We start from the raw sequence: 57630 nt of genomic DNA on the forward strand, positions 1-57630 counted from the left end.
TGATACCGTCACCGATGTCGCGACATAGAATCTCATCTTGATTGTCGCTGCCGTCTCTCCCTGATTGTCGCGCTATACCGAGGATCAGCCCGGGATGCACCACGCTCTGAGGTGCGCTGCCGGATCGACCGATAATCACCGGTGTGCCCAGATGCGTCACCTCGAACAGCCGCGCAGAGAAATCAAGCGGCAGCCGGATGCATCCATGACTCGCCGGGTATCCGGGCAGATTGCCCGCGTGCAGCGCGATGCCGCCCCAGGTCAGCCGGTTCATGTTCGGCATCGGCGCGTTGTTGTAGGTTGAGGAGTGGTGATCGCGGTCCTTTTGCAGCACAACGAAAACCCCGGTGGGCGTCTCGTGCCCCGGTTTGCCAGTGGAACAAGTCGACACGGCGATGCGGATCCCGCCCCGGTAGACATGCACCCGCTGTTCGTCGATCGACACGACAACGGACACCGGACCGTATGGCGAGCGCTCCGGGTGCCATGTGAACTCACCAGGGTGCAGCGCATTCACTTCCTTGAAGACATGCTGGCCGGCCAGAGGACCCGCCATCAGGGACAGACCGCCAAGGGCGGCGCCCTTGGCGAACATGCGTCGGTTCAGCATCATTGTTCGTCCTTCTTGTCGGATCAGGTGGGGGTCGTCATCAGGGAACCGGCGCCTCCCCCAAGCCTGCCACGTTGCCGGCGCTGTCAGATTGGCAGACCCATTGGGTCTGGCTGCCGCGCAGGCTCATCCACACGCCCAGCCCAGCCTCTGCGCGCAACACGTAATCGACCCGCGTCTCGTCAACCGGCTGGCCCGCCTCTGCCGCCAGGGCTGCGCGGCACGCGGCCTCCGCCACCTGCGTGGCCTCGGAGGATTGATCGTAGGCAGGTCGCTCGGCCGGGGCATCTTGCCAGTTGGAGTCAGGCGTGTCGGGACTGCAACCGAACAACCCCAGCACTGCGAGGCTCAGTAGTGCGTAAACTCTGCAGCGAAAGCTCATCATGCGCTCCATTCTCTCATTGCATCCGGGCGACCCAGAGATCCGAGGCGATCAGCTCCGCCTCCGAGCAGCTGGATCCCGCGTTGATCCGCTGTTTCTCCGGGTTGAACAGCACCGTGCAGCCCGACGACCAGCTTGCCTCGACCTCGCCCGTCGGGCGAACGTAGAGCGAAGGAGCCACGGGGCTGCTGCTGGGGATGCTCACGCCGGGCTGGCCCGACGCCGCCGGCCCGCCGCTCTCGCGCAGGTAGGCTCCCGAAACCCAACCATCCAGCGCCCCGTCAGGCGTCTGGACATGGCACCAGCGGCCATCGCCGCTGCCCCGGCAGCCGAGGTTGCGCAGGACCTGACCGTGGTTCGCGCGCCCGACAACCGCGCCATCAGCGGACGGGCCGGAGCGGATGTTCAGCCCGCTCGCGGTCACTTCCCAGAAGTCGGGGCCGCCGGCATTTCCGTCGGCAAAGTCAGGTTCCGGCGGGGTAATCGCGCCGCCGATATGAATCGACAGGGAATAGTCGGCGGTCTCCTCGCGGCGCGCCGCGTTGCGCATCAGGAAGACGCGGATGGTGTACTCCCCATTCGCTGGCAGAATGCCGTCAAAATGCGTGCCATCCGATGCTCCGACGAACAGCGCACTGTCCGCACCGGGGGCCATGATGTTGAAATAGTTGCTGAGGTTCGACGTGTTTAGGTCGACGACCATGCGCTGACCTGCGCTGGCACCGAGCTTGTAGTCGATCCCCTCGTACCCAGTGATGCTGTCCCGAATGACGGTGCCGGACGTGCCCGCATCGAACTGCACCTGACGGGTCTCCATCGGTTGGCTCAGCGCCGGCGTTGCCAGCGTCGCTGCGAGGCACAGCGCCGCGAGCATAGGTCGAAAAGTCATAATTGAGGTCTCCTCGATCGGACATTGGGAGCGGTCAACCTCCGCTCGGAACCGTGGTGGCTGCGTCCAGTCCAGCGCGACGGATAGGAAGGCAGGCGCTGTCTCATCCCTGATGGTCGTCCTGCGGCGGATCGGATGGATCGGTATCGATCACGTCCTCGGCAGATGAGGTTCCGGGGTCCGGCGTGGGAGTCTCATCAAAGGCTGATCCTGACCCCTCGTCGAGCGCGACCAGCCGGGCGCCATCCACCCCGTCTGGGAGGAAACCATCGCCTGCTGGAATGCCAAGAGCCTCTGCGTAGGGATCCGCGGTCGCATCGGGCAAGGGGTCGGTCGGCGCGGCCTCCGGCGGAGCGCTGCCCACTATCGCGCTGAGGTATGGGTCAGCCGGTTGCGGCGAGACCACAGGAGCCTCCGGCGCATCCGGCTCCCCTGACAAGGAGGAAATATCAACCTGGCCCTCTGCTTCCGGAACCGTCACGTCGCCCCCGTATGACGCCGCGTGCGGCTCCGCATCATCTGCGTCCACAGACGGCGTTTCTTGCTCTGCAAGGTCGGGGATCTCCTCCGACGCTGTCGCAGTATCCGGCGCATCGTCGAAAATTGTTTCGGCACCCGGCGCCGGAGCAGGCGTGGTCGGGCCCGGATCCATCGCGACGGGTTCGTCCAGCGTGGTCACGACGACCGAGCCATCCGGCCCGGTGCTCTCGACCTGCAGCGACACCTGAAAATCGCTGTTGTCCCCCGGCGGCAGCTGCGCCGTCATGGCATCGGTCGCCCATCCCGCGAGGTCGATCTGCTGCGTCGGTCCGTTCACCGTGACGGAGGTCATCCCGTCGCTCACCACCGTCCCGGCAAGAAAGCCCGACACCACGACGCCGGTGACGCGATCATCGGGATCGGTCGGTGCGCCCGGATCGATCTCAAGCTGCAACATCGCGCCCGGTGGCGGAACGGCAAGGCCCGTGTCGACTGCAATGGCACGGGTGCTGAGTCCGCCGAACTCGGACAGGTCGTGAACCCCCGCCGCGTCGATGATCTGCCCGCCGACGCTGCGCACATCTACCAGCAGCCCCTCGCCGACGTCCACCTGGGACGCCAACGGCCCCGCTGCGACCTGCCCGTCGTCCAGCTTGTGATCGGCCATGGCGAGATTGAAGATATCGCCCTCGTAATGTTCGTGCGGGTAGAAGACCGGGTTGTCGCTGTTCACGTGCTGCACCTTGCCGCCGACGACCAGGTAGAGATCATCGGGCATCGTCTCGCCCCGGTGATAGTCGCCCATCGTGGCGTGCAGCACTCCGTTGTCATAAAGGTTCAGATCGCCCGACTGGCTGTCCCATGTCAGCGTAATGCGGTGGCTGTCTCCGTCGCCGAGATTGATGCCGGTGATATGGTCATTCGCCCCGCCAACCCTGAGGTTGCCGGGGTTCCACAGCGTCAGGAAGTTGTTCTGGTTGTTCGGGATCGGATCGCTTGGGGAGCCCATGTTGAACACGACGGGGCCCTGATAGTTCTTGGTGTCGGGGACCGGGTCGGCGACAACCGTGAACTCGATGGTGAACTCGCGCACGGCAGAGCCTTGCACCTGATCGATCTCGATGCGGCCCAACTCGCTCGACGGGCCGGTGTTGATCACCTCCTGCTGCGCGGAAAGCACCAGCCGTGGTGCAGTGCCGTCGGTCACCTGTGTGACGTCGATCAGGGCGGGCACGGCCACCTGCTCTGAGCCGTCGCTGATCGTGACGTTTAACGGCACTGCGTCCTGCGCGAAATCCGGAGCCGGGGTGAAGGTGAAGGTGCCATTGCCATTATCCGTGACGACTCCATGTGCGGCATCGACACTCACGCCCGCGATGGACAATGAATCCCCGTCCGGATCGCTGGCGTTCGTGGCCTGCAACAACTCGGCGGCGGTGAAGGTGCGCGGCACGTCCTCTGCGGTGGCTCCCAGATCTCCAGGCGTGGCCACCGGCCCCATGTTGCTGCCCACGATCGTCACGGTCAGCGCGTGAGGCGTACCGTCGACGCTGGTGATGGTGACGCTGTCGGTCAGGCTCTCGCCCAAGCCGAGCGCCTGGATAGCGTCCTGACCGTTCAGCGCACTGTAGGTCCAGCGGCCATCCGCAGCCAGCGCGAAGCTGCCATACGTTCCTGCAATATCGGTTTGCGGCACGAAGGCGGCCTCGCCGCTGTCCGGATCCGCGATGTCCAGATTGCCATACGTGATCAGTGAGCCCTGGATCACGTCGAGGTCTTCGGTCACGCTACCTCTGTCGATGCCGGTGATGACCGGAACATCCCCCGTTCCCGAAATGGTCACGGCAAGATCATGCGTGGTGCCGTCAGTGCTGGTGACGGTAAGCCGGTCCTCGAGCGTTCGGCCGGGCACCAGCGCCTGCACCTCCGACAAGTGGTTATCCAGCTCGTAGCGCCACTGCCCCGTTTCCTCCATGAAGAACCGACCATAGCCGCCGGAGCCTGTGTCCCCGGACACCGGATTAAACGTCGCCTCCCCGGCATCCGGGTCGAGCACGGTCAACTGACCGGTAGCGGTTGGCACCATGTCCTCGGTCACGGCGCCTTTATCCGCGCCCGCAATGACCGCAGGGTCACCGACAGGTTTCAGGTCCATGACGGCGGTCGCCGAAACCACAGCCCCATGGGTGTCGGCACCCTCGAAGGTGAAGGTCACCGGGCCGGCGTAATCCGCGTCGGGCTGGAAGGTCCAGGAGCCGTCGACATTGGGCGTCACTGTCCCATGATCCGCGGTCGGAGTGCCTACGATATGCAGTCCATCACCTGCGTCTGGGTCCTGCATCAACGCCAGCAGCTGTGTCGCGGTTATGATCCGCAGACTGTCCTCATACCCTTCAGGCAATGTTACCGCCCTTGACACGACGGGCTGATCGTTCTGCCCAACGACCGTGATTTCGAGCGTTGCGGACGCCTGCGCGCCCTGATCGTCGGTCACGCTGACAGGGATCTTCAAGAGCAGATGATCGCCCTCACCAAGCGACTGGTAGGCCGCATCCGACGGATCAAAACGCCAGGCCCCATCCGGCAACAAGGCAAATCCGGCCGGCGCCGCGCCTTCAAGGCGGTAAGCGAGGGTCTTGCCGACGTCGATGTCCGATCCGGTCAAATGTCCGGTTACGACCGGCCCGTCTTCATATGCCTCTAGGGGGTCGGCTGTCAGAACGGGGCCATCGTTGCTGCCCTGAATCGTCACAGTTAAGTCGTGCGTCGTGCCGTCGACGCTGCTGATCGTGACGCTGTCTGTCAGCCTATCGCCCACGCCGAGCGCCTGTATCGCGGCCTGACTGTTCAACGCACTGTAGGTCCAGCGCCCATCCGCAGCCAGCGCGAAGCTGCCGTAGCTGCCGCGGATGTCCGTGTGCGGCACGAAGGTGGCCTCACCAGCGTCTGGATCCGTGATGTCCAACACGCCGAACGTGATCAGAGCGCCCTGGATGACGTCCAGATCTTCGGTCACGCTGCCGCTGTCGGTACCGGTGATGAGGGCAGCATCGTTCTCCGGTCCAACGTCCACATGCAGCAGCAGATCGCTGCGCGCCACCTCCCCCCCGGCCTCGGCGGTTGCCTCGATGAGGATGTCCATTCTGCCATTGAAGTCCGGCGGCGGCGTCACCTCGACCTGCCCGCGCGCTTGCACAGAGACGCTCCAGGTTCCGTCCGCGTTTCGTGTCGCATTGGCCACCTGTGCCCCGGGCGGCAAGCCCGACAGGGTGAGCGCCAGCGTCTCGTTCGAGTCGGTATCGCGGATATGTCCCGAGAGGTTGAGCGAAATGGGCTGATCCTCGATGGCGTCGATGGTTAGCTCCGCGATCCCGGCGGTGACGGTTTCCGCAGCCGTCTGCCCCGCCGCGAGCGTCTGCACGGACAGGGTCGGCGTGTCGATCGCACCTTCGATGGTGATCGTCACCACGCTCCGATGGCCGTCGATTGTCTCGACCTCGATGAGGTCGGTCAGACGGTGATCGGGGCCAAGCGCTTGGATCGCGTCTTGGTTTTCCAGCGCGACGTAGCGCCACTGCCCATTGGCGGCGATCTCGAGCGTGCCGTAGTGACCGACGATCTGATCCGCCCGGAACCCGTTATCGCCGAGATCGGGATCGCTGATCGTGAGTTGCCCCGTGATCTCAATGGTCTCTGCTGCCGCAGGCTGGGGTGTTGACCTGTCCGAGTCCGAGAAAGGCAGGCTCTGGACGGTGATCAGCCCCTGCCCCATGGACGGATGATAGCCCATGTCCATCAGCTTATGCAGGACAATATCGTTGATTGTATCTGACCATCGGGCGACAAATTTTGGGTCAAGGTCCGCCAGATGCATGGCCTGCCCAGGCGGGATGCCGAAGGCCTTCGGGTTCTGCTGGATCTGCCAGAGCACCTCCTGTGCGACCGCCGACTGCACCTGTGGCGGCACCTGTTCCAAATGTTGGCCGAGCTCCGGGTTTCCAGCATCCGTAAGTCCACCGATCAACGCATCGACATTCGGGGGAAGCTCACTGACGGTGCCTGTCCCGCCGGTCACGACTGGCGCATCATCGGTGCCCAGTATGGTGACTGTGATGTCGTGGGGCGTCCCGTCGAGACTGGTCACGGTGACCGTATCAAACAGGATATCTCCGGAGCCAAGCTGCTGGATCTGCGCGAGCGCGTTCTCCGCCTGATATGTCCATGAGCCGTCGCGCAGCAGGGTGAAGCTGCCGTAGCTGCCGGCTTGGCCGAAAATTGGCACGAAGGCCGCCTGCCCGGGGTCGGGGTCTTGGAGCGACAGCTGACCTCCGGTCGTGAGCATGCCCTGAACAACGTCCTTGTCCTCGGTCACCTGACCTGCGTCTTGCCCGCCAATCACGGCAGGATGATCTATCTGTGGCGTGGGCGTCCCTTGATCCACCGGCTGCGGCTCCGGCAGCGGCGTGCCCTGCGGGGTCGGTTGTGGCCCGGGCGTCGGCGTCCCTTGATCCACCGGTTGAGGCTCTGGCAGGGGAGTGCCCTGCGAGGTCGGCTGTGGCCCCGGCGTAGGGGCTCCCTGCTCCACCGGCTGAGGCTGTGGTTCCGGGGCGCCCTGTGAGACTGGCTGCGGCCCCGGCGTCGGCGTCCCTTGATCCAGCGGCTGCGGCTCCGGCAATGGGGTGCCCTGCGGGGTCGGCTGAGGACCTGGCGTGGGTGTCCCTTGATCCAGCGGCTGCGGCTCTGACACCGGCGTGCCCTGCGGGGTCGGCTGAGGGCCCGGCGTGGGTGTGCCTTGAGCCACCGGTTGTGGCTCCGGCAGTGGAGTGCCCTGCGGGGTCGGTTGAGGGCCCGGCGTGGGTGCGCCTTGATCCACCGGCTGCGGCTCCGGCAGCGGAGTGCCCTGTGGTACCGGCTGAGGGCCCGGCGTGGGGGTCCCCTGATCCACCGGCAGCGGCTCTGACAGCGGCGTGCCCTGCGGGGTCAGCTGTGAGCCCGACGTGGGTGTGCCTTGATCCACCGGTTGTGGCTCCGGCAGCGGCGTGCCCTGCGAGGTCGGCTGTGGCCCCGGCGTAGGGGCTCCCTGCTCCACCGGCTGAGGCCGTGGTTCAGGGGCGCCCTGTGAGACTGGCTGCGGCCCGGGCGTCGGCGTCCCTTGATCCACCCGTTGTGGCTCCGGCAGCGGCGTGCCCTGCGGGGTCGGCTGAGGGCCCGGCGTGGGGGTCCCTTGATCCAGCGGCTGCGGCTCTGACAGCGGCGTGCCCTGCGGGGTCGGTTGAGGTCCCGGCGTCGGCGTCCCTTGATCCACCGGTTGCGGCTCCGGCAGCGGCGTGCCCTGTTGGACCGGCTGTGGCCCAGGCGTCGGCGTCCCCCGATCCACCGGCTGCGGCTCCGGCAATGGGGTGCCCTGCGGGGTCGGCTGAGGACCTGGCGTGGGTGTCCCCTGATCCACCAGCTGCGGCTCCGGCAGCGGCGTGCCCTGCGGGGTCGGCTGAGGGCCCGGCGTGGGGGTCCCTTGATCCACCGGTTGAGGCCCCGGCAGCGGCGTGCCCTGCGGGGTCGGTTGAGGTCCCGGCGTCGGCGTCCCTTGCTCCACCGGTTGAGGCTCCGGCAGTGGAGTGCCTTGCGGGGTCGGATGAGGCCCCGGCGTGGGTGTCCCTTGATCCACTGGCTGCAGCACCGGGTCTTGAGTGACATGCGGAGGCAGCCGTGGGTCATTGGGCGGAAGGAAAGGAACGGTCGGACGCGGCTCTGGCTGAGGCGTGACCGGCGGCGGTAGATGGGGATCGCGGGTCGGACCCTCGGGAACGTCGTCGGGCAGGCCCGGCTGCAGGCCGCCTACCCCCTGCGTGCGGTCTTGGTCCGGTGGACCAAGGTCCGGCGGCCCATGGGGCGCCGTCTCGCCCTCGCCGCCCGCAGCATCGGGCACCCTGGTCTCGTCACGCCAGCCAAAAGCCTCTTCGGATTGACCATGACGGGGGTCCCTCGCGTCCTCCGGCGTTCCGGCCAGACGCGACCAAAGCCGGTGCAGAAGACCAGTGGCGGGCTTGTCGTCCTCGGGCGATGATCCGGTCATGTCGTCGTCCCCCTATCGCTCGGTCAGCGCAAGATCGAGGTTGGTGAAGACCGGCTTCCACAGATACGCAAAGACGGTCTTGCTGCCGGTGGTGATATCGGCCTCGCCCGTCATGCCCGGCAGCAGGGCGAAGCGCTGAGGATCGTCCCCGAAGAAGGACCGCGGCAGCTCGATCAGCACCTCATAATGAGACGCCCCGTGGTCATCGGTCACCGTGGTCGGAGAGACCTCGGAGACCCGCCCCTCGAGCGCCCCGAACCGGCTGAAATCGAAAGCGTCGATCTTGAGTCTCACCGGCTGTCCAACCGTCACGAAGCCAACGTCGCGCGGCGTGATCGCGCCCTCGAAGCGCAGCGACACGTCGCGGGGCACGATCTCGGCCACCAGACCGCCCGCCTCGATGAAGCGGCCGACCACGGTCTCCGGCAGGCTTTGGACGATGCCCGCCACCGGGGTTCTGAACTCGGTTTGAGCAAGGCGCCGGATCAGCCGCGCGATGCGCTCCGCCACCTCGAAAAGGTCGCTGTTGACCTCGGCGATCCGGGCGCTGGCGGTGTCGGCTTCGCCTACGTCGACCTCGGCAAGGCGCTGTTCGAGCTCCGCCATGCGGGCTTGCAGGACCGCGGCGCGCCCGGTCAGCTCGGCGAGCTGGAAGTCGTAGTCCGCCTCGATCTGGATCGACTCGACGAGATCGGCCTGTGGCGCCAGTCCCCGCTGCTGAAGGCCCTCGAGCATGCTGACGCGTTCGTTTGCCGCGGCGCGCTGCCGCTCCACCGCCGGGCGTTCCGAGGCAATTGCGTCAAGCTCGGCGCTGGCCGAAATGATCTGCTGCTGCACGAGGGTTCGCGCATTGTCCAGGTAGTCCTTCCGGGCCTCGAAGACTGCCATCTCTCGTGCGATCGCGTCGTCCACATCGTTGGCAGGCAGACCCAATTCACGCGCACTGGGAACCTGAGGAAGCGAGGGGAAATCAGGCTCGACCGCGCGCGTCCGGACCGGACCGAAATCTGGCATTCTGCCCTCGACAAGCGCGGTCAGCCGCTCGCTCTCCAGCGCCAGCCCGAACGCCTGGCTGCGCGCCTCGCGCAATTGCGACAAGAGTTCCGCCGCATCGAACTCGACGATGAGCTGCCCCGCCTCGACTTGCTCTCCGAGCGCCACGTGAACCGCCCCAACAGCGCCGCCAAATTCGCTTTGCAGACGCTGGGTGGAGCTTTCGGGCTCCACCGCGCCGCGCGCCCGCACGACTTCATCCACCGGGGTGATTATCATCCAGCCCAGCAGCAGGATGAGGCAACCGAGCACCGCAAGGCTGGCGATCCGGGCCAGCCGCGCCACCGGCGCGTCGTTCAGTTCAAACCGCTCGAGCGGCGGGATTTCGGCTCGATTTGCCATGCTGTCAGGCAGCCCCCTGTTCGTTGCCCTCGCCGCGACCGGCGGGGCCGAAGTGACGCAGCAGCCCGTCGTCGAGGTAGATTGCGTTGTCTGCGGCGGGAACCAGCGAGAGATCATGGGTGGAAAAGAAGACCGTGGCATGACCACGGACGCCGCGCAGGAATGCCAGGAACGAGTCCCGCTCGGCGCGATCTGCACAGCCGGTCGGATCGTCCAGCAGAACCAGCACCGGATCGCACCGCGTGGGCGCGGGGCGGTCCGGCGGCGCAAGCTCCCCGGCCAGAACCGCATCGATGGTGGCGCGCGGAGACCACGTGCCGGCCTCTGACAATGCCCAAGGCACCCCGGCTCCCGATCCGCGCTCGGCCAGCGCCGGCAGGATCAAGGAGGCCAGCGCAATCTCTGCGGGGTCGTATTGGCGCAGCGTGACACCATCGAGCAGCACCTGCCCCGATTGCGGAGCGAGGCCACCCGAGAGCAGCCGTAGAAGCGTGGTCTTTCCGGCGCCGTTGGCACCGATGATCACGTTGACGCTTCCCGGCGAGACGCTGAACGACACGTTGTTCAGCGCCGGCTCAGTCTCGGCATCATAGCGAAAATAAGCGCCCTTCACGTCGATCTGTGGCGCGCGGCGCGGCACCGGCTGAAGGGCCACCGGTGCGGCGCTCTCAAGCTCGCTCGCGACCGGCGTCTCCAGCGAGCGCAGGGCCAGACGAATGGCTCGCAGACGCGGCAGCGCGATGAAGAGCGCCTGCGCCGGGCCGGTGATCCGCCAGGTCAGCAACATGGTCGCCACGAGGGCGCCCGAGGTAATCGTGCCGCCGATGGCAAGCCAGACACCAACAGCCAGTGTCGCCAGCGCGGCACCGGTGCCGAGGATCGCTCCCAGCGCCATAATGCCAGCCGAGCGCAGCCCGCGCGTGTAGCTCCCACGGGCCGCATGCGCGGCCTGTTCCGCCAGCCGACCCAGCCAGACGGCGCCAAGCCGGTTTTCCATGATCTCCGGAGCCTTTACCCCGACCTCGTGCAGCATGGCAGCGCGCTCCCTGCCAGCCTGCGCCAGCATCGGATCAGCGCCGGAACGGTCGCGCGAGACCAGCAGGGCCACCCCCATCATGAGCAGCAGATAGAGCGCCGGGACCAACACGAGGATGCCGCCGAGCAGCCCGATCATGACAATCGACAACAGCACGAAGGGCGCGTCAAATACGGCTGCCGTATTAGACGATGCAAAGACATCCGCGCCTCGCCGCGCCGCCGTGATGCGTGTCTCAATGCTCTCTCTGGACTGCGCAAGCACCGCCCGCAACGGCAAGCTCAGCAGCCGGGCCTCGGCGGCGGCACCGGCGAGCGTGGCGAGTCTGGCGTGCTGGGCGGCGAGATAGCGCGCGCGCACCAGGCGTAGCAATGCCACACAGGCTACGGCGAGGGCCGCCCCCGAGAGGACCGGCAGCAGCGAACCAGCCGCCCCCACGCCGAGTACCCGATCGAAAACGGCCATAGTGAACAGCGGCACGAGCAGCGCGACCACATGGATGAAGAAGGAAAGCACCAGCCCTGTCCGGAGCCCGTGGCGCAGGCGGCGCAAGAGGACGTCGCGCGTGATGCGATCGCGGTCCGGCTCCGGTGACCGGTAGATAAACAGCACGCGCCCTGCATCGCCGAGCACCTTGCGAATGTCCGATTGAGGGGCCTCAAAACTGGCGAGGGTGATCTCCTGCCCGTTGATCCGCGCCATGGCGACCGCTTCCTCCCCGCAGAGCGCCACCACCGCCCCATCGCCGCCATCCAGCCAGGTGCGCGGCGGCGCGCTGCCAACCTCGCTCGGCAGGCAGAGGCCGTTCAGAAGCATCGAAGCGTCATCGAGCGTGTCCAGCGCACCCTGCGGTGGCAGGGCGCTATCGAACACCGCGGGGTCCCGCTGCCATCCCAAGCGGCCCAGCACCTCCGACAGCAGATGCTCGAGCGCGCTGTGACGTCGGCCGGAGTGCTCAGGCCGAGCCTGCTGCCCTGCCTCCGTCATCAGGGCATCCGCTGCCGCGGTTCCGCTTGCGACGTTCATGCCGCCACCTGCGCGGGTGCTGGAGAGCCGTCGGCATCACCTGGCGAAAGTTCCTGCCCGTCAAGCACGCCCTCGCGCGTTAGAATGAGAACCGTGGTGCGGGCCGAAACCTGCCGCAGAAAGGCAAGGAGCCGGTCGACGCCGTCCCTGTCGAGGGCATAGGTGGGATGGTTCAGGACCACCAGCCCGGGTGCCCCGGCGAAGGCACGAACCAGACCGATCCGCTTGATGGCACCGCTCGACAACGGCGCAGCAAGCCGGGTGCCGACCTCTGTCTGGTACCCTTTGGCAAGTCGCCCCAAAGGCCGCTGCAAGCCGAGCGCTTCGCTCATCTCCATGGCGATGGTGGTCCGCGACGGATCGAAGCCTGTTATGTTGCCCAGAATCGTACCGCGAAACAGGCTCGGCATCGCTCTCACCATGGCGATCCGGGATGCGTGCGCTTGCGGCACCGCCCGATCGATCCCAGCGACATTCAGTGAGAACGGATCGATCCCGTCCTGCTGCGCCTCGCGCAGCGCATCGTAGAAGGCGACGAAGGCCGCATCCGCCTCGTCGAAGCTCGGAAATGTCACGACCGCCACCTCGCCCGCAGCGACTTCGATCCGACGCTCCTCTGGCCCGACCCAGGACAGGCCAAGCGGCGCATCCGAGGCCGCTTCGTCGATTGCAGGCGGGGAGACTGAGACGGTCTCGGCCATCACCTCCTGCAGCACCCGATGCGCCGTGGCGGCCGTCTGGCGGCGCGCCAGCCCGGCAAGCAACCCGACCAGCCCCGCGACGGCGCGCTGGCCAAGGATCAGGCAAGCCGCCAGAGCGCCGACGGTCATGTTCCCCTCAAGCACTTTCACGGCCCCAAGACCAAGCACCAACACCGCCGTTGCCAAGCTGGAAATCTGCGTGAGGTCGGTGAGCCGCCCGGTCTGGCGCTCGGAGCGTTCGGTTGCCGCGGCCTCGGCCCTGGCGGTCTGACGAAGACCGGCCATGAGTCGTCCCGGCAAGCCCTGCGTGCGCAGCAGCTCAATGCGCGCGAACGCCGCCGTCAGCAGTGACGTCCGCAGAGAGTGTGCCGCGAACCGATCAGCCACGGCCTGCCTGTTGCGATATGCGGCGCGAAAGGCCAGCACGCCGATGACGCCGATCACCGCAAGCGGCGCAAACACCACCGCCCCGCCCAGAAACCAAACGAGGGCAAGAAAGGCGAGTGCAAAGGGCGCGTCGAACAGCCCCATGAGGGTCCGCCCCTCGAGAACCTCGCGCGAGCGTGCAACGGTGGCGAAAAGACCATCGATCCGCCCGGCGCCCATGCGACGGAACTCTTCGCGCGGCATCGCAAGGACATGTCTGGCGACGCGAAGCGACAGGCGATGTTCTTCCGCGCTGCCAATGCGCGCAAAGATCGCAGACCGCGCGAAACGCGCGAGACCATCCAGCAAGAGTGCGATCAGGACCGCTGAAAACAGCACCGCCGCGGTGCCGAGCGCCTGGTTCGGAATGATGCGATCGTAGACCTGGATGAGCGACAGCGGCAGCGCGAGGCCAAGAATATTCGACAGAAGCGACAGCGCAACAATCCAGAAGCGTGACATAGGTGACCTCCACAACCCACCCGTTCACACTACCCAGTCGAGACGACAGCGCAAATGAAAGTGACCCCACCGGACATTTTGACAAGTATTTGGGCGCAAGTTGGAACGGAAAAGCTCTATCTAAAGAGGCGTCGCGGTAGGAGATTTTGAGCCCCAACTTGCCCCTGCCCGTCCCTCGGAGACAATCAGGGTGTCCCGGGGCGTGTGTGGATGCCCCCGGGTTTGCCGTATTCGACGTTTATGCCGACATTGGCATGGCGACCAACGCATGCGCTAATCAGCTTACACCGGTCGTCCGCCGTGCTTGGCACGAAGGTCGGCCTCTGGACGTGAGCGTTATCGTGCTCTGCCAGGTGGTCACGCGACCTGCGGCAGCGCCGGATGAACGCTTGGTGCGCATCTTGGAGTTTGCAGCACGGATGACTGCGCAATGGCGCACGACGTTGATCCAAGGTCTAGAGAAAATCGTGACAACGGTCCTGCCGACCGACCCCAGCTTCCGATTGATTGGACGCAAAGAGTTGGAGCGTCACGTCAACCAGGCCCGGCAGAGCCCACTCGCCAACCCGAAGGATGACTTCCTGCTTTCCTTGATGTGCCTTTTGGCACTTCCGGGGAAGGGTCATACGCGTCTGATCCCAAACGACGCCATCGTGGTTCTTCCGCTCAGATCAGCCCCCATCGATTGATATCCCAAGCAACCCCACAGGCACTCACCGATTTAATGAAATATTTATTTTTTCCGAATTGACTCAAAACTTCATGCGACCTCACGTCTTTCGAATAACCGTGAAGGATCTGTATACCCGATTTATAAATATTCATCCCAAATATGATCTGTCACATGCCGGGGTTAAATACCTATGGCATGGCATTGCTGATTGTCGTCACTCCGAGACTTGCGCCCTGCACCAGACCCTGGGCACAGGGCGCTGAAAACCATGCCCCAATGAAAGCTATGTCCGCCATGACGACATCCCTTGTCTTTATCATTCCAGTCCGTCACCCTAGATCCGTCACGGATTGGAGCGCGCTGCAGAGCTATCTTCGTCAGACGCTAGCATCTGTTTCGGCGCAGACGTCGACCAACTGGGAATGTGTCGTGGTTGCCAATGCCGGGGCTCCATTGCCAGACATGCCCCGGAACTGCCGCATCGTCAGAGTGGACCTGCCGCTGCCGGACCTGCCCGACAGGAAAGCGGACCGGCAATTGTATTACGACGCCGTTCGCCACGACAAGGGACTACGGATCTACGCCGGATTGAAGGGTATCGCAGACACGTCCTATGTTATGGTTGTTGATTTCGACGACTTCGTACATTGCGGGCTGGCTGCGTTCGTGGATGCCCACCGCGATGCCCCAGGCTGGAACATCAACGAAGGCTATGTCTGGAGCGGGGGCGGCTGGTGTTTTGCGAAACCCGGATTTCACATGATGTGCGGCACGTCGCATATTATCCGGCGCGACCTGCTGGGTTCGTTTTCCATGGCCAATGGAGATCCAGACATCGCAGCCATCAAACGCCGCTTGGGCAGTCATATTTTCATCCACGAAGATTTGGCAGCGCAGGGCTATCCGCTGCAGGACTTGCCCTTTGCGGGGGCAGTCTACCGCATTGGCAATCCGCAATCGACCAGCGGCAGCGGGCAATTGGCCGCGGTTATGACGCCGCTTAGCGATATGCTGACCCATCCAGTTCGATTTTTCCGCAAAGCTCTGCGTTATCGACGTGTCACCCAAGATTTGCGTCGGAAATTCACCTTGCCGGATAATCCTTGGTCCGCCTGCCCTGAGAGATAGCTGAGATAAGCAGGCTTAAGTGTTCAGTCCCGGTGTCCTTTGGATCGGGTTGATAATGTACTCCTACGGCGTGAGGCTGTTGAGCGTTTTGAGGCGGCGGACAAAGGCGGGCCCTGCTGCACTGTCCCTGCGGCAAAGGCAGATGGCGAACGCCATGCCCCTAAGCGGGCTTAGGTACGCTCGTGGCGCGATCTCACTACAGACAAACGTACCTGGCCCCTTGCACTCCACAAGAGAACATCCATATACCATCCATGCAGATGGAGAAACGATGATGGCCGAGGTAAGACAGCTCAGGGGCAAGCAGCCCGACAACGAGAAGATCACCATCAATCTCGGCTTTGTCGACTTGGGTCGCATCGATCTGCTGGTGCAGGAAGGGTTCTACTCGAACCGCAGCGACTTCATCCGCACGGCGATCCGCAAGCAACTGGATACGCATGGAGAGGCTGTCGACCGCTCCATCGAGCGCCACACCATGGAGCTCGGTCTTCGGGATTTCGGTCGGGCGGAGCTCGAGCAGCTTCGTGCGGCGGGCGAGGTCCTGCATATCAAGGTCGTGGGCCTCGCCCGCATCGGCTCAGACGTCACGCCCGACCTCGCCCGGGCGACCATCGGCTCGATCACCGTTCTCGGTAGCCTCCAGGCGTCCGCGGACATCAAGAAGGCCCTCGCCGACCGCATCCTGTAGCGTCGGCTCTTACAAGGACGGACCAGATGATCAATCTCAACGCCGGCGCATGGCGCCCGGCGAACGGGCAAACGCGCGCTGCGCGGCTTGCCTCCGCCAACGACCTCGTGACCCGAACCCTCGCCCAGCACGGCCTGACGGCCGGACCGGTGGCCGGGCCGCCCGCCGGCGACGGCAATGAAACGCTGACCTCGGCGCTTTCCGGGCTGATGGCGCGCCTACACCCCGACGGCCGGCCCGCCACGCCGCCCGCCGATCTTCCGGACGGCGCACAATTCGCCGAGGACAGTTTCACCTGCGCCGCCGGAACGCGCCGCTACCGCACCTACGTGCCCGCCTCGGCCCGGGAGGGGATCACCGGCCTTGTGGTGATGCTTCACGGCTGCACCCAGACCCCGGAGGATTTTGCCGCCGGGACCGGCATGAACGCCCTCGCCGAGCAGCATCGGTTTGTCGTTGTCTACCCGCATCAATCGCGCGGCGACAACGCCCAGTCCTGCTGGAACTGGTTCAGCCGCGGTGACCAGACGCGGGATCGGGGTGAGCCAGCGATCCTTGCCGGCCTGACGCGCGAGGTCATCGCGCGCCATGCCATACCGGGGGACAAGGTCTTCGTGGCGGGTCTCTCGGCGGGCGCGGCAATGGCGGTCATTCTCGGCGGCGCCTACCCGGAGCTGTTCCGCGCCGTGGGCGCGCATTCGGGTCTGCCCGCGGGGGCCGCGAAAGATGTGCCCTCGGCCTTTTCGGCCATGGCCGGTCGTGAGGCCGGCAGCGCACCGCGCAAGGCCCCCACGCGAACCATCGTCTTTCACGGCGATGCCGATACCACCGTTCACCCGTCCAACGGCGTGGGTATCGTCCGGCAGGCGCTCGATGGGGGCCCGGCGCAGAGCCTTCAGACCGAGGCTGCGGGCGCCGCGGGGGGGCGGTCCTATCAACTTGGCACGACCTACGACGACGCCGGCACGGAAGCGGTCGAACACTGGGTTGTCGAGGGTCTGGGACATGCATGGTCCGGCGGACAGTCCGCAGGCAGCTACACCGATCCGAAAGGCCCGGATGCGAGCGCCGAGATGGTCCGCTTCTTCTTCAACCCGTCCACGCGGCAGACTGGCTGAAGCGTCGGGTCGACACCCGATATCGCGCGCAGCAATTGCCGCCAGCGCAATTGCTGCGACATCGACCCAAGACATCGGCCCAACAAGCAAAAACGCTGTCGGGAGGGGTGGGATCAGAGCACATCTTTAATAAATGAACCAATGAGCCCCGGGAACGTTGGTCCTTTATCCCGAGGAGCTCAGATGCCACTAACCGCGGAGACCCCCCGCCAGTTGCCCGCCGAAACCGCCGAGCGACCTGCCCTTATGCATGCTCTCGTTCTGCTGGCGATCTTCGGTTGCGTAGCGCTCACCGCCTCTATCTTGATCGCTGATTTCGTTGTTCCCGACCACGACTGGATTGCGGACACCATCAGTGATCTCGGCGCAGGGCGCTATGAGTTCATCGTCGATACAGGCCTCTACGCCTTTTCCGCGGCATTGATCGGTCTTGCGGTGCTGGCGGCGCATGTCCACCTCGGCGCCTGGGATTGGAGTGTCGGGATCATTGCACTCATCGTCTTTGGCCTTCTGGTTTTCCTCATTGGGGCCCGCAACGAATACGGCGACAATGACAGCGAGGGCTGGGTGATCCACACCTACCTAGTCTATGCGCTGGGTCTCGCCATGGCCACGGCCTGCTTTGCCTTGGCGCGCGGGGCAGCCCGGGTCGGCCCAAGGTATCGCACGATCCTGATTGGTACCGGCGTCGTCTGGTGTGCCTCGGCACCCATCTTCTTCTTTCTGCCCACGGCGGTCGACGGCATCTACGAGCGCTACCTTGGGGCCGTTTCCTACGTGCTGGTCCTGACCCTTGCACACCTCTTTCACCAACGCGCCAAGCAGCGGAAGGCGACCTGATGTTCACGGATATTGCTGCTCTCGATATTGTCCTTCGCGGCACGCTGCTTGCCCTGGTCGGCCTGGCGTGGGTGGTGATCTGCGTTCGGGTCATCGGTTTGCGCGCATTCTCAAAGATGACATCATTCGATTTCGTCACCACGATCGCCATCGGGTCACTTCTGGCCGGATGCGTCCAAGCGACGACCTGGAGCGGGGTCGCGCAGGCTCTCATCGCCGTTTCTGCTCTTCTCGGAATCCAGTATGGCGTCTCGCGGACGCGCGCACGGCGTGACGATTTCGAGGGATTGATCGGCAACACCCCGACCTTGCTCATGCGTGACGGTGAGTTTCAGGAGGCCTCGCTGTTGCGCACGCGAACCTCCCGCAGCGACGTCATCGCAAAACTCCGCGAAGCCAATGTTTTGGACCTCAGGGAAGTGCGAGCGGTCGTGCTCGAATCCACCGGAGACATCTCGGTTCTACACGGTGAGAGTTTGAACGATATCCTTCTTGAGGGGGTGAGGACAGGCAGATGACGCGCGGCGTCTTCAGAAGAGCACACCACTTCTTGCAGCGCTTGGAGAGCTGACATGCGATCTTGTGCAGGGAATGACCGCTTCGTCCTCGTCCAAGGTTTGTGGCTGCTGGATGCTTGCGATCCAGCGGCGATAAATCTGACAAGGAGCAAAGCGCGGGCAGCTTTCGGTGCTATGGGGAGTGTGGCTCAGGTCCGGGCCTTGGATGCCTTGGGGTCTGTGCCCTGCACCGCTTCTCTGAACCAATCGGCATCGTAGCCACGATTTCCGAGCAGCCATTTCACGTTGGGCATCCCGCTGACCAGGGCATGCGCCCCGATATAGTCGCCGACGGGTCCGGCAGTCAGGAACAGGTCGATGAGCCGGTCCTTGGCTGCACCTTGGTGACGCCTCGCGCGTGCGAGCGGCCTCGGAACCGAGCCTCGACCCGGTCGTTTCTCCAGGCCCGACCCTTTGTTCTCTCCCATCGGGCGTCATCCCCAAATGATCGCGAGCTGGCTGAAGAGCGCGGCGACGACCGGAGTTGCCTCGCGTGATTTCAGCGACAACATGACGAGACAGGCGGGAACGCTTTGGGTCTCGCACAGGCTGAGGCCGAAGGAATGCTGCTGGTCGAGGGCGATGGTTTCGCGGCACAGGCACAGGCCCACGCCCGCGCGCACCATCTCCAGCATCGACGCCTCGTGGTCCACCAGCGCGACGACGTTCTGGGTGCAGCCATGGTCCGCAAAGATCCGACCCAGAAGCCGGTTGTGGACAGAGGCCGCGGTCGTTCCGATCCACGGCAATTTCGCCAAGTCGCTCCAATCGGCTGTGGCGACACGGGAGTCCCAGCCCACCGGGGCGATGATGCGGTAGGTGAATGTGGCGAGATGCTTCACGTGCATGGCGTCTTGCGACGCAAGCGCGTCGACCGCGCCAGGGTCCGTCAGGTAGAACCCGGCGTCGATCTGGCGGCGATGCAGCTTCTCGAGGATTTCGCCGCTGATGCCGTGCACCAGTTCCGTGGTGATGCCGGGATGCGCCGCGCCCAACTGGCTCAGAAGCCGGCCGAGCCGGATGAACTCGGGGTCCACGATCGTCCCGATGCGGAGCGCCCCGGACACCTGCCCGACCCGCCCGACGGCGTGTTGCCGGAAGTCTGCCATGGCGTTCAGGACGGCTTCGGCCTTGGGCAACAACGCCTTGCCGTCCGGCGTCAGGTCGAGCCCATGCGGCGCGCGCTTGAAGTAGGTGACGCCGGTCTCTTCACCCAGACGCCTGATCTGATGGCTGATCGCAGGTTGCGTCAGGTTCAGCACTTCGGCGGCACGCGAAACGCTGCCCTCCCGCGCGACAGTGACGAAGGCCAGAAGGCCATTGAGATTGAAAATCCGTTCCATATTAAGAATCTTAATATCAGTCACAGAAATTAGTCATTGGGAAAACGCATCCGGCCTTTTTAACCTCGATCCACAGAAGCGCAGGGAGGAGCCTTCGACCCAATCGTCCGCTGTCGCGGCGCGATGCAGGGCGGGGTGCATGTCCTGCCAAACGGCGAGGGACATCATGGCTAAACCTGCATCCGAATTCGATTTCATCGTGATTGGCGGCGGCTCCGCAGGCTGCCTCCTGGCCAACCGCCTCTCTGCCGACCCGCAAAACCGCGTCCTGCTGCTGGAAGCGGGCAAGCCCGACACCTACCCCTGGATCCACGTCCCCGTCGGCTACCTCTATTGCATCGGCAACCCGCGCACCGACTGGATGTACAACACCGAAGCCGACAAGGGCCTGAACGGGCGCACCCTGCGCTACCCCCGAGGCAAGACGCTGGGCGGCTGCTCCTCGATCAACGGCATGATCTACATGCGGGGTCAGGCCCGCGACTACGACAACTGGGCTGCCCTGACTGGCGAAGAAGACTGGTCCTGGGATAGTTCGCTGAACGATTTCAAGGCGCATGAGGATCACTACAAGCTGGACGGAGGTGCCGACCCGAAGACGGGCGACAACGAGCGGTTCTCCGACATGCACGGTCATGGCGGCGAGTGGCGCGTCGAAAAGCAGCGCTTGCGGTGGGATGTGCTCGACAGCTTCGCCAACGCCGCCGAAGAGGCCGGCATCGAGAAGACCGACGACTTCAACAGCGGGGACAACACGGGGGTCGGCTATTTCGACGTCAACCAGCGGTCTGGCTGGCGGTGGAACACCTCCAAGGCGTTCCTGCGGCCCGCGCGGCAGCGGCGCAACCTGACGGTCTGGACCGAGGCCCAGGCCGAGAAGCTGACCTTCGAGACAGGACCGGATGGCGTTGCCCGGTGTACCGGCGTTCGGGTCAGCCACAAGGGCCGCACGGTGAGCGTGACCGCGCGGCGCGAGACCGTCCTGTCGGCCGGCGCAATCAACTCGCCGCAGATCCTGCAGCTTTCCGGGATCGGGCCGGCAGGTCTGCTGCGCACCCATGGCATCGAGGTTCTGCGCGACGCCCCGGTCGGAGAGAACCTGCAGGACCACCTGCAAATCCGCGCGGTCTACAAGGTCACCGGCACACGGACGCTGAACGCCCTCGCCAGCACGCTGTTCGGCAAGGCGAACATCGGCATGGAATATGCCTTCCGGCGGTCTGGCCCGATGAGCATGGCACCCAGCCAGCTCGGCGCCTTCACCCGCTCCGACGAGACGCGGGCGCACGCCAACCTCGAATACCATGTCCAGCCGCTCAGTCTTGACGCCTTCGGGGAACCTCTGCACGCCTTCCCCGCCATCACGGTCAGCGTCTGCAATCTCAACCCCAGCAGCCGAGGCACCGTGCGCCTCCGGTCCGGCAATTTCCGCGATGCGCCGATGATCTCGCCGAACTATCTGGACACCGAGGACGACCGCAAGGTCGCGGCGGACAGCCTTCGCCAGGTGCGGCGGATCATGGCGCAGCCTGCGATGGCGGGCTACCGCCCCGAGGAATTCAAACCCGGCATCCAGTACCAGAGCGACGACGACCTCGCAAAGCTGGCCGGGGACATCGCCAACACGATCTTTCACCCGGTCGGCACCGTGAAAATGGGCCGCGATGACGATGACACCGCCGTGCTCGACCCGCACCTGAGGGTGAAGGGCGTGGCCGGCCTGCGGGTGGTCGATGCCAGCATCATGCCGGAAATCACCAGCGGCAACACCAACTCGCCGACGCTGATGATCGCGGAAAAAGCGGCACGCTGGATCCTGGCCGGCCAATGACACCTGCGTTCAACCGCGGAGGAACCATGCGCACTTCTTTCTCGAACCTGCCCCTGACCGGAGTCAAAGTGATCGATTTCGGGCAGTATATCGCGGGCCCCGCCGTGGCGATGCTGCTCGGCGATCTGGGCGCGACGGTCATCCACGTCGATCCGCTGGACGGCCCGATGTGGGACAGCCCGGCCAACGCCACGCTGATGCGCAACAAGCTGATCGTGAACCTCGACCTCAAGTCCGAACAGGGGCTGGTCGAGGCGCGGGCGCTCTGCGCCGAGGCCGACATTATCGTCGAGAATTTCCGCCCCGGAAAACTTGCCGCGCTGGGGCTCGATTTTGCCGAGATGCGCAAGGAGCGCCCCGAGCTGATCACGGTTTCCCTGCCGGGGTTTGCGTCGAACGACGCAGAGCGCCGCGAGCAGCGCGCCTTCGAAAGCGTTGTCGCCGCCAGCTCGGGGGTCTTCACCGACATGGGGCTGAACCGCGTTCTCATGGGTCTGAACCCCTCGTTCTCGCCGCTGCCTCTGGCTTCGGCCTATGCCTCGCAGATCGCCGCCTCGGCGACGGTTCTGGCCCTGCAGTCGCGGCAGCTGACCGGCCTCGGCGACCAGATCGAAGTGCCCTTGGCGGCGGCGGTGATGGAGGGGCTGTGTTACAACTCCATCAAGGTTGGCGACATGCCGGAGCGCTACCTGACCCAGCGCGAGATCGAGATCGAGCGACGCCGCATCGAAGGCCTGCCGATGAACGTCTCCTACCCGGAGCTGCAGGAACTGCTCGATCCCTTCTTCCGCAGCTACATGTGCAAGGACGGGCGCGGCTTCTACGTCGTCTGCCCGAGCCACAAGCACCACGCGCGCCGCTGCCTCGAGGTTCTGGGGCTCTATGAAGAGATGGTCGCGGAGGGTCTTCAGGAAGAGGACGACACCTACAAGCCCCAGTCCGAGTGGGTCTCGGATACATCGCTCGGGGTCTATCCGATGCCGAAATTCTGGGCCGACAAGATCGCGGCGCGGATGAAGGAGGTTTTCATGACCCGAACCTCCCACGAGTGGAAGCGGATGTTCGGCCGGGCCGGCATCCCCGGGGCGCCGCAGCGTTGGCTTCAGGAATGGATCAACGACGAATACGCCGAGACCTCGGGCCTGATGATCGACGTCTGGGATCCGGAATACGGCGAGATGATCCAGCCCGGCCCGGTGGTCTGGATGGAAGAAAGCGGCGAGGAGGCCCTGAGCCCCGCACCGCGCCGCTGGGTGACGGTCGACGAGGCGCTGAAGGTGCTGCGCAAGCTGCGCACCGAGATCCCGGATGCCGAAGACGGCATCGAACAGGAGGGGTGGCTCTCGGGCGTGCGCGTGCTCGACATGTGCAACGTCATCGCCGGTCCGCATTCCGCCAGCTACCTCGCGCGCTTTGGTGCCGAGGTCATCAAGATCGACCCGGCGCAGCCCCTCTATGACAGTTGGAACACGGTGATCTACGGCCTCAGCCAAGGCCGGGGCAAGAAGTCGATCCTTGCCGACGCAAAGTCGGAGCACGGGCGCAAGGTGTTCGAAGACCTCGTGAAATCCGTCGACGTGATCTTCTGGAACGCCCCGGACAGCCAGATCAGGCGCATGGGGCTGGACGCGGAAAGCCTGCGCAAGCTGAACCCCGAGGCGATCTTCTGCAAGCTCGACTGCTTCGGCGGCGTGCGGCGCGGCACGCGCACCGATTACATCGGCTATGATGACCTCGTGCAGGCCACCACCGGCATCATGCTGCGCTTCGGCGGCTCGATGGACCGCCCCGAGGAACACGCCCACGTCGGCACGATCGACGTGATGTGTGGCTTCGGCGGGGCGCTGGCCGTGGCCGCCGCGCTCTACCAGAAGAACCGCTTTGGCCGGATCGGGCGCGGCCGGACGTCGCTGTCAGCGAACAGCGGCCTGCTGCAGGTGCCCTTCGCCTATGACTTCCGCGGCAGGGGCCTCTTCGACGAGCCCTCCGGTCCGGAGGTCAACGGCTACGATTCACTGTCCCGTTTCTACAGCACGGCGTCGGGCATCTACATCCTGCTCTGCGCCTACGAAAGCGACCTCCCCCGTTTCCGCAATGTCGAGGATCTGTCGGATCTGCCGGACCTGCCCGCGGACGACCGGGCGGCCTACCTGGCCGGGGCGTTCCAGATGCATCCGGCGTCAGAATGGATCACCCGGTTGCGCGCGGCGGACATCGGCTGCGCGATCTGCAACAACATCGACGCATTGCGCTCCGAGAACACGCGCGAACCGGACGGCACGCCCGGCACCGATCGCGGCAGCTATTCCTTCTCGCACTACAGCGACCATCCCAGCGGCCACGAGGTGACCCAGCTTGATCCCTACGCCGTGCGCCCGACACGCGGAAAGGTCTACGCCCTGTCGCCCACGGAGAAGTTCGGCGCGTCCACGCGCGCCATCCTGACCGACCTCGGCTACTCCGAGGCGGCCATCGAGAAGATGTTGAAATCCGGACAGCTCAGCGAAAGCTGGAGCACGGAATACCTGCCCAGCTGAGGGCAGTTCGGGGCGGGCAGAGATGCCCGCCCCTGCCTTGCGGTGCGCCGCATTCTCCCAACGGCCCGGTCCCCTCCTGTCGCGCTGCCCTGCGCGGCAAACGGAGGAGGCTGCCCGCTCCCCATTTGTCTGAACGGAGGAGAGATGACTAACAAACCCCCTTTGATGGAACTGGATATCCCGACTGCGGACCGCGGGGTCTGCTCGGGCCTCGCCAAGGGCTGGCCATTTCGCCCAAGCTGCTGGTCAGCGCGCTGATCGACTTCAGATGAAGACGTTTCGATCCATTTCGGGGTCTACACCTCATTCTCATCGCAGACAGTCCGGCGTTGACCTGCCGCGCTTTCATGCGGACCGTTTCGAACTTCGTTCCCGGCGGAGCACGGCGTCCACGGGCCGCGCAGCGCGGCCTGTGGTGGGGATCAGGGCGCGGTCAGAGGAAGGCCTGCGCCACGATGGCCGAGCCGACGTAGGTGCCGGTCATCACCAGAACGGCGACCACGGCGATCTTCCAGCCCGAGGTCTTGGCGATCTCGATCTCGCGCCGGGCAATCGCGATGCCCGCATAGGCAAGGCAGGGCGTCGCCAGCGTCAGGAAGTTGACGTGGCTGACCTTGTCGAGGATCCAGGCGCTGCCCGGGGTCCAGGGCATGGTGGCAAGGATGCCGACCAGCGAGATCCAGGCCACCGAGGGCAGCTTGAACGGCACCACCTTGGTCAGCACCATGCCGATCATGCACATCACCCACAGGATGATCAGCCCCACCAGCCCCTGCGGCACGGTGTTCTCGGTCGCCACGGTGTTGCCAACCAAGGCGATCACGCAGACCACCGCCAGCGCCGCGGCGTGGGCGCCGAGGCCGAACTTGGGGTCTTCGGTCAGATCGATGTCGTCAGTACGGATATCGCTCATGGCTCAGGCTCCGGCGTTCGAGGGCTCTTTGCGGCCCAGCAGGTCGTAGAGTTTTTCGGTCAGCGGCAGCGCCACGAAGACGCAGAGGTAGAGACCGGTGGCATAGGTCAGCACGTTCGACGCGCCGGCGAGCGCGAGGATCTGCTCCTCCATATCCGGCACCGCGTGCACCAACGCCCCCGAGCAGGCCGCCATCATGCTGCCCGAGCCGATGCCGCAGGCCATGGCCAGCGCCTCGACCGAGAAGGCCCCGGTGGTGGCGAGGATCGAGGCGAGGATGGCGAAGATGAAGGTGCCGAAGAGCGTGCCGATCACGTAGACACCCATGACGCCTGCACCCTCCTGGCTCTTGAGGCCGTATTTGTCGGCGATGATCGCGATATTGGGCTCGCGCGCCACCGAAAAACAGGCACCGATGGACTCGCGGCCCATGCGCAGCACCAGCACGGCGACCGGGAAGGCCAGCAGGATGGTGCCAAGGTTGCCCAGCTCCTGCAGGATGAGTGCCGGACCGGCGGCGATGATCTGCTCCATCGACGGGCCGATGATCGTGCCGAACTTGGCAATGAAGGGCATGATCGCGATGACGATCAGCGGCGAGGCGGCGTGCACCTCGCGGTCGCGGATCAGCGCGCGCGCACCCGAGATCACGTTGGGGTTGATCAGCAGCCCCATGACAAAAGCATAGAGCAGCGGCAAGAGCAGGATCGAGCCGATGCCGATCGGCACGGCGATGACCCCGATAAGCTCGGCAATCACGGTGATGACCAGCACGCTGCCATGCAGCCGCCAGTCCAGAAGGATGTCTTTTATTGGCATGAGGGACCTCTCTGTTGTCGCCCCGTTGGGGGGGCGCATTGGCCGGGACCGGGCTGCTACCCGGTCCGCGGCAGAAATTGAAGGCGAAACTCCGCCGATCAGCCCGGCGCGTAGCCGAAGCCCTGCGCGGGGTTTTCCGCGGTCTCGACCCAGACCGATTTCGTCTGGGTGTAGGCGGCCAGCGCCTCGCGTCCCGACGAGCGGCCGTAGCCCGAGCGGCCGAAACCGCCAAAGGGCGACATGACGTTGATCGTCTTGTAGCTGTTGACCCAGAAGGTGCCCGCGCGGACTTGCGCCGCCATGCGATGCGCCCGGCCCACGTCCTGCGTCCAGACCGCGCCCGCCAGCCCGTAGGGCGTGGCATTGGCCAGCGCGATGGCCTCGTCCTCGGTTTCGAAGGGCAGCACCGAGACCACCGGGCCGAAGACTTCCTCGTTGGCGATGGTCATCTGCGGCGTCACCTGATCGACCACCGTGGGGGCAAAGAAGAAGCCGCCGCTTGCCGCCAGCGCCGCGGGTTTTGCGCCGCCGCTGGTGATCTGGGCGCCTTGGCTCACCGCCTCACGCACCATCTCGTCGATCTTCGACCATTGCCGCTGGTTGTTCACCGGGCCGATCTGGGTCGCCGGGTCCATCGGTGCGCCGACGGGAATGTTGTCAGCCGCAATGCTCAGCTTTTCAACCATTTGCGCATGCACAGAGCGGTGCACCAGCAGACGCGAGCCCGCCACGCAGCTCTGACCGCAGGACGCAAAGATCGCCGCCTGCGCCCCCACCACGGCGCGGTCGAGATCGGCATCGCCGAAGACGATGTTGGCCGATTTGCCGCCCAGTTCCAGCACCGAGGGCACCAGCCGCTTGGCCGCTGCGCCCGCGATCTTGGCTCCCGCCTCGGCGGAGCCGACAAAGACCACCAGCGCCGTCGCCGGGTTCTCGATCATCGCCTGACCCGAGCCCGGACCATCGCCCGCGATGACGTTGACAAGGCCCTTCGGCGCGCCCGCTTTCTCGCACAGGATGCCAACCACGATCGACGACAGCGGCGTCAACTCCGAGGGTTTGATCATCACGCCGTTGCCCGCACAGATCGCCGGGGCGACCTGCCAGCAGCAGGTGAAGAGCGGCGCGTTCCACGGAGTGATCTGGCTGACCACGCCGAGCGGCTCGTGACGGGTGTAGTTGAGGTGCGTCGAGGGCACCGGGATCACGTCGCCGGTGATCTTGTCGCACCAGCCCGCGTAATACTCGAACATCTCGGCCATGCGCCCCGGCTCGCCGGTGGTGTCACGGATCGGGCGGCCCGAGGAGAGGGCTTCCAGCTCCGACAGCGCGGCGGCATTGGCGCGCAGTTGCCGGCCAATCTCGAACATGATGCGGCCGCGCTCGGAGGCGGTCTTGGCGAACCATTCTTTCTGTGCCCGCGTCGCGGCCTCGGCGGCCTGTGCGACGACCTCGGCGCCTGCGTCCTTGTAGCGGGCGAAGACCTTGCCCGTCGCGGGATCGGTGAGCTCCAGCGCGTGGCCGGTGCCCGGCACCAATTCGCCGCCAACCCAGGAGTGCACCTCGGACGAGCCCGTCAGCTCCTTCAGCAGCTCGGCCACGCGGGCGGCGGTATCGACGATGTCCTTGGCCATCACATCTTGTCCTTCTGGCTCAGGCGGTCCACCGCGGGATCGCCCATATGCATGAAATCATCACCGTCCTTGAGCCCCGAGGTTTCCTCGGCCCAGAGATCGGCCACGAGGTCCGCCACCGGCATGGCGCAGCCGACGCTTCGCGCCAGTTCGCGGGCAAGCCGCACGTCCTTGCGCATCAGACCGGTGCTGAATCCGCTGTCGAAGCTGCGTGGCAGCACCCAGTTGGGGAAGTGGATTTTCGAGATGGCACTGCGGCCCGTCGCCGAGTTGATCACCCGCAGCGCGTCTTCCGCGCCAACGCCCGCCGCCTCTGCGAGCCGCAGCGCCTCGAGCGTGGTGACCATGTGGCTGGCCACCAGCATGTTGTTGACCAGCTTGGCGACATTGCCGGCGCCGCTCGGGCCGACGTGCAGGATCTTCGCCGCCATCGCCTCGAGCGCCGGCATCGCTGCGCCGACCCATTTCTCGTCGCCGCCGAGCATCACCGAAAGCTGGCCCGATGCCGCACCCGAGGGCCCGCCGCTCACCGGCGCGTCGAGGAAGCCGTGACCCGCCGCGTCGAGGGCCGCCGCCAGCTTGCGGCTGACCTCGGCTTCGGAGGTGGAGGTGTCGATGATGACCTTGGTCCCGGCTTCTGAGCCCAGCAGCCCCGCGCCCTGTGCCGCGGCGATGACGCCTTCGACATGCGCCGCCGTGGGCAGCGAAAGCACGATGACGTCCGCTGTCGCGAAGACGTCTTCCGGGCTCGCCTTGGGCGCGATGCCCGCCTCGCGGGCGCGGTCCTGCGCCGCGGGAGAAGGATCGTAGCCCGCGACCTCGAACCCGGCGCGAGCAAGGCTCGACGCCATGCCGAAGCCCATCGCCCCAAGTCCGATCACCCCGGCCCGTTTGCCTGTCCCTGTCGCCATGTGATCTCCTGTCGTTGTGCGTCGCCGGCCACGTTCGGCTGGCGTTTCGCTTAGCTAACCGGAGGAAAGGCGTTCACAGGTAGAGGGCACATTGCGCACATCGCGTTGCTTTCAGGGCAACACCAGAGATCACGGGCGGAAGGCCACCATGCGGTCGGACAGGAAGCTCGCCACCAGGTCGACCGATTTCGGCAGGCGGCGGCGGGCGCGCACCATGAGGTGCGTGCTGACCCGGTGGAGCGCCGGCTCGTCCAGTTCGACCACCGCCAGATCCCCACGATCCGCCTGAATGGACGCGGAAAATCTCGGCAGGAAGGTCACGCCCATGCCCGCGCTCACGTAGCGGATCAACAGCGCGATGGAGGCGGTCTCCACATGCACCCGCAGCGCCAGCCCGCGGTCGGCGGCGACCTGCCCGACGAGGTGCCGGATGGCGTGGCGCGCATCGAGCATGGCGACGGGATGCTCCAGCACCTCGGCAAGCCCGACGCTCTGCCGACACGCCAATGATGAATTCGCAGGCACAACCGCGCAGAGCGGCTGACGCCCCATGGCCAGCGAGCGGGTCGCCTCGGTCACCAGCGGGTTATAGGCGATTCCGATATCGGCCTCTCCCTCGATCACGCGGCGCTGCAGCTCGTCGGTGCCGGCGTGGTCGATGGCAAAGCGCAGGTCGGGCTGCAGCCGGCTCAGCTCCGACAGGCCGTTCTCCATCAGGTCGGCGGTGAACCCCTCTCCGAGCGCGATGCGCACGGTCTGCGTGCGTCCCGCGCGGTAGCGGCCGATCTGATCGAGAAGGAAGGTCTGCTCGTCCTGCAGATGCAGCGCGTGCTCGCGCAGGAGTTCCCCGGCCTCGGTCACCGTCACGCCCTTTGAGCTGCGCTCGAAGAGCGTCACCCCAAGCCGGGCCTCGGCCTCGGCGATCTTGCGCGAGATCGCCGAGGGCACGACATTCAACCGATCTGCCGCACGGCGGATCGATCCCTCCTGCGCGACCGCGAGAAACTCGCGCAGGAAACGGCTGTCGAGCGCGTCCATCAGTCCCGCGTGGCGCGGCGGGCGAGGCGCACCCAGAACTCCGCGCCGGCGGGCAGCACCGCGTCGTTGAAGTCGAACTTCGCCGAGTGCAGCCCCGGGTTCTCGCCCTCGCGCGCGGCCCCGAGCCAGAGGTAGGCGCCGGGCACCTCGTTCAGCATGAAGGCGAAATCCTCCGAGGCCATGCTTGGGCCGGTTATCGCGGTATCGAGCCCCATCTCCGCCGCCACGTCGCGCGCCAGCGCGGCCTCGGGGGCGGTGTTGATCGTCGCGGGGTAGCGGCGCTGGTAGTCGATGTTGGCGGTACAGCCCTGCGCGGCGGCCTCGGCGGTGGCCACCCGGCGGACACGCTCTTCGATGATGTCACCGGCCTCGGCCCCGAACCAGCGACAGGTGCCGCTCAATACCGCGCGGTCGGGGCAGACGTTGTAGGCCGAGCCGCTGTGGATCTGGGTGACCGAAACGACGCCGGGCTCGAGCGGCGAGAGCGCGCGGGCCGGGATCTCTTGCAGCGCCGCGGCGGCGCGCCCGGCGGCGGCGATCACGCCGTCGGATTGCTCGGGCATGGCGCCATGCCCGCCCTTGCCGAGGATCTCGATGTCGAAGACCGAGAAGGCCGCCATCATCTTGTCGTCGCGTGCCACGAAGCGCCCCGGCGCGAGGCCGGGCCAGTTGTGGATGCCGAAGATCTTGTCGACGGGAAACTGCGTGAAAAGCCCCTGCTCGACCATGACCCGCGCGCCGCCCTCGCTTTCCTCGGCGGGCTGGAAGATCAGCGTGACGGTGCCTTGCTCGACGCCTTCCGCCGCGATCTGCCGCGCGGCAAGCAGCAGCATGGCGGTGTGCCCGTCATGGCCGCAGGCGTGCATCTTGCCGGGGATGGTCGAGGCATGGGCCGCGCCCGTCGCCTCGACGATGGGGAGCGCGTCGATGTCGGCGCGCAGACCGATCACCGGCGCGCCCTGCCCCATCTGCGCCACGACGCCGGTGCCCGCAAGACCGCGGTGCACGCGCCATCCCCAGCCGGTGAGCAGCCCCGCGATCATCTCCGAGGTCCGGTGTTCTTCGAAACCCAGCTCGGGGTGGCGGTGCAGGTCGTGGCGCCAGGCAATGGCTTCGGCGATGTGGTCTTGGTCGAACATGAGGTCTCCTTGGGGACGCGCTCTCGCGACCCGTCTTAAATCAGGGCGCCGAGGGCGCCTCCCGAAAGGTCAGCAGGATGCCGCCCAGCCGTGCGTGCTCGGTCAGGACAAGTGCGCCGCCGATCTCATGACTGGCGAACCCGCCCGAGTCCACGAAGGGGCGGACCCGATCCAGCGCCCGGCAGCCGATGTCGAGCGAGATCACCGAGGGCGCGCCGTCCGGAGCAAGGTCTTCGGGCAACGGGCCAAAGAAGACCCGGGCCGCATCTCGGCCAAGTACCCGCCAGTGCCCCTTGCCGGTGGCGACGGTGAAGCCCCAGCCGGTTTCGGTGACTGCCTCGGAGCCATGCAGTGTGGCGAGCCAGTCCCTTACCGCAGGTTGGTCCACCGGCGCGGCGAGGATCGTGGCAGAGACAAAGCCCTGCGCGCCGTTGGGGTGGTCCATCCATTCGGGGAATTCGATGAGGTCGCGCCGGTGCTGCTGGCAGGCGAACATCGACAGCCGCGGCAGGCCGGGCCGGGTGAAGATCTTCAGTGTCGTGGCAGTGCGGTCACGCGCGCCGTCATCGCGGGTCACATCGCGGCCGAACTCGATGGTGCCCTCGCAGTGACCGCCGCGCGCGACGACGGCCGCTTCGTCCGCCGCGGCGTCGCCGGAGTTGAGCGCCGTGAGGGAGACGCCTTCACGCTCGGCCAGCCAGTTCTGCACGTGTCGGCCAAAACGGAAGTCGCCCGCCGGGTGCCCGTCGAGCAGGCTCTTGTCGCCGATCCCCACGAGTTCCAGCAGTTGATTGCGGAAGATCACCAGCGCGGTCGAGGTGCCCCAAGGGTGCATCCCCGGAGGCTTCATCAGGAACCCGAGCGAAAGGTAGGTCTCGCGCGCCTCGGCCAGGTCGCGCACGCAGACCAACGGGTGGTCGATCCCAAGCGAGGTCATTCCGCCCGGCCTTTCAACTCGGCAAGCTTTGCAAATCCAGAAAAACGTCCGACGCCGCGATCAATGCCGCGAGGGCCGGTCACGACATGGCCGGGCGGGACATCCCTGGTCACGATTGCTCCGGCAGCCACCGTCGCCCCTGTCCCCACCTCGACCGGCCCGAGGATCATCGCGCCCGCCCCGACCACCGCGCCGCGGCGCAGCTTGGGATGCCGCCCCTCCCCCATATCGACAAAGTTCGAACCCAGCGTGACCCCGTGCCAGAGGCTCACATCGTCTTCGATCACCGTGGTCTGGCCGATCACCAGCCCGAGCCCGTGATCGAACCAGACGCCGCGACCGATGGTTGCCTGCGGCCAGATCTCGACCGAGAGCGCCCGGGTGAACTGGCTCTTGACCGCCAGCGCAAGCTCTTCGCGCCCGACCAACCAGAGCGCCCGGCTCACCCTGTAGGACAAGAGCGCGTGATAGCCGTTCGCGAAAAGCAGCACGCGCGGCGCCCCGCCGGGCTGATCGTCGCGCGCGCTGGTGACCAGCAGATCGTCGAGCGCGGTCTCCAACATCTCGGCATCGTGGCGAAACAGCTCTACCGTCAGCCCGCGCAGCCACGCCCGCGCCCTGCCCTCGGGCAGGCAGGCGGTCAGCGCGGCGGCCATCAGGTCGGGCAGATCGGTCAGCTCGCCAGCCTCGATCCCGAGCAGCACCGAAAGCCCCGGCTCGTTGGCGAGCAGGTCACGGGTGTCGGGGAGAAGCGTCTGCTGCAGGGAATGTCCGCTCATGGCGCCTCACGGGTGGTCGAAGGATTCCACGAAGCTGCCCCGAGTAGAGTGCTGCGCACAAGAGCGAAAATATCCCCATCGCGTTGCCCTGAGGAGAACGCCAAGTCCGTGGCACAAGGCGCGGCGGGGCGAGGGTTCGCTTGAGGTCCCATCGCCGCGCATGTATGGCCCGCACCCCGATACTTGCTGCCGCGCGTCGAGAAACCTTCCGCGAATTGAGGGCGTCATCGACGACAGGGTCGACGGTCTTGATGCCTGGTAGGAGACCGCAAGCCGTGCCGCAGCGATGACAATCTTGTCGAACGGAAGGTCAGGGGCGGGAGTGACCTGGAACTGGGACGGACCAGGTGCTCGGCCCGCTGCGCCGCCCCAGGTGGGCATCGAGCCCGAAGCCGTCGTCGAAAATCTCTTTAATTTCGCAAGCGCAGCGGCGTGCCGATCGAAATGACCAGTTCTATGACATGCATCAATGACTCTCCGTCCTTGCAATCGGAACCTCGACCAGGGGTGATCTGAGCGGCGGGAGGGAAAGGACATGAAGGCTGTAGTTTCGGGCATCGGCGTCGCAGCGGTATGGGCCAGTGCCTCTCTCGCGCAGGGATACGCCGGAGATGTCGCGATCAGCGAAGACGACCTGCAGCTGGGGGTTGCGCAGTATTCGCCCTTTGTCGATCAGGCTTACCCGAACCGGGTCTTCTGGGGCGACACCCATCTGCACACCTCCTATTCCACCGACGCGGGTATGATCGGGAATGTCCTCGGCCCGGACGAGGCGTTCCGCTTCGCCCGCGGTGAGAAGGTGCGCGCGTCGGCGGGGACTTTCGCGCAGCTCATCCGTCCACTGGATTTCCTGGTTGTCGCCGACCACGCCGAGAACCTCGGTCTTGCGCCAATGATCTCGGAGTCGAACCCCGGCCTGCTGGCAAATATCTGGGGCCGGAAGCTCCACGATCTCGTCAAGGGCGGAGACCCCATCGGCGCCTACGTCGAGTGGGGCGCTGCCCTCAACGAGGCAACTGACATGATAAACGACGACGGCCTGCAGCGGACCATGTGGAACCGGATCGTCGACAGCGCCGAGAGGTTCAATCAGCCCGGCACTTTTTCCGCCATCCATGGGTTCGAATGGTCGTCGGGACCGAATGCAAACAATTTGCATCGTGTTGTCATGTTTCGCGACGATGCCGACAAGGTCGAAGACCTCGTGCCCTTTTCCACTTATGACAGCAGCGACCCCGAGGACCTGTGGGACTGGCTTGAACGCTACGAAGAGAAGACCGGCGGTCAGGTCATGGCCTTTGCCCACAATGGCAACCTCTCCAATGGCCTGATGTTCGACGACGAGAAGATGAACGGTGAGCCGATCGACGTCGACTACGCCGAGCGGCGCATGCGCTGGGAGCCCGTCTACGAGGTCACGCAGATGAAGGGCGACGGCGAGACGCATCCGATGCTCTCGCCCAACGACGAGTTCGCGGACTACTACACCTGGGACCGTGGGAATTTCGGAACCGAGCTGAAGACCCCCGAGATGCTGCCGCGCGAATATGCGCGGCAGGCGTTGGCGCGAGGGCTTAAGTACGAGCAGGAGATCGGCGCGAACCCCTTCAAATTCGGCATGATCGGCGCGACCGACAGCCATACCTCGCTCGCTACCACCCGCGAAGACAATTTCTTCGGTAAAGCAAGCATCGTCGAACCGGGCACCGGCGAGAACCGCTATGAGGACTTCATAGTCCAGCCGGTCATTCTTGGCGAGGATATCGCGATCCGGCACTATGAGGCGCTCGCTTCGGGCCTGGCCGGTGTCTGGGCGCGGGAGAACACCCGGGAGGCGATATGGGACGCGTTCAAGCGCAAGGAGGTCTATGCCACCACCGGCTCGCGCATCACGGTGCGCGTTTTCGCCGGCTGGGATTTCGAAGAGGACGAGGTACACCGCCCCGATTTTGCGCAGACGGGCTATGCCCGCGGCGTGCCGATGGGGGCGGATTTGTTTTCCGGGCCGGAGGGCGCGGCGCCGAACTTCATGGTGCGCGCCCTGCGTGATCCGGACGGGGCTAACCTCGACCGTATCCAGATGGTGAAGGGCTGGGTCGATGACGCGGGCGAGCCGCAGACCAAGGTCTTTGACGTGGTCTGGTCCGGGGATCGCGAGCCCGACGCCGAGGGTCAGTTGCCTGCCGTGGGCAGCACCGTCGACGGCGCGGAGTACACCAACACCATCGGCTCGGCGGCCCTCGGAGGCTTCTGGACCGACCCGGAGTTCGATCCCGCCCATGCAGCCTACTATTATGTCCGGGTGCTGGAGATACCTACGCCGTCCTGGCTGGCGTATGACGAGGCGTTTTACGGGCCGCTCGATCTGCCCGAAGATGCGGTGATGGTGCAGCAGGACCGCGCCTATACCTCGCCCATCTGGTACACACCGGGCTGACCAGCTGGCGGCACGGCGAGGCAGCGCGGCTGAACTGGCCGTGTCGGGTTCGGTTGCGCTCACCCTTTCTGGCATCGAGGGCCCGCCTCGCGCAGCTGTGCGTCATTGGACCCGAAGGCACTTTGTCGCGCCGGGTATTTCTGATGGGCCGTACGTTGCGGGCGCCGTTCAACTCCATGTTCCGAACACCGAATGCGTGCGATGCTATCTCGACCAGGGACGCAAGGTGGACGTGCACGCAGGCCCAAGGGGAGACGTCACTCATGACGGACACGGGATCAGCTCGCAGTCGGTGGCGCGCAGCACTTGCGGGACTTTCGGTCGTCATGGCGCTCTCAGGCTGCGAGCGCGCCGACCTGCCAGCGCCCGTTCGGCAAGCGGTCTCAGATGCGCCGATGGACGTCGCGCTGTTTTCCGGGGACGTGATGTTCAGCCTTGCTGAGCGGATCGAGGCGCAAGACCGCGCACTGCCCGTTACCGCCTATTTCGGGCTGTCCTCGCTTGGCGACACGCGGCTCGGGATCAAGGCCGCCGTCGATCTGCGAGATATCCAGCGCGATCTTCCGTCGCTGCTCTCGGGGCGGCTGGATCCGGATTGCGGGCTGGGGATCGAGCTCGGCCTCGCGCAGACGCAGGCCGAGGGTGACGCTGTGCGTGCGCGCGGCACCGTCAAGGCCGATCTCTACCGCTGCAAGGGCCGCGACACCGAAAGGGAGGCGCGCGGCGCCCATCTCTGGACCCAATTGGTCGATTTCGACGCCGTGCTGGGCGCAGGCCTCACCGGCGAATGCGTGGGCTTCGAGCTACGTGAGCTCGCGCTCGATCCGCGTGGGTTCCTCGGTGGGCTGGGCACCGCGTTCGGGATCACCGAAAAGGTCCGCAAAGCCATTCTTGACAAGGGGAACGCGGCCCTGCGCGATACACCGATCTGCCCGGACATGCCGCCGGCGCTCGAACGTTTGTCGCCGGATTTCGGCAGCGGCGGCGCGATCGAGATCGGCGATGGTGGCCTCGGCGCGGCGCTGTCGGGAACGGTGGAAACCGATGCCGAACGTCTGGTCGGGCTCATGGCGCTCTGGCAGGAGAAAGGGTTTCTGCCGGGGGCCGCCGAGGGTTTGTCCCCCTTGCAGCAAGGCGCGGTCGCGTTCCGTTTCGACCAGAGGCTCGAAACGCTCGAGCCCCCCGTGCCCTATCGTCTCGACCTCGGGATGAGCGCTGTGGCCCCCACACGGATCGGGCTGCGCGCAAGGCTCGACCTGAGCGCGCTGCAAGAGCGTTTGCCCGAGCTTGTCGAGGGCGCTCTGCTCGTGGACGACTGCAGCAGGCGGATCGAGCTGCGCGGTCTTGAGACCATCGCGCAGGCGAAGAGCCTCGTCGCCCTCGCGCGGCTCGAGGCGCGCAGCTTCACCTGCGAGCGCACCGGCGACAGCGCATGGCAGCGCGGCGCGCTGGAGCATTCCGAGGAGGTCGACGTGCGCGCCGAGGTCTCGGCGTCGCTGTCGGACAACTGCACGGTGTTTGAGCTTATCGACATCGCCCGCGACCCGCCGCTCCCGGTGATCTCTGAAGGGCGTCAGGGGGCGCGGACCCAAGCGGCCAGGACGCTGTTCATCGACGCCGTGGATGCCCTGCTCAAGGATCGCCCGCTGTGTCCCGACCTGCCCGAGGAGCTGCGCGTGCTCGACCCGCAGTTCAGCACCGGCGGGCCGGTGGAAATCGGCAACGGCGGTCTTGGCTTCGGACTGGAGGGGTCGGTCGATCTGAGCACCGGCACGATGATCGCCATCCTGACGCTGCTGCAAGAGCGGGGCGTTTTGCCGCCCCGCCCGTAATCGCCTCAGATTACGGCGCGTACCAGATGGGCGAGCTATAGGCGCGCTCCTTGGCCGAGGGTCTCCGCGGCTTTGGAGGTCTCCGCCGCCAGCCCCTCGTGGCGCCGATGACGCCGAGCGCTTAGCTTGGGGGCGATCTCCCGTCGCTTCGAACGCCGCCCGGTGCGGGTCGCCCGGCGCATTCGAGGAAGATGCGCTTCTCGCAGCTGGCGCAGATACCCGCGTCGAGCTTCGGCACGATCTCGGCAATGGCGTCGCCTTTCGAGAGGTGCAGCCGATCGCGCGTCAAACTGCGCAGCACCTTGAAGCGTGCGAGCTTGGTCAGCGTGCGGGGAGTCTTTACCTGCAGGTGCAGCGCGCCGCCGAGGTGGTCGCGCCGGCGCGCCTCGTCGAGGATAAGGTCCGCGCCCGCCAGATCGATGTCGCCTCCTCCCTTGACGATGAAGAGCATGGTCTTCTGCAGCGGGCGTTCGCGCTCAAGTCGGCGGAACTCGCGCCGAAGGAACTCGACCGATCCGAAGAAGAGTGGCCCGTCGAGACGGCAGACCATCAGCTGCGGGCATTCCTGCAGGCCATTGGGCGCGGCGTGTTTGAAGACGCGCCCCGGGGTTGACGGATCCGGCGCCCCCTGCCCGAGGAAGGGCCGGGCCGCGCCGCGCAGGAAGAAGCCGAGCGACAACAGCACGCCGACGTAGATCGCTGTTTCCAGATCGATCAGCAGCACGGTGACGAAGGTCACCCCCGCGATGATCGTCTCGGTCGAGGAGGAGGAAACAAGGTGGCGGATCTCGCGGAAGTCGATCAGCCGCCAGGCCACCAGCATGATCACCCCGGCGATGCCGGGGATTGGCACCACCGCAAAGGCCGGGGCGACCAGCAGCAGGATCCCGAAGAGAAAGGCCGAGGAGAAGATCGCGGAGAGCGGCGTGCGCGCGCCGGCGTCGTAGTTGATGCCCGAGCGGGTGAACGATGCCGAGCTGGGGTAGCAGCGGAACAAGCTGCCGATGACGTTGGATACGCCCTGGGCGAAGAACTCGCGGTTGCCGTCGATCATCTGCCCCGACCGCAGGGCCAGCGCGCGAGAGACCGAGAGCGCCTCGAGCAGGCCGACGATGGCGATGGCCATGGCCCCGCCGCCGAACTCGCGCAGATCGCCGAGCGAGAGGTCGGGCAAGGCCATGCTGGGCACGATCTCTCCCAGCGGGCCGATGGTGGCGATGCCCGCCTCGGCGCCGCCGAGCAGCAGGCTGAGGCCGGTGGCGAGCATCAGCGCAGCGAGGTAGTTGGGCCAGAGTGGCCGCCAGAGCTTGATCGCGAGCCCGATGCCGAAGGCCGCGCCGGAGATCGCCAGCGCGCGCCAGTCGGCCGCAAGCGCGCCCTCGGGGATGGCCGAGAGAAAGGCGCCGAGATCGCTGGTCGAGGGCAAAGCCACGCCCAGCACATGGCGGATCTGGCTCAGCGCAATGAGGATCGCGGCGCCGGTGACGAAACCGGTCATCACCGAATGCGAGACGAAATCCACCAGCGCGCCGAGCCGCGCGAGGGCAAACGCAAGCTGGATGAGCCCTACCATCAGGCACAGGGTGATCGCGGCGGTGATATACTCGGGCGAACCCGGCACGTAACTTCCAGAGAGCGTCGCGAAGAGCATGATCGACAGCGCGGTGGTGGGCCCCGAGACCGCCTGCCAGCTTGAGCCGAGCAATGCCGCGGTCAGGGTCGAGACCATCGCGGTGTAAAAGCCGTATTCCGCCGGCAGCCCGGCGATGGCGGCAAAGGCCACGCCCTGCGGCAGCACAAGCGTCGCGCCGGTGAGCCCCGCCATGAGGTCGGCGCGCAACGTGTGGCGGGAGGTCAGCCCGATCCAATCTGGAACCAAAGCGGAGACGCGCGCCCGCAGGGCGCGCGGCGAGGTGCGTGCGTCCACCATCGGATCAGGCGCGGGCGATCGGCGCGGGCGCGGTTTCGGTATGCGCCAGCTCGGCCTGCAGCAGCTGCTCGAGAAGCCGCGCCTTCACCAACGCCGCCTCCGGCGCATCCCAGAGATTGCGCAGCTCGCCCGGGTCGGCCTCGAGATCGTAGAGCTCGCCCCAGCCCAGCCCCTGGAAGACCGAGAGCCGGTAGCGCGCGTCGCGCAGGCTGTGCACGTTGGGGCAGACCCCAAGCCCGTCCATCTTTGCCTGGTGCGCGTATTGGATCAGCACGCCCTCGGGGGCGCTCGCCTCGGACATCAGATCGCGCCCCTGCATGCCCCAGGCCTGCTCGATCTTGGCCCGCTCAAGGATGGTGGCCCCGATGTCGAGCGTCTGGCCGAGCCTGTCACTGCGCGCGCTCTGATCGCGCTGTGGGTCGGCCCAGATGAACGGCACGCGGGTGATCTGCTCGTATTGCTCGGACCCCTTGAAGAGCAGGCGATGATCGCCGAGGTGATCGCCGTGGTCCGAGGTGAAGATGGTGACGGTCTCATCGCCGCGCCCGCTGGTCGCAAGCGCGCCCTGCACCCGGCCCACCGCGTCGTCGATCATCGTGATCATGCCGCAGGTCAGCGCCTGCGCCTCCTGCGCCTCGCGCGCCGAGCAGCCTATGGCGTTCATTCCCTGAAGATTGGCCTTGCCGTCCTCGCGCGCGCCCAGCACGCCTGCCACATGTGGCGGTGGCGTCCAGTCGTTCGAGGTGAAGGCAATGGGCACCGGCATGTCCTCGGGCTTGTACATGTCCCAATAGTCGCCCGGCGGGTTGAACGGGTGGTGCGGGTCGGGCCAGCTCACCATCAGGAAGAACGGCTTTTCGCTGTCGCGGCGCTCTTCGAGCCAGGCGCAGGCACGCTCGGCGATGTAGGAGGTGGAATAGAGCTCGGCCGGGATCGCCGTGCGCACCGCCTGCGGGCAGGTGTAGTCGTGCGGCAACTGGTTCTTGGCCCCCATCTTGGACCCCAGCTCGGGATCGCGCTCGAGCGCCCAGCGGGTGTAGTCGCCACCGACGTGGTCGCCGTGGCCGGTGACCAGTTCGACGTGGTTGAAGCCGTAAAAGGGCACCGGCACCGCAGGCATTTCGCCCGACCAGAAATCCGGCTCCTCGACGTGGTAGACCGGCGTGGCGAAATCGTTGCGCACCGCCTCGCGCAGGGCGCCGTTGGCCTTGTGGTAGCCGGGCCGCGCTTCGGGCGGCGTCTGCACCGGCGGAATCCCGGTGAACGTCTGCAGGTGGCTCTTGCCGATCAGCGCCGTGTCATAGCCCGCGTCGCGCAGCAGCTCGACAAAGGTCACGTTGCGCTGCGACAGCGGGATGCCGTTGAAGCGCACACCGTGGCCCGAGGGCATGCGTCCCGTCATCAGGCTGGCGCGGTTGGGCATGCAGACGGGGCTCGCCACGTAGAAGCGGTCGAAGGCGGTGCCGCGGGCCGCCATTGCGTCGATGTTCGGCGTGCGCACGATCGGGTGACCGTAGCAGCCGAGGAAATCGGCGCGGTGCTGGTCCGTGATGAACAGGATGAAGCTCGGGCGGTCGGACATCAGATTGCCTCGGCGGGTTGAAGTTTCGCGGTGCGGCGCCAGACGGCGAGCACAACGCCCAGGGCCAGCGCGGCGGTGCCGGCAAGCACGAAGGGCGACAGGAGGGTGAAGGCGCACGCAAGGCGCAGCAGGCGCTCCCAGAGCGGCAAGCGCTGCTTGTCAAAGCCGATGAGCGCGCTCGAGGCGAGGTAGAGCGAGACCGCCAGCGTCAGCAGAGAGAAGGCGACGAAGCCAAGCGAGGCGCTGGCCGCAGCCTCGGTGCCCAGCAGCAGCGCCGGGTTGTAGACGAAGGCGAAGGGCACGAGGAAGATCATCGCGCCGATCCGCGTCGCCTCGACCGCCGTGCCGATGGGCTTGCCCTTCGAGATCGAGGCCGCCGCATAGGCCGCGATGGCCACCGGCGGGGTGATCACCGAGGCGACGCCGAAGAAGAAGACGAACATATGCGCGGTCAGCAGCTCGACGCCGAAGCCGGTGAGCGTGGGCCCCATCACGGCGACGATGGCGATATAGGCCGGAAGCGTCGGCATCCCCATGCCCAGCACGATGCAGCCGGCGGCGGCGATCAGCAGCGCGGCCATCAGCGAGCTGCTCGCGGCATTGGCCAGCAGCACGGCGAACTTCGTCGGAATGCCGGTGGCATTCAGGGTCGAAACGACGATGCCCACCATGGCGATCGCGATGGCCAGCTGCGCGACGGTCTTGCCGCCCTCGGCCAATGCTTCGATCAGCCTCCACGGCGCGCGGCGGATCTCGGGGTTGATGAAGCTCATCGGGATCAGCAGGAAGATCGCCGCGATGGAGGCCCCGGCCGGCGACAGGCCCGAGACCAGCAGCCAGACGATCAGAGCGATCGGCCCGAAGACCAGCGCGAGGTTGATCCAGTCCTGCCCGGTCGGCGGCTCGATGGCCTCGTCTTCCTCGCGCGCGGTGATGCCGAGCTTCTCGGCCTCGAAGAAGACCGCGAGGAAGAGGCTGACGTAATAGGCGATGGCGGGGATCAGCACGGCGAGGATCACCGCGAGGTAGCTGACGCCGACGATATCGGCCATGACCAGCGCGGCGGCGCCCATGATGGGGGGCAGGATCTGCCCGCCGGTGGAGGCTGCGGCCTCGACCGCGCCGGCGAAGTTGCCGGAAAAGCCGCGCCGGCGGATCATCGGGATGGTGACCACCCCGGTGCCCACGACGTTGGCCACGGCGCTGCCCGAGACCGTGCCGAAAAGCGCCGAGGCGGAGATCGCCGCGTAGGCCGGTCCGCCGCGAAAGCGGCGCATCAGGTGGAAGGAGATGCGGATCATCGAGCCGCCCGCGCCGCAGCCTTCGAGCACGGCGCCGAGGATGATGAAGGGCAGCACGGTCGACAGCACGATGCCCATGATGTTGCCCAGGATACCCTGGCTGGCGTCGTACCAGGTGTTCTGGGCGATGAACTCGTTCATGTCGCCGACGATGGTCTGGAACACCCCCGGCCAGTAGGGGCCGGTGGCGAGATAGGCAAAGACCACGGCACCGAGGATGGCGATGGGCGCGCCCCAGAGCCGCCAGCAGGCGACGATCGACAGCACGGCGGGGATCGCCGCCATCCAGGCCTCGCGCGCCGAGAAGAACATGAAGCTGTCCTTGAGCACCATCGAAACCTGGTAGTAGTCCCAGGACACCCAGCTTATCAGCCCAAGCGCGACGGCGTAGCCGATCAGGTGGAAGACGGTGAGCTTTTCCTCGCGGGTCAGGCGCAGCGCGTCCCAGATCAGGAAGCTGAGGAAGCAGAGCCAGTAGAACAACGGCCGGAACCAGTCGAGCTCGAACGGACCGACGCGCGGCAACACGCCGTAGGTTGGCAGCACATTGGCAAGCCCGGCAAGGGCGATGACAAGTCCAACGGCAAGACCTGCCCAGTGCAAGGTCTTCACCCTGCGTGCGATCGAAACTGTCATGAGGTGTCCTCCTGGCCCGGTGCGGGCCCTACGCCGGGGTTCGGCGGTGCCCCGGCCCTTGCGCAGGCCGGGGAAGGTTCAACTGGTCCGGCGGTCCGCCGGGGGGGCGGGTCATTCGGGCTTGAGCGCGTCCGGGATGGTGATGCCCTGTTCCTCGTAGTAGCGCGCCGCGCCCGGGTGCAGCGGCATGTTGGCACCGGCAAAGGGCTCGTCGGTGTTCAGCCGCGCAAGCAAGGCGTTGGACGACTTCATGGCGTCGAGGTTGTCGAAGAACGACTTGGTGAGCGCATAGGCCGCCTCGTCCGAGAGGTCCTTGTTGGCGCCCATCATCATCACCGTCACCATGATGTTCTGGTCGGCATCGCCATTCACCTGGCCCTGGTAGGTGCCGGCCGGCACGACATCGGTGCGCACCGCCTGATCGGCGAGATAGTCGGCCCAACCGTCGCTGGCGACCACCTCGTCCGGCACGCCGAGCACTCGGATCTCGCGCTGCAGGCTCAGCTCTTGCACCGATTGCTGGCCGACGGCGGCGGACATGATGAACATGTCGAACTGCCCGTCCTGAAAGGCCTGGCTCGAGGCTTCCCACGGCAGGCGGATGCCTTCATAGTCGCCGCCATCCTCGAAGCCGCCCGTGGCCTCGCGCACCATGCCGCGGGCCTGGTTGGCGGCGGCGCCGGCGGGCGGGCCAACGTAGACGCGCTTGCCCTTGATGTCGTCCCAGCTCTCGATGCCGCTGTCGGCCCAGACGATTGGGTGGAACGAGCCGCCCGGGAAGGTGAACAGCATGCGCATGTTGCCGGCGAAGGCCTGCGCCTGCTCGGCGGTCTTCTCGTAGGGGCCAACGCCGCGCTTCATCGCGCCATAGGCAGGTGGCGGAACCACGGCCAGATCGAGCTGGCCGGCGCCAACTTTCATCACCGAGCGGGTCAGCACCTGACCGAGCGAAACCTGCAGATCATAGCCCGCGTCCGTGGTGAACTGCGCCCAGGTTTGCGGCACAATGCCGGTGAGCGAGGCGCTGCCGCCGCCCTCGATACCCAGCGTCTCGGCGCTGACGGGCAGGCTGGCGCCCGCAAGCATCGCTGCCACGGTCATGAATTTCAGGGTCTTGAACATCCGCTCTCCTCCGGTTCGGATTTCTCCTCTGCGGCCCGAGACTATATCATGCGTGAGGGAATGACCTATTCCTTCTCGGCCCGTTACATACCAATTTCGGTATGAATGGGTGCGCGGGAGAGGCGCTCGCGGACCATGGTCAGCAAGGTCCGCAGCGCCGGACCCTCCTGCGTGCCCGGCACCGTCGTCAGCCCGACCGGCCCCTTCAGCGTCTCGTCCGAGATCGGCAGGATCACCACCTCGCCCGCGGCGCTGGCGTCCGCGACAAGCGCCTCGACCGTCACCACCACGTGGGTCGCGGCGCGGATGGTCTTGATGTTGAACCCCGCGTCGATGGACTCGATGGCGAAGTCGGGGGCGACAAAGCCGCTCTTGACCAAAAAGCGCTCCAGCTCCTGCCGGATGATCGTGCCGGGGATTGGCGCCAGCATGGGCTCTTCCAGCAGCGTGCCCAGATCGACCCGCGCCCCGGGCTGCGCGAGCGGATGCGCGCTGCCCACCGCGAAGACGATCGACTCGTCGTAAAGATGCTGGAAGCTCAACCCGTGCATGGCGGTGGAATCCGACAGCCGCCCGATCACCACGTCGAGCGCCCCTTGCCGCAGCCGCGCCAGCAGCTCCGAGTTGGAGCCCGAGACGACGCGCACCGTGGTGTGCGGGTAGAGCTGCTGGAAATCATCGACGATCCCCGGAAGCGTCAGCCCGCAGACGTTGGGCAGCGCGCCGATGCGCAAGAGTTCGCGGCTGCCGCCCATGCCCTGTGTCGCCTGCAGCCCCTCGGTCAGCAGCGCCATGGCGGCCTCTGCGGCATCGAAGAGCTTGCGGCCATGCACTGTCAGCACAGCGCCGCGCTGCGAGCGGTCGAAGAGCGTGACATCAAGCGTTGTCTCGAGCTCGCGGATCGAGCGCGAGACGGCAGGCTGGGTCAGCCCCAGCACATCTGCGGCAGCCATGAAGCTGCCGCGCTGCGCGACTTCGAGAAAGCAGCGGACCTGGCGAAAGCGAAGCCGGGCGAGAAGGCGTGTGGGGTTTTCGATGGCGAGCCTCGCGATACCGTTTGGGATCAGTCTATTCGTGAAAACGAAGCGCGGCCATCTGATCGGCAGGAGCGGCACCGTCAAGCCAAGCGCAGGCAGAACTCGGGCAGCGGCACAGGGCGCTGGCGACTGGCGCGCTTCGGGACCGGCTGGCACACGCGCCGCTCAGCCCGGACCTCGGTGACCGCCCAGGCGTAAAGTCCCGCGAGGATGTGCAAACCGCGGCAGAATGCCCCTCTCGCTGCCCATGGTCGAGAGCTGATCGTCGCCGATGGCGCCTATGGAGGAACTCCCCCCACCCTCAGCCGCGCGCTCGATGCGGGCGAAAACGCCATGCCCTCCGACAGGACCGGGAGGCGGATCGTCTGCGACATTCGGCCCCACGCCGCGCGGCGTAGAGCCGGCTGACCGAAGGACGTCAGGCCGCCCCCCGCTCCAACTCAAGCGGTCCCGCTCAGACCAGCCCGAGCATGAGCGGAATCAGCACCAGCGCCGCGAGCGCCGCGGTCTGCACCGCCAGCATGGCGATTGCCGTGCCGCCCACGTCGGCGAGCTTGGCCAGCGAGGTCTTCATGCCAACCGCGGCCACGGCGGTCACCAGCAACGCGCGCGACAGGGTCGAGGCGGGGGCGATCACCGCCTCGGGGACGAGGTGGAAGGAATTGAGCGCCGCCAGCACGAGAAAGGCCGCGACGAAGGCTGGCAGCAGCGGCGGGCGTGCCTCGGTCGCGGGCACGTGGCGGCGCATGGCCAGCGCGCCGATCAGCACCACCGGGGCCAGCATGGTCACGCGGATCAGCTTGACCACCGTGGCAATGTCGCCGGTCTCGTCCGAAACCGAGTAGCCCGCTCCCACCACCTGCGCCACGTCGTGGATCGTGCCGCCGAGGAAAAGGCCGGTCAGGTGCTGGTCGAGCCCCAGCGCCTCGGCAAGGATAGGGTAGACGATCATCGCCACCGTGGAAAAGGCGGTGACCGAGATCACGGTGAACGAGAGATCCCGCTCTGCGGTCTCGCGCTGCGGGAGGATCGACGAGATCGCCATCGCCGCCGAGGCGCCGCAGATCGCCACCGAGCCGCCAGTCAGAAAGCCGAAGGCGCGGTCCTTGCCGACAAAGCGCGACAACAGGATCGAGGCGAGGATGGTCACCGCCACGCAGAGCGCGATGATCAGCACGAAGCCCCAGCCGATCTGCCGCACCATGTCGAGCGAGACCCGCAGTCCGAGCAGTGCCACACCGATCCGCAGCAGCCCCTTCGCGGCGAAGGAGATGCCGGGACCGGTGTTTTCATGCTCGGACAGGAAATGGAACGGGATGCCGAGCAGGATCGCCATGAGCATGACCGGCGCGCCGTAGTGGTTCGACAGGAACTGCGCCGCCATCGCCAGCACGATCGCCAGCGCCGTGCCGGGCGCGAGGGCCTTGGCCCGTGCGATGATGCGACGGGGGTCCGAAAGGGTGGCGGTAAGGGCGCTCATGTCCTGTCCTCGGTGTGCTCTGGATTTGTCTTGGGCCGGGCCCGGAGGCCCGTGCCGCGGCGGGCGCGCCCCTTGAAAAGGACGCGCCCGCAAGGGTTTACTGGATGTCGCTGGCGCGCTCGGCGTCAAGCTCTTCCGTCGCGGTCTGCACCGCCGCCTGCATGGCGTTGAAGATCTCCTCCCCGCCCTCGACGTTTGCAGTGAACCACTCGTAGACCGGCTGCGCGGCCTCGGCGAAGGCTTGCTTCTCTTCGGGCGTCGGCACGTAGAGATCGCCGCCGCCGTCGGTGAATTCCTTGTAGGCCGGAATCGACTTGCGCTTGGGCGACGCGAAGGTCGCCTGCTGGAGCTGGTAGAACCCGTCGACCACCACGCGGCGCATGTCCTCGGGCAGGGCCAGGAATTTCTCGTTCGACATCCACCAGAGCGCGCCCATGTAGGCGTGGCCGTCGAGCGTGACATATTGCAGCCCGGCCTCGGGGAACTTCATCGACATGATGTCGGTGATGCCGTTCTTCGTGCCCTCGACCACGCCGGTCTGCAGCGAGGTGAAGAGCTCGGGCCAGGGGATCGGCGTCGGCGCGGCATCCAGCGCGCGCACCAGTTCCTGCGGCAGGTCGGCGACCACGGTCCGGATCTTCATGCCCTTGAGATCCCCGGGCGTCTGCACGCGCTGCTTGGTGTTGGCGAAGTTGCGCCAGCCTCCGGTGTTGCCGATGGTCATCAGGCGGATCATGCCGCCCGAGTCCTCCAGCGCCATCGAGCGCATGGTGCGGGTGAAATCGCCAGAAAGCACCTTCTCGGCGACCCGGTCGTCCTGCATCAGGTAGGGCAGATCGAGCACCTGCACGTAGGGGAACAGCCCCGCCGCGCCGCCGGAGGTCGAGATGTAGACGTCGATCGAGCCATCGGCGACGCCCTGCAGGCATTCCGCCCCGTTCGAGCAGAGCTGCGTGCCGATGTAGATCTCGACCCCGATGGCGCCGTTCGAGGCGCTCTCGACGTAGGACTTGAAGACCTGCAGGCCGTCGTAATCCTCGTCGTTCTCGTTCGAGTTGGCGACCGCACGGATGGTGTAATCCTGCGCCATCGCCGGAATGGCGAGGGCCGTGGTAAGGGCCAGCGATGCCGCCAGCGTAAGGGTCTTCCTGAGCATGTTATCCTCCCTGATAGCTCTGGATTTTCTTAATTCGCGAACCCGGTCAGTCGCGGGATCGTCATGGAAATCGCGGGGAAATAGGTGATCAGGAAGATCACCGCGATCTCGACCGCGAGGAATGGCAGAATGGCGCGGGCAATGGTCGTCACCCGCTCGCCCGACACGGCCGAGGCAACGAAGAGCACCAGCCCCATGGGCGGCGTCGCCAGCCCCACGGTCAGGTTCACGCACATGATGATGGCGAAATGCACCGAGTCGACGCCCATGCCGGTGAACACCGGGCCGAGGATCGGGCCAAGGATGATGATCGCTGGCCCCGCATCGAGGAACATGCCCACCGCAAAGAGCAGCAGGTTGATCAGGAACAGCAGCAGCAGCGGGTTCTCTGTCAGCGACAGGATGAAGTCGGCCATCTGCTGCGGCGCGTGCGAGAGCGACACCACGGTCTTGAACGACATCGCCGCACCGACCAGCAGCAGCACCACCGCCGAGGTCAGCCCGGCCCGGCCCAGCACATCGGGCAGCTCGGCAAAGCGCAGCGTCTTCAGCACGAAGAGGCTGATGAAGAGCGCGTAGAACACCGCCGCCGCCGCCGCCTCGGTCGGGGTGAAGACGCCCGCGAGGATGCCGCCGAGGATGATGACCGGCGTCAGCAGCGGGAAGAAGGCCTTGAGGCTCGCTTGCCCGCGTTCGCCCCAGCTGTATTTGCGCGAGGCGACGGGGAAGTCGTAGCGGTTGGCCATGACCTTGATGAGCAGCATCAGCCCGACGCCGACCAGCACCCCGGGCACCAGCCCGGCAAGGAAGAGCGCGGCGACGCTCTCGCCCATGACATAGGCGTAGATGATCATGATCCCCGAGGGCGGGATGATCGGCCCGATCACCGAGCTTGCAGCGGTGATCGCGGCGGCAAAGCGGCGGGTGTAGCCCTGCTTCTCCATCGCCGGGATCAGCATCGAGCCGAGCGCCGATGTGTCTGCCACCGCCGAGCCCGAGAGCCCGGCAAAGAGCATCGAGGACATCACGTTCACATGCGCCAGCCCGCCGCGCAGATGCCCCATGAAGGCCTGGCTGAATTCCACGAGGCGGTGCGTGATGCCGCCACGGTTCATGATCTCGCCCGCCAGCATGAAGAAGGGGATCGCCATCAGCGGGAAGCTGTCCATGCCGTTGTAGAGGTTGCGGTAGAGCAGCGTCAGATCGCGCTCCTGCCCGTTGAGGAACAGCAGGATGCCCGGCGCGGCGAGCAGGCCGAAGAATACCGGCAAGCCGATCATCAGGAAGACGAGGAAGAGCGGAAGGAACCAGATCAGCATGTCATTCGGCTCCCTGCGTGTTCGCCTGAGGCACAATGTCCAGCGCCCGCCCCGAGCAGAGCTCGGCCAGGTTGCGCAGGATCAGCTCGATGTTGACCAGTACCAGCAGCGCCATGCCCACGAGGATCGAGGCCATCATCCAGCTGCGCGGCACGCGGTGCCACTCGCTGAAATCAAAGGCCGTGGGAATGTAGAGCGAGGCCGAGGCGAAGCGCCCGCCGAGCCCGGTGACTTCCTTCCAGCCGATCTGCAGCGCGATGATCAGAACCATCAGGCTGACTGTCAGCAACACGAGGTTGAGCAGGCTCGCCGGGCGGCGCGGCAGGAGCGAAGGCAGGATGTCGATCGCCACGAACCCACCCCGGCGAAAGGCAGTCGGCGCCATGAGCCCGGTCATCCAAAGCATGCAGAAACGCGCGGCCTCGTCCGGCCAGGGCAGCGCGTTGCCCAGCACGTAGCGGCAGAACACCTGCACGAGGGTCACCGCCACCATCACCGCGATGGCCACGACACCGATGCCGCGACCGACTTTCAGAAGGTGGTCGTTGACCCAGGACAGGGGCCGGATCAGCCCGTCGAGTAGCACCATTCTCTCCTCCCCGTCATGCCGCGCCCTCCTCCAGGGCGTCGGCGTGCCGTCAGTTGATGTCGAGCCGCGCGACCCGCCCGGCGAAGAAAGCCAGCGGATCGCCCTGTTGCATGGTGGCGCGCAAGACCTCGCCGACGACGATCGCGTGATCGCCTGCCTCGTGCACGGCGTGGCGGCGGCAGTCGAAGCGCGCAAGGCAGCGCTCGAGCACCGGCACGCCGTCTGCGTTCTGCTCGAGCGCCGCGCCTATGAGCGCAGCGCCGTCCTTGGCAACGGCCCACGCCAGATCCTGCTGGTCGGCGGCGAGCACGTGGATGGCGTAATGCTCGGCCCCGGCAAACAGGTCGAAGCGGCTGGAGCTGCGCGCCGGCGACCAGAGCACCAGCGGCGGCTCCATCGAGACCGACGAGAAGCTGTTGGCGGTGATCGCGGCGCAACCCTCGGGGCCGCAGGCGGTGACGATGGTCACCCCCGTGGCAAAAAGCCCGAAGGCATCGCGCAGCGCCCGCCCGTTGCCCGGGTCGGGCACGAAGCTATGGGGCTGCGCCATCTGCATCAGGCCACCTCGCGGCCGAGCGCCGCCTCGTAGAGCTGGAACCACTGCACGCGGCTCAGCGCGACCTTGCGGGCGTCCGAGATTTTCGCGATGCGCTCCAGCGAGTTGGTGCCCAGCACCGGCAGGATCGTCGCCGGATGACGCAGAAGGAAGGCCACGGCGATGGCCGCGCGGTCGACGCCGAAGTCTCCGGCCATCGCGTCCATGCGGCGGGTCAGCTCGCTCTCGCCGGTCATCAGGCTGCCGCCGCCAAGCGGCGACCAAGCCATCACCGGATCCTTGCGGCGCTGGTGGAACGCCAGATCGCCATCGGTGAAGGGATCGACGCGGGCCAGCGAGATCTCGATCTGGTTGGTGGCCAGCTTGGTGTCCATCGCGCTCTGCAGCAGCTCGACATCCCACGGCCGGAAGTTCGACACGCCGGCGGCGCGGATCTTGCCCGCCTTCACCAGCCCGTCGAGCGCCGCGCCGGTTTCCTCGTGGTCCATCAGCGGATCGGGGCGGTGGATCAGCAGCAGGTCGATATAATCGGTGCCGAGATCGCGCAGCGAGCTTTCGACCGACGCCTCGATGTGGGCCTTCGAGGTGTCGTAATGCTTGCAGGCCACATCGGCGTATTTGCCGCAGGGCGCGACGATATCGCACTTAGTGACCACTTCCACCTTCTGGCGGAGCGCGGGGTCGGCCTTGAACGCCTGCCCCAGCACCGCCTCGGCGGTGTACTCGCCGTAGATGTCGGCCTGGTCGAGCGTGGTGATCCCCTGCGCGAGGCAGGCGTCGATCTTGGCGCGCACGTGACCCACCGAGGTGTCGGTGTCATCGCCGATGCGCCACATGCCGTAGACCAGCCTCGAGAAGCTGAGCCCCTCGGCCATGTTCACGCGATCGAGGGTGAAGTCGTTGCGAGTATCCATCAGCGGCGATCTCCTGCGCCGAGCGGCGTCTTCGGAAGGGTTTGCGGGACCCGGCCCCAGGCCTGGTTGAGCTGGCAGGTCTTGAGCTGCGGCAGCACGCGCGAGCCGAAGTGCTCGGCCTCCTCGACGTGCGGGTAGCCCGACAGGACAAAGGCCCGGATGCCCATCTTCTGCAGTTCCTCGAGCTTGCTCAGCACCTGGTCGGTCGATCCGACGATGGCCGCGCCGCAGCCCGAGCGCGCCCGGCCAATGCCGGTCCAGAGGTTGGGCTCGATATAGCCCTCGAGGTCGGCAAGCTCGCGATTGCGCGCCTGGTGGCTGACGCCGAGGCTGCCCGCGTCGAGCGCCCGTTCGCGGATTGCCTGCCCCAGCTCGTCGTCGAGCTTGCTGGCGATATAGCGGGCGTACTCCTTGGCCTCGGCCTCGGTGTCGCGGACGATGACATGGCTTCGGAAGCCATAGTCGAGCGTCCGCCCGTATTTCTCGGCGGCAGCATTGGCAGCTTTCATGCGGTCCGCGATGTCCTCGGTCTTTTCCGGCCACATCAGGTAGACGTCGCAATGCTGACCGCAAAGATCGAGCGCGGCGGGCGAATAGCCGCCGAAATACAGCATCGGCCCGCCCTGCTGGTAGGGCTTGGCGGGATCAGTGGTGAGGCCGGTGAAGTTGTAGACCTCGCCCTCGTAGTTGATCTCGTCGCGGTTCCACGCCTGCTTGAGGATCTCGACCACCTCGCGCGAGCGCTGGTAGCGGAACTGGCTGTCGGCCTTCTCGCCGGGGAAGTCGGACGAGATGATGTTCACCGTCAGCCGCCCCTGCAGCATGTGATCGAGCGTCGCGATGGTGCGCGCCAGCATGATCGGCTGCATCTCGCCGCAGCGCACGGCAGCCAGAAGGTTGATCGCGCTGGTGATCGGCGCGCAGCCCGCCACGAAGCTGAGCGTGTCCTGCCCCACTTGATAGGACGAAGGACACAGGATGTTGCCGAAGCCCTGCGCCTCGGCGGTCTTCACGATTTCCGAGCAATGGTCCCACGACGAGCGCAGGTCGCCGTCGGGCACGCCGAGGAACTGGTAGTCATCCGAGCAGAGCGCCGAGAACCAGGCCACCTCGACCGCGTCGAGATCGGCGGATGTAACGGGTACGACCGTCATGTTTTCCTCCCTGAAAACCTCCGAACTTTCCCTTTCACTACCCGCGTCCTTGATGTAGATCAATGGTGTATCAATTTTTTCGTTCGCAGCATCCGCAGGGGGAGGCGGAAACATGCAGGAAAAAAAAAGGAATTCCCTTCACCGGCCCGATGCGCTGCCGATCTACATGCAGATCAGCGAGCTGGTGATCCGCGACATCGCCGCTGGCCGGCTGGTCGACGGCCAGAAGCTGCCGCCCGAGCGCGACTTCGCGAAGGCGCATGGGACAACCGTACGGACCTTGCGCAAAGCCCTGTCGGAGCTAGAGAAAAAGGGGCTTCTGGAGCGCCGGCAGGGCTCCGGCAACTACGTGCGGGCCAGTGGCGAGGTTGATTCGGTCTACTCGATGTTCCGGCTCGAACACGCACGTGGCGGCGGCGGCTTGCCTACTGCCGATATTCTTTCGGCCGACTATCTGCCCAAGGATGCGCAGCAGCCTGCCTATGGCACGTCCGACCACGGCACCCGCTTCCGCCGCCTACGCTATCTCGACGACGTCATCATCGCGGTCGAGGAGATCTGGCTCGACGGCGGCGCGGGCAAGGTCCCGCGCGAGATGGTGCAGGATTCGCTGTACCTGACCTACAAGCGCGCCCTGCAGCTCTGGATCACCCGCGCCGAGGACCGCGTGGGGATCGGGCAGGTCCCGGACTGGGCCCCCGAGGCCTTTCCGCTGGAACCCGGCACCACCACCGCCTTCATCGAGCGCCTGTCCTGGGCGCAGGGCAGCGAGGCGGTCGAGTTCTCGCGCACCTGGTATGACACGCAAAAGGCGCTTTACGTCCAGCGCCTCATCTGAAGGGAGGAGGATTTCCCTATGACGACCCAGACCCTCGCGCGCAGCGAGACCCGGACCATCACCTACGGCATCATCGGCTGCGGCATGATGGGACAGGAGCATCTGCGCAACATCGCGCTGCTGGAAAACACCGCCGTCGGCGCAATTTTCGAGCCCGACGCCGAGATGCGCGCCCATGCCCGGCAGTTCGCCCCAAACGCGCGTTTCGTGGACAGCATCGAGGCGCTGCTGGAGGTGACCGAGATCGACTGCCTGCTCATCGCCAGCCCCAATTTCCGCCATGTGGAGCAGCTGCAAGCCATCGCCGGCAAGCGCCCCCTGCCCGTCCTGGTGGAAAAGCCGCTCTTCACTGATCCGGACCATGCCGCTGCCATCGACGCTTTTGCCGAAAGCTACCCCGCGCCGGTCTGGGTGGCGATGGAATACCGCTACATGCCGCCCGTCGCGAAACTGCTGGAAGAGGCCGAGGCGGCCACCGGCGGCGTAAAGATGCTGACCATCCGCGAGCACCGCCTCCCCTTCCTCGAGAAGGTCGGCGACTGGAACCGCTTCAACCGCTACACCGGCGGCACCTTTGTCGAGAAGTGCTGCCATTTCTTCGACCTCATGCGGCTTACGTTGAAATCCGATCCTGTGCGCGTGATGGCGATGGGCGGTCAGGCGGCCAACCATCTTGAAGAGACCTACGCCGGCGAGACGCCGGACATCTTCGACCATGGCTACGTGATGGTCGAATTCGAGAGCGGCGTGCGCGCCATGCTCGAGCTGTGCATGTTCGCCGAGGGCTCGCGCTACCAGGAAGAGATCTCGGCGGTCGGGCCCAAGGGTAAGATCGAGGCGCTGGTGCCGGGGCCGGGCCGCTTCTGGCCGGCGCATCTGGGCGCGCCGCCGGTGCCGCAGGTCATCGTCTCGCCGCGCGAGCCGAAGGGTCCCGAGGTGCGCGAGATCCCCGTCGATCCGACGATCCTCGAGGCCGGGGACCACAACGGCTCGACCTTCTACCAGCATCGCGGGTTCCTCGAGTTGGTGCGCGGCGAGCGCAACGCGCCCGAGGTCTCGCTTCAGGATGGCAAGTGGGCGGTCCTCATGGGCCTCGCCGCGCAGCGCTCGATGATAGAGGGACGCGCGGTGGATCTGAGCGAAGTGAACCCCGGCGCCTGACACGCCACGCGGGAGGGCGCGGGCGCGCTCTCCCATCGCCAAGAGACGATTGCCATCCAGCTTTCTGCCCGTCGCGCTCCGGGTCTCGCGAACCTGCTGCTGGACAGCACCGGCATCAAGTTCCTCGGCGACGGCGCCTTCAAGTCCCGTTCGAATATGCGCAACCTTGGTGCACGGCGGAGACGCTCGGCATGCGCCATCGTCGGTCGGGCCGACGGCAAGATGCGGCGCATTGGACTTGTCGCGCGCAGGGTCTCGCCGCGCGCCGCGATCATTGTGCCGCCACAGGGGGGCTAGCGGATCATTCCGAAAAGAACGCCGCCCACCGCACCACCCTGCCCGGCCAGACGTGGCCGGGTCGTCAGTGAGCTTGTCGCGCTGGCGCCAGCACGGCGCCGGAAAGCTCGCTTGGCGACATGAGCCCCAGCAGCCCTATGTCGCGGTGCAACTCCCGCTTCAGGATGCCGATGGCCTTGGTCACGCCGGCCTCGCCTGCGATGACCGCGCCATAGAGCATCGGCCGCCCGACCCAGACGAAATCCGCGCCCAGAGCCAGCGCCTTGACCACGTCGGTGCCGCGCCGGATGCCGCCGTCGACCATGAGGGCCATGCTGCCCGCCTCCTCGCGGGCCACCGATAGCGCACGCACGCCGCTGATCGCGTAGTCCAGCTGCCGCCCGCCGTGATTGGACAGGATGACCCCGTCGCAGCCGAGCTTGCGCGCCTCGGCCACATCGAGCGGCGAGAGCAGTCCCTTGATCAGCAGCCGCCCCTTCCACAGATCGCGGATCCGCGCGACGTGCTGCCAGTTCAGATGATCCTTGCGTCCGAAGTCACGTGCAGCGCGCTGCGACACGATCGGCGCGCCCCGTTCGGCAAAGGAATTCTCGAAATGCGGCATTCCGCGCGTCATCAGGCCGCGCAGGAAGGTGCCGAAAACCCAGCGGGGGTGCAGACCAAAGTCCCAGAGCAGCCTTGGGGTGACCCTCAAAGGCGTCGAGAAGCCGGAGCGAATGTTGTTCTCGCGGTTGGCCAGCACCGCGGTGTCCGCGGTGAGCACCAGCGTCTCGTGACCCGCCTTGCGGACCCGCTCGATCAGGGCGCGGATACGGTCGTCTTCGCCGGGCAGATAGGCCTGGAACCAGCCTTGCGGATTGGCCTCACGCACCCGCTCGAGCGGGGTCAGCGACGAGCCACTGAGAATGTAGGGAATACCTTCGGCCGCCGCGGCCCGGGCCATCGCCACATCTCCGTCCAGCGCCATGAGCGCAGCGATTCCCATGGGGGCGATCCCGAAAGGCGCCTGCCACTCGCGGCCGAACAGAGGATGCATCAGGCTGCGCCCTTCGACGCCGCGCAGCACGCGGGGCACCAGCCGGTACTCCGAAAACACCGCGCGATTGTCGGCCCGCGCGGCGGTGGTCTCGGTGCCACCGGAAATATAGCCGAACAGCGGCCGCGGCAGGCGCCGCCGCGCCGGGGCTTCGAAATCATTGAGGCTCAGCAGCTTGGTCATCGGGTCCCTCCGTCGCCGCCGAACCTAGGCGGGTTCGCAGGGCAGGAAAACTGCAAAACCGACGTGAGCGGCCAGGCTTTTCGACGTGCTGCAAGACGCCCGGCATGCGGACACATGAACTGTGGACTCCCGCCGCCGCCCCTCACGTCGCGCGGGGGGCTGAGGCGGAACCTCAGCCCATCCGTTCCGATGCATGCTCCCCGGGGCTTGCCGGGAAGACGACGGTCTTGTCGCCATTGAGGAAGACCCGGCGGTGAATATGCGCGTGAATGGCGCGTGCGAGCACCTGGCTCTCGACGTCGCGGCCCAGGCTGACGTAGTCGTCGGCGCTCTGGGCATGCGTCACGCGGATCGTGTCCTGCTCGATGATCGGCCCCTCGTCGAGATCGGCGGTCACGTAGTGCGAGGTTGCGCCGATCAGCTTCACACCGCGCTCGAAGGCCTGCTTGTAAGGGTTCGCGCCCTTGAAGCTGGGCAGGAAGGAGTGGTGGATGTTGATGATACGGCCCGACATCTTGCGGCACATCTCGTCCGACAGGATTTGCATGTAGCGGGCGAGGATGATCAGATCCGCGCCCGTATCCTCGACCACGCGCAGGATCGCGGCTTCGGCCTCGGGCTTGTTCTGCTTGGTCACCTTGATGCAGTGGAACGGCAGGTCATGGTTCACCACCACCTTCTGATAGTCCATGTGGTTGGAGATGACCGCCACGATGTCCACCGGCAACGCGCCGATCCGCCAACGGTAGAGCAGATCGTTCAGGCAGTGTCCGAAGCGGCTGACCATGATCACCACCTTCATCTTCTCCGACGGGTCGTGGAAGGCGAAGTCGGCCCCCAGCCGTGCGGCGATCTCGGTAAAGCCGTCGCTCAGCGCCTCCTGCGTCACCCCCTGCTCCGACACGAAACTGAGGCGCATGAAGAAACGGTCATTCTCGATGTCCGAGAACTGCGAGCTGTCATGGATGTTGCAGCCCCGCTCGGCGAGATAGGTGGAGATCGCGGCCACGACGCCAGAGCGGACGGGGCAGGCAACGGTGAGGATGATCTTGGACATGTCTGTTGGACTCTGTTTGAGCATCGGCCCGGAAACGGGCCCGGGCGCTTGAGGTTGCGTTCATTGGCCCCGCCCGAACGTGCGGGCGGGACAGGAGCCTTTGCCTGCGATCAGGCCGTGGTCGCGTAGATCGGGAAGTCGTCGCAGAGCGCCTGCACTTCCGCCCGCACCATGGCCTCGACCTCGGCGTTCCCCTCGGGGTCCTGCGCCAAGGCGTCGATGACCCGCAGGATCAGCCCGCCGATCAGCTCGAACTCGGCCTCGCGGAAGCCGCGCGTGGTGCCCGCCGAGGTGCCGAGCCGGATGCCCGAGGTCACGAAGGGCTTCTGCGGATCATTGGGGATCGCGTTCTTGTTGCAGGTCAGCCCTGCCCGCTCGAGCGCGATCTCGGCGGCCTTGCCGGTCACCCCCTTGGGCTGCAGGTCGACCAGCACCATGTGGCTGTCGGTGCCGCCCGAGACGATGCCCAGCCCGCCGACCATCAGCACGTCGGCCAGCGCCTTGGCGTTCTCGATGACCTGACCGGCATAGTCGGCAAATTCCGGCTGCAGCGCCTCGCCGAAGGCCACCGCCTTGGCGGCGATCACATGCATCAGCGGGCCGCCCTGGTTGCCGGGGAAGACGGCGGAGTTGAGCTTCTTCGCCAGCGCCTCGTCGTTGGTGAGGATGACACCGCCGCGCGGGCCGCGCAGGGTCTTGTGGGTGGTCGAGGTCGCGACATGGGCATGGGGCACCGGGTTCGGATACGTGCCGCCGGCGATCAGCCCGGCGTAATGCGCCATGTCGACCATCAGGTAGGCGCCGACCTCGTCGGCGATCTTGCGGAAGCCCTCGAAGTCGATCCGGCGGGGATAGGCCGAGGCGCCCGCCACGATCAGCTTGGGCCTGGTCTCCAGCGCCTTTTCGCGCACCTTCTCCATGTCGATCAGGTGGCTGTCTGCATCGACCTCGTAAGAGACCACGTCGAACCATTTGCCCGACATGGTGACCGGCGAGCCGTGCGTCAGGTGGCCGCCATGGGCCAGCGACAGCCCCATGATCCGGTCGCCCGGCTCGAGCAGCGCGAGGAACACCGCCTGGTTGGCCTGCGCGCCGGAGTGCGGCTGGACGTTGACGTATTCCGCGCCGAAGAGCTGCTTGAGGCGGTCGATGGCAATCTGCTCGACCGTATCCACGTGCTCGCAGCCGCCGTAGTAGCGCTTGCCGGGATAGCCTTCGGCGTACTTGTTGGTCAGCACCGAGCCTTGCGCCGCCAGGACGTTCGCAGAGACGATGTTCTCCGAAGCGATGAGCTCGATCTGGCTTTGCTGACGGGTCAGTTCCGCGGCGACGGCGGTGGCGATAGCGGCATCCGAAATGCCGCCCTTGGGCAGTCTGTTGAACATGGGATTATCCCTTCAGGTCAGAGAGTTTCAGCGGCAAGTTCGCGTGCTCCGACCTGCAAGAGGTGGAGCAGGTGCGGGGCGAAGCTGTTCCACACGTCGATGCGGAAGCGGGTCTCGGCGTCGCGCCAGAGGATCACGGTGGCGCCGTCGAAGAGCGTGCGGCGGGCGGAGCCGACCGGGATGGCGTCGATGTCGCGGGCGCATCCGATGGTCATCAGCTCGGCGGCGCGCGGGCCTTCGATGACGAAGCTCACCTCGCG

At 66.1% G+C, this 57630-nt stretch carries 43 protein-coding genes and 3 pseudogenes; 13 read left to right on the forward strand and 33 right to left on the reverse strand.

Annotated elements, in window-relative coordinates; translation table 11 throughout:
- The 7 genes from G0Q01_RS14745 to G0Q01_RS14775 form a co-directional block, all read right to left on the reverse strand.
- Positions 1–613: L,D-transpeptidase family protein (locus G0Q01_RS14745; RefSeq protein WP_235940161.1), on the reverse strand; the 613-nt coding region annotated here is incomplete at its 3' end.
- A gap of 37 nt (positions 614–650) precedes the next feature.
- Positions 651–1004, reverse strand: coding sequence for a hypothetical protein (locus tag G0Q01_RS14750; protein WP_164192215.1), 354 nt, complete (start codon positions 1002–1004; stop codon positions 651–653).
- A 4-nt stretch (positions 1005–1008) separates the two neighbouring features.
- Entirely contained in the window at positions 1009–1881 is an 873-nt protein-coding gene (locus tag G0Q01_RS14755; RefSeq protein WP_164192219.1) for an SH3 domain-containing protein, read from the reverse strand.
- Between the two features lie 103 nt (positions 1882–1984).
- Entirely contained in the window at positions 1985–6733 is a 4749-nt protein-coding gene (locus G0Q01_RS14760) for a VCBS domain-containing protein (RefSeq protein ID WP_164192223.1), read from the reverse strand.
- Between the two features lie 1713 nt (positions 6734–8446).
- Positions 8447–9829, reverse strand: a complete 1383-nt coding sequence (locus G0Q01_RS14765; protein WP_164192226.1) for an HlyD family type I secretion periplasmic adaptor subunit — start codon at positions 9827–9829, stop codon at positions 8447–8449.
- A 4-nt stretch (positions 9830–9833) separates the two neighbouring features.
- Positions 9834–11891 carry an ATP-binding cassette domain-containing protein gene (locus G0Q01_RS14770; protein ID WP_164192229.1) on the reverse strand — a complete coding sequence of 686 codons (2058 nt, stop codon included), beginning with the start codon at positions 11889–11891 and terminating at the stop codon, positions 9834–9836.
- Positions 11888–13480 (reverse strand): ABC transporter transmembrane domain-containing protein, encoded by a 1593-nt coding sequence (locus tag G0Q01_RS14775; protein ID WP_164192232.1) that lies wholly within the window; start codon positions 13478–13480, stop codon positions 11888–11890. Before G0Q01_RS14775 ends, G0Q01_RS14770 begins: the two co-directional genes overlap by 4 nt.
- A 254-nt stretch (positions 13481–13734) precedes the next feature.
- On the opposite strand from G0Q01_RS14775, the gene G0Q01_RS26605 reads away from it, so the two are divergent.
- The 6 genes from G0Q01_RS26605 (at position 13735) to G0Q01_RS14805 (ending at position 18448) form a co-directional block, all read left to right on the forward strand.
- Positions 13735–14169, forward strand: coding sequence for a hypothetical protein (locus G0Q01_RS26605; RefSeq protein ID WP_203595036.1), 435 nt, complete (start codon positions 13735–13737; stop codon positions 14167–14169).
- 179 nt (positions 14170–14348) lie between these two features.
- Positions 14349–15281, forward strand: coding sequence for a glycosyltransferase family A protein (locus G0Q01_RS14785; protein ID WP_164192235.1), 933 nt, complete (start codon positions 14349–14351; stop codon positions 15279–15281).
- A gap of 274 nt (positions 15282–15555) precedes the next feature.
- Positions 15556–15972: a CopG family transcriptional regulator gene (locus G0Q01_RS14790; RefSeq protein ID WP_108969877.1), complete on the forward strand. Its 417-nt coding sequence runs from the start codon at positions 15556–15558 to the stop codon at positions 15970–15972.
- A gap of 26 nt (positions 15973–15998) precedes the next feature.
- Positions 15999–17090: a PHB depolymerase family esterase gene (locus G0Q01_RS14795; protein WP_164192239.1), complete on the forward strand. Its 1092-nt coding sequence runs from the start codon at positions 15999–16001 to the stop codon at positions 17088–17090.
- Positions 17091–17273: 183 nt separating this feature from the next.
- Positions 17274–17930, forward strand: a complete 657-nt coding sequence (locus tag G0Q01_RS14800; RefSeq protein WP_164192242.1) for a DUF998 domain-containing protein — start codon at positions 17274–17276, stop codon at positions 17928–17930.
- Positions 17930–18448 carry a DUF421 domain-containing protein gene (locus G0Q01_RS14805; RefSeq protein WP_108968856.1) on the forward strand — a complete coding sequence of 173 codons (519 nt, stop codon included), beginning with the start codon at positions 17930–17932 and terminating at the stop codon, positions 18446–18448. The genes G0Q01_RS14800 and G0Q01_RS14805 overlap by 1 nt, the downstream gene beginning before the upstream one ends.
- A 224-nt stretch (positions 18449–18672) precedes the next feature.
- Here G0Q01_RS14805 and G0Q01_RS14810 read toward each other — a convergent pair.
- Both G0Q01_RS14810 and G0Q01_RS14815 read right to left on the reverse strand, forming a co-directional pair.
- Positions 18673–18822: pseudogene (locus G0Q01_RS14810) on the reverse strand (IS5/IS1182 family transposase); the annotation flags it as partial.
- A gap of 99 nt (positions 18823–18921) precedes the next feature.
- Entirely contained in the window at positions 18922–19830 is a 909-nt protein-coding gene (locus tag G0Q01_RS14815) for a LysR family transcriptional regulator (protein ID WP_164192245.1), read from the reverse strand.
- Between the two features lie 166 nt (positions 19831–19996).
- On the opposite strand from G0Q01_RS14815, the gene G0Q01_RS14820 reads away from it, so the two are divergent.
- Together G0Q01_RS14820 and G0Q01_RS14825 are read left to right on the forward strand one after the other, a co-directional pair.
- Positions 19997–21661, forward strand: a complete 1665-nt coding sequence (locus G0Q01_RS14820; RefSeq protein ID WP_164192249.1) for a GMC family oxidoreductase — start codon at positions 19997–19999, stop codon at positions 21659–21661.
- A 26-nt stretch (positions 21662–21687) separates the two neighbouring features.
- Complete coding sequence (locus tag G0Q01_RS14825) at positions 21688–24198, forward strand: CoA transferase (protein ID WP_164192252.1); 2511 nt, start codon at positions 21688–21690, stop codon at positions 24196–24198.
- Positions 24199–24631: 433 nt separating this feature from the next.
- On the opposite strand, the gene G0Q01_RS14830 is transcribed toward G0Q01_RS14825, so the two are convergent.
- From G0Q01_RS14830 to G0Q01_RS14865, 8 genes are all read right to left on the reverse strand, one after another.
- A complete protein-coding gene (locus G0Q01_RS14830) occupies positions 24632–25111 on the reverse strand; it encodes a hypothetical protein (RefSeq protein WP_108968849.1) in 480 nt (159 codons plus the stop codon).
- 3 nt (positions 25112–25114) lie between these two features.
- A complete protein-coding gene (locus G0Q01_RS14835) occupies positions 25115–25930 on the reverse strand; it encodes a DUF3100 domain-containing protein (protein WP_164192256.1) in 816 nt (271 codons plus the stop codon).
- A gap of 98 nt (positions 25931–26028) precedes the next feature.
- Entirely contained in the window at positions 26029–27564 is a 1536-nt protein-coding gene (locus tag G0Q01_RS14840) for an aldehyde dehydrogenase family protein (protein ID WP_164192260.1), read from the reverse strand.
- The gene (locus G0Q01_RS14845) at positions 27564–28475 is read right to left on the reverse strand and encodes an NAD(P)-dependent oxidoreductase (protein WP_164192263.1); all 912 of its coding nucleotides are present in this window, start codon (positions 28473–28475) and stop codon (positions 27564–27566) included. The genes G0Q01_RS14840 and G0Q01_RS14845 overlap by 1 nt, the downstream gene beginning before the upstream one ends.
- 129 nt (positions 28476–28604) lie before the next feature.
- Positions 28605–29513, reverse strand: a complete 909-nt coding sequence (locus G0Q01_RS14850) for a LysR family transcriptional regulator (RefSeq protein WP_164192266.1) — start codon at positions 29511–29513, stop codon at positions 28605–28607.
- Positions 29513–30652, reverse strand: coding sequence for a M20 aminoacylase family protein (locus G0Q01_RS14855; protein ID WP_164192269.1), 1140 nt, complete (start codon positions 30650–30652; stop codon positions 29513–29515). Before G0Q01_RS14855 ends, G0Q01_RS14850 begins: the two co-directional genes overlap by 1 nt.
- Before the next feature lie 40 nt (positions 30653–30692).
- The gene (locus tag G0Q01_RS14860) at positions 30693–31589 is read right to left on the reverse strand and encodes a VOC family protein (protein ID WP_164192272.1); all 897 of its coding nucleotides are present in this window, start codon (positions 31587–31589) and stop codon (positions 30693–30695) included.
- Positions 31586–32368, reverse strand: a complete 783-nt coding sequence (locus G0Q01_RS14865) for a serine acetyltransferase (protein ID WP_164192274.1) — start codon at positions 32366–32368, stop codon at positions 31586–31588. Before G0Q01_RS14865 ends, G0Q01_RS14860 begins: the two co-directional genes overlap by 4 nt.
- Positions 32369–32903: 535 nt before the next feature.
- On the opposite strand from G0Q01_RS14865, the gene G0Q01_RS14870 reads away from it, so the two are divergent.
- Both G0Q01_RS14870 and G0Q01_RS14875 read left to right on the forward strand, forming a co-directional pair.
- Positions 32904–34805: a DUF3604 domain-containing protein gene (locus G0Q01_RS14870; protein WP_164192279.1), complete on the forward strand. Its 1902-nt coding sequence runs from the start codon at positions 32904–32906 to the stop codon at positions 34803–34805.
- 395 nt (positions 34806–35200) lie between these two features.
- A complete protein-coding gene (locus tag G0Q01_RS14875; protein ID WP_164213591.1) occupies positions 35201–36637 on the forward strand; it encodes a hypothetical protein in 1437 nt (478 codons plus the stop codon).
- A 121-nt stretch (positions 36638–36758) separates the two neighbouring features.
- On the opposite strand, the gene G0Q01_RS14880 is transcribed toward G0Q01_RS14875, so the two are convergent.
- From G0Q01_RS14880 to G0Q01_RS14935, 12 genes are all read right to left on the reverse strand, one after another.
- Positions 36759–38564 (reverse strand): SulP family inorganic anion transporter, encoded by a 1806-nt coding sequence (locus tag G0Q01_RS14880; RefSeq protein ID WP_370526750.1) that lies wholly within the window; start codon positions 38562–38564, stop codon positions 36759–36761.
- Positions 38565–38571: 7 nt separating this feature from the next.
- On the reverse strand, positions 38572–40149 hold the full coding sequence (locus G0Q01_RS14885) for a sulfatase (protein ID WP_164192289.1): 1578 nt from the start codon (positions 40147–40149) through the stop codon (positions 38572–38574).
- Entirely contained in the window at positions 40149–42086 is a 1938-nt protein-coding gene (locus G0Q01_RS14890; protein ID WP_164192292.1) for a TRAP transporter fused permease subunit, read from the reverse strand. The genes G0Q01_RS14885 and G0Q01_RS14890 overlap by 1 nt, the downstream gene beginning before the upstream one ends.
- 111 nt (positions 42087–42197) lie before the next feature.
- Positions 42198–43208 carry a TAXI family TRAP transporter solute-binding subunit gene (locus G0Q01_RS14895; RefSeq protein WP_164213593.1) on the reverse strand — a complete coding sequence of 337 codons (1011 nt, stop codon included), beginning with the start codon at positions 43206–43208 and terminating at the stop codon, positions 42198–42200.
- Between the two features lie 83 nt (positions 43209–43291).
- A complete protein-coding gene (locus G0Q01_RS14900) occupies positions 43292–44401 on the reverse strand; it encodes a LysR substrate-binding domain-containing protein (protein WP_370457205.1) in 1110 nt (369 codons plus the stop codon).
- A 298-nt stretch (positions 44402–44699) separates the two neighbouring features.
- Positions 44700–45725 (reverse strand): YeiH family protein, encoded by a 1026-nt coding sequence (locus G0Q01_RS14905; RefSeq protein WP_164213594.1) that lies wholly within the window; start codon positions 45723–45725, stop codon positions 44700–44702.
- Between the two features lie 97 nt (positions 45726–45822).
- Positions 45823–46881, reverse strand: coding sequence for a TRAP transporter substrate-binding protein DctP (gene dctP / locus G0Q01_RS14910; RefSeq protein WP_164213595.1), 1059 nt, complete (start codon positions 46879–46881; stop codon positions 45823–45825).
- A gap of 29 nt (positions 46882–46910) precedes the next feature.
- Positions 46911–48200, reverse strand: a complete 1290-nt coding sequence (locus tag G0Q01_RS14915; RefSeq protein WP_164213596.1) for a TRAP transporter large permease — start codon at positions 48198–48200, stop codon at positions 46911–46913.
- A gap of 1 nt (position 48201) precedes the next feature.
- The gene (locus tag G0Q01_RS14920; RefSeq protein WP_108968811.1) at positions 48202–48789 is read right to left on the reverse strand and encodes a TRAP transporter small permease; all 588 of its coding nucleotides are present in this window, start codon (positions 48787–48789) and stop codon (positions 48202–48204) included.
- A gap of 49 nt (positions 48790–48838) precedes the next feature.
- Entirely contained in the window at positions 48839–49339 is a 501-nt protein-coding gene (locus G0Q01_RS14925; RefSeq protein WP_164192305.1) for a flavin reductase family protein, read from the reverse strand.
- A 5-nt stretch (positions 49340–49344) separates the two neighbouring features.
- Positions 49345–50259, reverse strand: coding sequence for an aldo/keto reductase family oxidoreductase (locus G0Q01_RS14930; protein WP_164192309.1), 915 nt, complete (start codon positions 50257–50259; stop codon positions 49345–49347).
- On the reverse strand, positions 50259–51413 hold the full coding sequence (locus G0Q01_RS14935; protein ID WP_164192313.1) for an LLM class flavin-dependent oxidoreductase: 1155 nt from the start codon (positions 51411–51413) through the stop codon (positions 50259–50261). Before G0Q01_RS14935 ends, G0Q01_RS14930 begins: the two co-directional genes overlap by 1 nt.
- 112 nt (positions 51414–51525) lie before the next feature.
- Here G0Q01_RS14935 and G0Q01_RS14940 point away from each other — a divergent pair, with 112 nt between their 5' ends.
- From G0Q01_RS14940 to G0Q01_RS26865, 3 genes and pseudogenes are all read left to right on the forward strand, one after another.
- Positions 51526–52251, forward strand: a complete 726-nt coding sequence (locus G0Q01_RS14940) for a GntR family transcriptional regulator (RefSeq protein WP_164192316.1) — start codon at positions 51526–51528, stop codon at positions 52249–52251.
- Between the two features lie 18 nt (positions 52252–52269).
- Positions 52270–53412, forward strand: a complete 1143-nt coding sequence (locus G0Q01_RS14945; RefSeq protein WP_164213597.1) for a Gfo/Idh/MocA family protein — start codon at positions 52270–52272, stop codon at positions 53410–53412.
- Positions 53413–53439: 27 nt separating this feature from the next.
- Positions 53440–53554 (forward strand): annotated as a pseudogene (locus tag G0Q01_RS26865) (IS5/IS1182 family transposase); the annotation flags it as partial.
- 219 nt (positions 53555–53773) lie between these two features.
- On the opposite strand, the gene G0Q01_RS14950 reads toward G0Q01_RS26865, so the two are convergent.
- The 4 genes and pseudogenes from G0Q01_RS14950 to G0Q01_RS14965 form a co-directional block, all read right to left on the reverse strand.
- Complete coding sequence (locus tag G0Q01_RS14950; protein WP_164192324.1) at positions 53774–54928, reverse strand: alpha-hydroxy acid oxidase; 1155 nt, start codon at positions 54926–54928, stop codon at positions 53774–53776.
- 172 nt (positions 54929–55100) lie between these two features.
- Positions 55101–55985, reverse strand: a complete 885-nt coding sequence (gene purU / locus G0Q01_RS14955; RefSeq protein ID WP_164192328.1) for a formyltetrahydrofolate deformylase — start codon at positions 55983–55985, stop codon at positions 55101–55103.
- A gap of 110 nt (positions 55986–56095) precedes the next feature.
- Positions 56096–57370, reverse strand: a complete 1275-nt coding sequence (gene glyA / locus G0Q01_RS14960; protein ID WP_164192331.1) for a serine hydroxymethyltransferase — start codon at positions 57368–57370, stop codon at positions 56096–56098.
- A gap of 17 nt (positions 57371–57387) precedes the next feature.
- Positions 57388–57630, reverse strand: a pseudogene (locus tag G0Q01_RS14965) (sarcosine oxidase subunit gamma); the annotation flags it as partial.

Origin of the sequence: Salipiger sp. PrR007 (assembly GCF_010499845.1) — a bacterium.
In the GTDB taxonomy this organism is placed as follows: Bacteria; Pseudomonadota; Alphaproteobacteria; order Rhodobacterales; family Rhodobacteraceae; genus Salipiger; species Salipiger pacificus_A.

Excerpts from the sequence above, each read along its gene's own strand:
- G0Q01_RS14805 (WP_108968856.1), top strand. The coding sequence starts at position 17,930 with ATGTTCACGGATATTGCTGCTCTCGATATTGTCCTTCGCGGCACGCTG.
- G0Q01_RS14870 (WP_164192279.1), top strand. The coding sequence starts at position 32,904 with ATGAAGGCTGTAGTTTCGGGCATCGGCGTCGCAGCGGTATGGGCCAGT.
- purU (WP_164192328.1), bottom strand. The coding sequence starts at position 55,985 with ATGTCCAAGATCATCCTCACCGTTGCCTGCCCCGTCCGCTCTGGCGTC.
- G0Q01_RS14905 (WP_164213594.1), bottom strand. The coding sequence starts at position 45,725 with ATGAGCGCCCTTACCGCCACCCTTTCGGACCCCCGTCGCATCATCGCA.
- G0Q01_RS14855 (WP_164192269.1), bottom strand. The coding sequence starts at position 30,652 with ATGTTCGACCAAGACCACATCGCCGAAGCCATTGCCTGGCGCCACGAC.
- G0Q01_RS14820 (WP_164192249.1), top strand. The coding sequence starts at position 19,997 with ATGGCTAAACCTGCATCCGAATTCGATTTCATCGTGATTGGCGGCGGC.
- G0Q01_RS14935 (WP_164192313.1), bottom strand. The coding sequence starts at position 51,413 with ATGACGGTCGTACCCGTTACATCCGCCGATCTCGACGCGGTCGAGGTG.
- G0Q01_RS14860 (WP_164192272.1), bottom strand. The coding sequence starts at position 31,589 with ATGACCTCGCTTGGGATCGACCACCCGTTGGTCTGCGTGCGCGACCTG.
- G0Q01_RS14850 (WP_164192266.1), bottom strand. The coding sequence starts at position 29,513 with ATGGACGCGCTCGACAGCCGTTTCCTGCGCGAGTTTCTCGCGGTCGCG.
- G0Q01_RS14755 (WP_164192219.1), bottom strand. The coding sequence starts at position 1,881 with ATGACTTTTCGACCTATGCTCGCGGCGCTGTGCCTCGCAGCGACGCTG.
- G0Q01_RS14765 (WP_164192226.1), bottom strand. The coding sequence starts at position 9,829 with ATGGCAAATCGAGCCGAAATCCCGCCGCTCGAGCGGTTTGAACTGAAC.
- G0Q01_RS14890 (WP_164192292.1), bottom strand. The coding sequence starts at position 42,086 with ATGACAGTTTCGATCGCACGCAGGGTGAAGACCTTGCACTGGGCAGGT.
- G0Q01_RS14895 (WP_164213593.1), bottom strand. The coding sequence starts at position 43,208 with ATGTTCAAGACCCTGAAATTCATGACCGTGGCAGCGATGCTTGCGGGC.
- G0Q01_RS14750 (WP_164192215.1), bottom strand. The coding sequence starts at position 1,004 with ATGGAGCGCATGATGAGCTTTCGCTGCAGAGTTTACGCACTACTGAGC.
- G0Q01_RS14800 (WP_164192242.1), top strand. The coding sequence starts at position 17,274 with ATGCCACTAACCGCGGAGACCCCCCGCCAGTTGCCCGCCGAAACCGCC.
- G0Q01_RS14925 (WP_164192305.1), bottom strand. The coding sequence starts at position 49,339 with ATGGCGCAGCCCCATAGCTTCGTGCCCGACCCGGGCAACGGGCGGGCG.
- G0Q01_RS14790 (WP_108969877.1), top strand. The coding sequence starts at position 15,556 with ATGGCCGAGGTAAGACAGCTCAGGGGCAAGCAGCCCGACAACGAGAAG.
- G0Q01_RS14840 (WP_164192260.1), bottom strand. The coding sequence starts at position 27,564 with ATGGCCAAGGACATCGTCGATACCGCCGCCCGCGTGGCCGAGCTGCTG.
- G0Q01_RS14785 (WP_164192235.1), top strand. The coding sequence starts at position 14,349 with ATGGCATTGCTGATTGTCGTCACTCCGAGACTTGCGCCCTGCACCAGA.
- G0Q01_RS14825 (WP_164192252.1), top strand. The coding sequence starts at position 21,688 with ATGCGCACTTCTTTCTCGAACCTGCCCCTGACCGGAGTCAAAGTGATC.
- G0Q01_RS14775 (WP_164192232.1), bottom strand. The coding sequence starts at position 13,480 with ATGTCACGCTTCTGGATTGTTGCGCTGTCGCTTCTGTCGAATATTCTT.
- G0Q01_RS14795 (WP_164192239.1), top strand. The coding sequence starts at position 15,999 with ATGATCAATCTCAACGCCGGCGCATGGCGCCCGGCGAACGGGCAAACG.
- G0Q01_RS14885 (WP_164192289.1), bottom strand. The coding sequence starts at position 40,149 with ATGTCCGACCGCCCGAGCTTCATCCTGTTCATCACGGACCAGCACCGC.
- G0Q01_RS14945 (WP_164213597.1), top strand. The coding sequence starts at position 52,270 with ATGACGACCCAGACCCTCGCGCGCAGCGAGACCCGGACCATCACCTAC.
- G0Q01_RS14930 (WP_164192309.1), bottom strand. The coding sequence starts at position 50,259 with ATGGATACTCGCAACGACTTCACCCTCGATCGCGTGAACATGGCCGAG.
- G0Q01_RS26605 (WP_203595036.1), top strand. The coding sequence starts at position 13,735 with ATGGCGACCAACGCATGCGCTAATCAGCTTACACCGGTCGTCCGCCGT.
- G0Q01_RS14920 (WP_108968811.1), bottom strand. The coding sequence starts at position 48,789 with ATGGTGCTACTCGACGGGCTGATCCGGCCCCTGTCCTGGGTCAACGAC.
- G0Q01_RS14940 (WP_164192316.1), top strand. The coding sequence starts at position 51,526 with ATGCAGGAAAAAAAAAGGAATTCCCTTCACCGGCCCGATGCGCTGCCG.
- G0Q01_RS14950 (WP_164192324.1), bottom strand. The coding sequence starts at position 54,928 with ATGACCAAGCTGCTGAGCCTCAATGATTTCGAAGCCCCGGCGCGGCGG.
- G0Q01_RS14835 (WP_164192256.1), bottom strand. The coding sequence starts at position 25,930 with ATGCCAATAAAAGACATCCTTCTGGACTGGCGGCTGCATGGCAGCGTG.
- G0Q01_RS14915 (WP_164213596.1), bottom strand. The coding sequence starts at position 48,200 with ATGCTGATCTGGTTCCTTCCGCTCTTCCTCGTCTTCCTGATGATCGGC.
- G0Q01_RS14845 (WP_164192263.1), bottom strand. The coding sequence starts at position 28,475 with ATGGCGACAGGGACAGGCAAACGGGCCGGGGTGATCGGACTTGGGGCG.
- G0Q01_RS14770 (WP_164192229.1), bottom strand. The coding sequence starts at position 11,891 with ATGAACGTCGCAAGCGGAACCGCGGCAGCGGATGCCCTGATGACGGAG.
- dctP (WP_164213595.1), bottom strand. The coding sequence starts at position 46,881 with ATGCTCAGGAAGACCCTTACGCTGGCGGCATCGCTGGCCCTTACCACG.
- G0Q01_RS14865 (WP_164192274.1), bottom strand. The coding sequence starts at position 32,368 with ATGAGCGGACATTCCCTGCAGCAGACGCTTCTCCCCGACACCCGTGAC.
- glyA (WP_164192331.1), bottom strand. The coding sequence starts at position 57,370 with ATGTTCAACAGACTGCCCAAGGGCGGCATTTCGGATGCCGCTATCGCC.
- G0Q01_RS14875 (WP_164213591.1), top strand. The coding sequence starts at position 35,201 with ATGGACGTCGCGCTGTTTTCCGGGGACGTGATGTTCAGCCTTGCTGAG.
- G0Q01_RS14815 (WP_164192245.1), bottom strand. The coding sequence starts at position 19,830 with ATGGAACGGATTTTCAATCTCAATGGCCTTCTGGCCTTCGTCACTGTC.
- G0Q01_RS14830 (WP_108968849.1), bottom strand. The coding sequence starts at position 25,111 with ATGAGCGATATCCGTACTGACGACATCGATCTGACCGAAGACCCCAAG.